The organism is Kitasatospora sp. NPDC059803, assembly GCF_042732255.1.
Classification (GTDB): Bacteria; Actinomycetota; Actinomycetes; order Streptomycetales; family Streptomycetaceae; genus Kitasatospora.
Genome location: NZ_JBHWIJ010000004.1, coordinates 1 through 43,779, shown reverse-complemented (window position 1 = coordinate 43,779; position 43,779 = coordinate 1). Strand labels below are relative to the sequence as shown.

General features: G+C 72.3%; 23 protein-coding genes. 14 read left to right on the top strand and 9 right to left on the bottom strand.

The features are described 5' to 3' along the window. Positions 1–164 precede the first annotated feature (164 nt). Both ACFV6I_RS01365 and ACFV6I_RS01360 read right to left on the bottom strand, forming a co-directional pair. Positions 165–848 (bottom strand): response regulator, encoded by a 684-nt coding sequence (locus ACFV6I_RS01365; RefSeq protein WP_380423223.1) that lies wholly within the window; start codon positions 846–848, stop codon positions 165–167. Next, positions 845–2,044: a sensor histidine kinase gene (locus tag ACFV6I_RS01360; protein ID WP_380374657.1), complete on the bottom strand. Its 1,200-nt coding sequence runs from the start codon at positions 2,042–2,044 to the stop codon at positions 845–847. Before ACFV6I_RS01360 ends, ACFV6I_RS01365 begins: the two co-directional genes overlap by 4 nt. A gap of 142 nt (positions 2,045–2,186) precedes the next feature. Here ACFV6I_RS01360 and ACFV6I_RS01355 point away from each other — a divergent pair, with 142 nt between their 5' ends. Next, entirely contained in the window at positions 2,187–2,915 is a 729-nt protein-coding gene (locus ACFV6I_RS01355; RefSeq protein ID WP_363372124.1) for an ABC transporter ATP-binding protein, read from the top strand. Between the two features lie 59 nt (positions 2,916–2,974). Beyond that, a complete protein-coding gene (locus ACFV6I_RS01350) occupies positions 2,975–5,320 on the top strand; it encodes an ABC transporter permease (RefSeq protein WP_380423222.1) in 2,346 nt (781 codons plus the stop codon). 542 nt (positions 5,321–5,862) lie between these two features. On the opposite strand, the gene ACFV6I_RS01345 is transcribed toward ACFV6I_RS01350, so the two are convergent. Beyond that, a complete protein-coding gene (locus tag ACFV6I_RS01345; protein WP_380336610.1) occupies positions 5,863–6,090 on the bottom strand; it encodes a hypothetical protein in 228 nt (75 codons plus the stop codon). A gap of 284 nt (positions 6,091–6,374) precedes the next feature. Between ACFV6I_RS01345 and ACFV6I_RS01340 the strand changes: the two genes are divergently transcribed. Beyond that, on the top strand, positions 6,375–9,062 hold the full coding sequence (locus ACFV6I_RS01340) for an ATP-binding protein (RefSeq protein WP_380423221.1): 2,688 nt from the start codon (positions 6,375–6,377) through the stop codon (positions 9,060–9,062). 30 nt (positions 9,063–9,092) lie between these two features. Here the strand turns inward: ACFV6I_RS01340 and ACFV6I_RS01335 are convergent, their stop codons facing one another. Beyond that, positions 9,093–9,980 carry a serine/threonine protein kinase gene (locus ACFV6I_RS01335; RefSeq protein ID WP_380336660.1) on the bottom strand — a complete coding sequence of 296 codons (888 nt, stop codon included), beginning with the start codon at positions 9,978–9,980 and terminating at the stop codon, positions 9,093–9,095. Positions 9,981–10,072: 92 nt separating this feature from the next. On the opposite strand from ACFV6I_RS01335, the gene ACFV6I_RS01330 reads away from it, so the two are divergent. The 8 genes from ACFV6I_RS01330 (at position 10,073) to ACFV6I_RS01295 (ending at position 36,904) form a co-directional block, all read left to right on the top strand. Further along, positions 10,073–11,659, top strand: coding sequence for a PD-(D/E)XK nuclease family protein (locus ACFV6I_RS01330; protein ID WP_380336615.1), 1,587 nt, complete (start codon positions 10,073–10,075; stop codon positions 11,657–11,659). Further along, positions 11,656–12,711 (top strand): hypothetical protein, encoded by a 1,056-nt coding sequence (locus ACFV6I_RS01325; protein WP_380423220.1) that lies wholly within the window; start codon positions 11,656–11,658, stop codon positions 12,709–12,711. Before ACFV6I_RS01330 ends, ACFV6I_RS01325 begins: the two co-directional genes overlap by 4 nt. Next, entirely contained in the window at positions 12,704–16,273 is a 3,570-nt protein-coding gene (locus ACFV6I_RS01320) for a hypothetical protein (protein WP_380423219.1), read from the top strand. The genes ACFV6I_RS01325 and ACFV6I_RS01320 overlap by 8 nt, the downstream gene beginning before the upstream one ends. Further along, complete coding sequence (locus ACFV6I_RS01315) at positions 16,261–18,990, top strand: pPIWI_RE module domain-containing protein (RefSeq protein ID WP_380423218.1); 2,730 nt, start codon at positions 16,261–16,263, stop codon at positions 18,988–18,990. Before ACFV6I_RS01320 ends, ACFV6I_RS01315 begins: the two co-directional genes overlap by 13 nt. A gap of 578 nt (positions 18,991–19,568) precedes the next feature. Next, complete coding sequence (locus ACFV6I_RS01310) at positions 19,569–25,136, top strand: DEAD/DEAH box helicase (protein WP_380423217.1); 5,568 nt, start codon at positions 19,569–19,571, stop codon at positions 25,134–25,136. Next, the gene (locus tag ACFV6I_RS01305; RefSeq protein ID WP_380423216.1) at positions 25,133–27,466 is read left to right on the top strand and encodes a hypothetical protein; all 2,334 of its coding nucleotides are present in this window, start codon (positions 25,133–25,135) and stop codon (positions 27,464–27,466) included. Before ACFV6I_RS01310 ends, ACFV6I_RS01305 begins: the two co-directional genes overlap by 4 nt. 40 nt (positions 27,467–27,506) lie before the next feature. Further along, positions 27,507–33,455, top strand: a complete 5,949-nt coding sequence (locus tag ACFV6I_RS01300) for a hypothetical protein (protein WP_380423215.1) — start codon at positions 27,507–27,509, stop codon at positions 33,453–33,455. A gap of 173 nt (positions 33,456–33,628) precedes the next feature. Then, positions 33,629–36,904 carry an SdrD B-like domain-containing protein gene (locus tag ACFV6I_RS01295; RefSeq protein ID WP_380423214.1) on the top strand — a complete coding sequence of 1,092 codons (3,276 nt, stop codon included), beginning with the start codon at positions 33,629–33,631 and terminating at the stop codon, positions 36,902–36,904. Positions 36,905–37,088: 184 nt separating this feature from the next. Here ACFV6I_RS01295 and ACFV6I_RS01290 read toward each other — a convergent pair whose 3' ends face one another. Further along, the gene (locus tag ACFV6I_RS01290) at positions 37,089–38,186 is read right to left on the bottom strand and encodes a PP2C family protein-serine/threonine phosphatase (protein WP_380423213.1); all 1,098 of its coding nucleotides are present in this window, start codon (positions 38,184–38,186) and stop codon (positions 37,089–37,091) included. Positions 38,187–38,394: 208 nt separating this feature from the next. After that, complete coding sequence (locus ACFV6I_RS01285; protein WP_380423212.1) at positions 38,395–39,612, bottom strand: cytochrome P450; 1,218 nt, start codon at positions 39,610–39,612, stop codon at positions 38,395–38,397. Positions 39,613–39,804: 192 nt separating this feature from the next. Between ACFV6I_RS01285 and ACFV6I_RS01280 the strand changes: the two genes are divergently transcribed. Then, entirely contained in the window at positions 39,805–40,161 is a 357-nt protein-coding gene (locus tag ACFV6I_RS01280; RefSeq protein WP_063347331.1) for an arsenate reductase family protein, read from the top strand. 66 nt (positions 40,162–40,227) lie between these two features. Here the strand turns inward: ACFV6I_RS01280 and ACFV6I_RS01275 are convergent, their stop codons facing one another. Next, a complete protein-coding gene (locus tag ACFV6I_RS01275; protein ID WP_380336642.1) occupies positions 40,228–40,698 on the bottom strand; it encodes a pyridoxamine 5'-phosphate oxidase family protein in 471 nt (156 codons plus the stop codon). An 85-nt stretch (positions 40,699–40,783) separates the two neighbouring features. Here ACFV6I_RS01275 and ACFV6I_RS01270 point away from each other — a divergent pair, with 85 nt between their 5' ends. Continuing rightward, a complete protein-coding gene (locus tag ACFV6I_RS01270; protein ID WP_380423211.1) occupies positions 40,784–41,332 on the top strand; it encodes a DUF1697 domain-containing protein in 549 nt (182 codons plus the stop codon). A gap of 159 nt (positions 41,333–41,491) precedes the next feature. After that, positions 41,492–42,055, top strand: a complete 564-nt coding sequence (locus ACFV6I_RS01265; protein ID WP_380423210.1) for an FHA domain-containing protein — start codon at positions 41,492–41,494, stop codon at positions 42,053–42,055. A gap of 82 nt (positions 42,056–42,137) precedes the next feature. On the opposite strand, the gene ACFV6I_RS01260 is transcribed toward ACFV6I_RS01265, so the two are convergent. After that, complete coding sequence (locus ACFV6I_RS01260) at positions 42,138–42,545, bottom strand: hypothetical protein (RefSeq protein WP_380423209.1); 408 nt, start codon at positions 42,543–42,545, stop codon at positions 42,138–42,140. A gap of 229 nt (positions 42,546–42,774) precedes the next feature. Then, entirely contained in the window at positions 42,775–43,566 is a 792-nt protein-coding gene (locus ACFV6I_RS01255) for a hemerythrin domain-containing protein (protein WP_159398408.1), read from the bottom strand. Between the last annotated feature and the right edge of the window lie 213 nt (positions 43,567–43,779).

Below are 43,779 nucleotides of genomic sequence, written 5' to 3'. Positions count from 1 at the left end.
GGTCAGACAAGGTTCTGACCTGCGGAAACGCCTGGAGAGGGGTCGGCTGCGACACCCCTGGGACTCCCGATGTGGAATGAGAGTGCGCTGGGTTCGATCTCCGCAGGAGTTCTGTGTAGTGCCGGCGGCTCGGGCAGCGCCGCCTCGTTCTTCTGATCCTGTCCCTACCGTCTACGCGGCATGAGTCCGGCTTCGAAGGCGACGATCGCCAGGTGGACGCGGTCCCGGGCTTCGAGCTTGGCGAACAGGCGCGCGACATGCGTCTTCGCGGTCGCCGCGCTGATCACCAGCCGCTCGGCTATCTCAGTGTTCGACAGTCCCTGTCCGACCAGTGCCAGCACCTCGCGCTCCCGGTCGGTGATCCCCGCGAGGAGACGTGGGTCCGCAGCGGGCTCGGCGTCCGGTTCGGGGGCCGCGGGGCGGGACGTCCCGGCGAAGTCCGCGATCAGCCGTCGGGTCACGCTCGGTGCGATCAGCGCGTCGCCCGCGGCCACCACGCGGATCGCTCCCAGGATCGCGTCCAGGGCCATGCTCTTGAGCAGGAATCCGCTGGCCCCGGCGCGCAGTGCGCCGTAGACGTACTCGTCGTCGTCGAAGGTCGTCAGCACCAAGACCTTGGGCGGGTCCGGTTCGGCGGTCGCCTGCCGGGTCGCCTCGATCCCGTCCATATCCGGCATCCGGATGTCCATCACCACGACGTCCGGCCGCAGTTCACGCACCAGGCGCACCGCCTCGCGGCCGTCGCCGGCCTGGCCGACCACCTCCAGGTCGTCGGTGTCGCCGATCAGGATCCCGAGCCCGACCAGCATCAGCGGCTGGTCGTCGACCAGCAGCACCCGCACGCTCATGCCGGGAGCCTCGCAGCCACCCGGAATCCGCCCTCCGAACGCCGGCCCGCGCTGAACTGGCCGGACAGCAACGTCACCCGCTCGCGCATGCCGAGCAGGCCGAAGCCGCTGCCGCCGGCCCCCGCCGTGAACCTCGGACGGCCCGGCCCGCCGAGACCGTCGTCCCCGTCGTCCACCACCTCGATCGTCACCCCTTCCGGCTCGTAACCGACCGCGACCCGGCACGTCCGCGCACCGGAATGCCGCACCACGTTCGTCACCGACTCCTGGACGATCCGGAACGCCGACAGTTCGATCTCCGGCGGCAGTGGACGCCGCTCGCCCCGCCAGGTCACATGGACCCGCACCCCGGCGCCGGCCGTGCGTTCGGCGAGCTGCGGGACGTCGGCCAGGCTGCTGGCCGGCGCCAGCGGAGCGGCCTGCGGCATGGCGTCATCCGGCTCGGCGCGGCGGAGCGCCCCGAGCATGCGCTGCAGCTCCAGCAGCGTCTCCCGGCTGGTGGTCTCGATGCCGGTCAGCGCCTGCCGCGTCTGCTCGGGCTTGGTCTCCACGACCCGCGCCGCCGCTCCCGACAGCACCGTGATGATCCCGATGCTGTGCGCGACGCTGTCGTGCAGCTCCCGGGCGATCCGCAGCCGCTCGGCCAAGACGACGCGGGCCGCGGTCTGCTCCTGCAGGGCTTCGAGGTATTCACGGCGTTTGCGATACACGCCCCCGAAGACCCACGCGACCGCGAACCACAACGCGAACCCCCCGGCCCACTGGACCGCGTCGCTGACGGACTGCTCGCGGGTGTGGATGTCGTTGACGAGCGCGGCCGCGACGCCCGCGACGGAGCCGACGGCGGCAGCCTTCGGCCGCCGGACGGCGAGGTACCCGCCCAAGCCGACGAGCAGGACGAACACGATCGAGGGCCGCGCGCCGAAGGCGTCGCCGAGGACTGTTTCGCCCAGGACCGCCGCGAAGACCGCCGCCGGCAGGCGGCGCACCAGCAGAACCGGCAGGGCGAGCACGATGTACAGACCGATCATCTGGGCGGGCTCGAGGTCGGGGAACCGGAACAGGCCGTTCTCAGGGGTCGGCATCGTCAAGGGGAGCATCAGCGCGTACAAGCAGGCAGTGGCCAGTACCACGGCCTGTGACGTCAGCCAGGTCACGCGCTTCGATGTCGAGAGACGCTGGAGAAGCTGTTCCATACGGAGATCGTATTCAGTGGCATCGGCTCTGCGCGTCGCCCCGGGGATGTACGCCGGATACGCCCCCGGGCCGATGACCTGGGAAGAGGTGACATCCGCCGGCCGACGCGGTGGATCGTGGTCCGTTCCTAGGTTCATGGTCATGACGAATGCACCGATGATCGACCTCCGCGACGCGACGAAGAAGTACGACGACGGCCCGCCCGCACTGGCCGGCGTCACCTTGTCCGTGGCGGCTGGTGAGTGCGTGGCGATCCTCGGCCATTCCGGCAGTGGCAAGTCCACGCTGCTGAACCTGATCGCGGGTCTGGACAAGCCTTCCAGTGGCACCGTGACCGTCGACGGCACCCGCGTCGACCAGCTCGGCGAGGCCGGTTCGGCGAAGTACCGCCGGGCCTCCATCGGCATGATCTTCCAGTTCTTCAACCTGCTGGACGACCTGACCGTATTGGACAACGTCATGGTTCCGGCGCAGCTGGCCGGGATGGGCAAGCGCGAAGCGCAGCGGCGGGCCGTCGAGCTGCTCGGCTCGCTGGACATCGACCGGCATGTCAATGCCTATCCGCAGCGGCTGTCCGGCGGGCAACGGCAGCGGGTGGCGGTGGCCAGGGCCCTGATGAACGAGCCGGCGCTGCTGCTGGCCGATGAGCCGACCGGCGCCCTGGACTCGAGCTCGGCCGAGGACGTGCGCCAGCTGCTGCTGGAGCTGAACAGCGATGGCCAGACCATCCTGCTGGTCACCCACGACGTGCAGTTGGCCGCGAGCACCGCGCGCCGCACGATCGAGTTGGTGGACGGCGCGGTCGAGCGGGACGTGGTCAACACCGCCGGCGGCGCCACCGTCAACAGCTCGGCGGGAGCGGTCCGGTGAGCGCCCTGGGCAAGGTCGTACGTTCCGGCGTGGGCCGCCGTCGGGTCCAGTCCATCGTCATGGCCCTGACCACGTTCGCCGCGGTGACGTCCTCAGTACTCTCCCTCGGTCTGCTGACTGTCGTACAGGCCCCGTTCGAGCACGCTTTCAGTGCCCGGAACGGGGCGCACCTGGCGGTCCAGTTCGACAGTTCGAAGGTCACGGCCGCGCAGGCCACCGCCACCGCGCACGCCGCCGGCGTCACCGAGGCGGCCGGGCCGTACCCGGTCGCCGCCGCCCTGGACACAACCATCGGCACGGACTGCCCCAAGAACGATTTCGCCGGTACCGACAACCATCCGATCACCGTCACCACCCGGCCCGACCTGGGCAGCACCTCCGGGATGGACCAACTGGCGCTGACCCAGGGGCGCTGGCCGACGAGCCCGGACGAGATCGCCCTGCCGTGGCAGCACTATGCCACCGACTGCTTCGGCAGTTCAGTGGTGTTCTCCTCCCTGCCGGGCAAGCCGTCGTTCAAGGTCGTCGGCTTCGGCGGCTCGGTGACCGACAGCGCGACCGCCTTCGCCACCGCCGACGGTTTCGCGCGGCTCACCGCCGCCGGTGCCAAGTCCGACGAGCAGATGCTCTACCGGTTCGCCGAGGCCGGGACCGCCACCGACATCGCCACCGACAAGCAGGCGGTGGCCGCCGCCGCGCCGGCCGGTGCGGTCGAGGGCGGACAGTCGTACCTGACCACGGAGCAGCAGGCGACCGGCAACGCCAAGGCCTACGTGCCGTTCCTGATCGGCTTCGGGATCCTCGGGCTGTTCATGTCGGTGCTGATCATCTCGATCGTGGTCAGCGGGGCTGTGGCCTCGGGAATCCGGCGCATCGGGATTCTGAAGTCGTTGGGCTTCACCCCTTCGCAGGTGGCCCGCGCCTACACCGCGCAGGCCATGATCCCGGCGACACTCGGCGTGGTGCTCGGCACGGTTTTCGGCAACCTCCTGGCTGTGCCGATCCTGGACGGGGCCACCAAGCAGCTCGGCGCGGCCCGTACCACGATTCCGTTGTGGGTCAGCGCCGTGGTGTCGCTGGGCACCCTGCTGACCGTCGGCGTCACAGCTTTGATCCCGGCACTGCGAGCCGGCCGGATGTCGACGGTGCGGGCCCTGGTGGTCGGCCGCGCCCCCAAGGCCGGAGGCGGTCAGGCGGCGCAGCGTCTGGCCTCGCGGCTGCCGCTGCCCCGGGCCATGTCGCTGGGGCTGGCCCAGCCGTTCGCCCGGCCGGCCCGGGCCGTCCTGGTCGGTACGGCGGTGCTGTTCGGCGTGGTGAGTGCCACATTCGCGGTGGGGCTGGGGACCGGGTTCAACAAGTACCTGGACGCCAGCACCTCAGGCTTCAACGTCGCGTCGGAGATCGCGATACCCACAGCCGACGTGGGCGTGCCCTGGGGTCTCTACGGCCCCAACGACCCGCGCACCCCGCACCTGGACGCCGCCAAGGTGGCCGCCGCGCTCGCCGGAATCCCGGGCACGAAGGCCGCGTTCGGCTGGGGCGAAAGCGGCGCCGCCATGGTCGGCGCTCCGCCCGGCGGCGAACCGCCGAAGGTGTTCACGGTCACCGGCGACTTCTCCTGGACGCACCTGGAGCTGGTGTCCGGCCGCTGGTACTCGGCGCCCGGCGAGGCCGTGGTCGGCGACAAGCTGGCCACGACGGCGGGAATCCACGTCGGTGACGACGTCACCGTGACGCAGCAGAACAAGCAACTGCCGCTGAAGGTCGTCGGCATCAACTTCGACACCAACCAGGGCGACTACACCGTCATGACGGATGCGGCCACCTTCACCGCCGCCGGTCTGCCCCCGCACATCGACCAGTTCAACGTCGAGCTGACCGACAACGTCAACGGATCGGACTGGTCCACCTCGGCCGCCGCCGCGCTGACCCCGCTGAACGCCTCGGTCCAGTCGAACTCGAGCTCGGGCAAAAACATCGTGGTGCTCACCATGAGCGCCCTGGTGGCCACGCTCACGCTGATGATGACCGCGGTCGCCGCGCTCGGGGTGCTGAGCATGGTGGTGCAGGACACCCGGGAGCGGGTCCATGACCTGGGGATCCTCAAGGCCCTCGGGATGACACCCAAGCAGACCATCGCGATGGTCCTGACCTCGGTGACACTCATCGGCCTGATCGCCGGGCTGATCGGGGTCCCGCTCGGGGTCGCGGTGGAGAAGGCGACGCTGAACCCGATGGGGAACGCGATCGGCCGGCACCTGCCGCCGAGCGTGACCCACACCTACACCGCCGGGCTGCTCATCCCCCTGCTGGCCGGCGGGATCGTGATCGCCCTGCTCGGGGCACTGCTGCCGGCCGGCTGGGCGGCCCGGTCGCGGACCGCCACCGCGCTGCGGACCGAGTAGGACCGAGCAGGACCGAGCAGAGCCGCTGGTCGCCGCGGCAAGAACGCCGATGCCGACCTCCCCGGTCGATACCCTCGGGAGGTCGGCATTCCGGCGTTCACCCTCAACACAGAGGCACTGGATGACGCGGCGCATACGAGCCGGTTCGAAGTTCGGTAGCACTGCGTAGCGCCCTGCAGCGACCAGCCAACGCGATCCCTCGTCACTGCTCCGCACTTCTCGACTCATCTCATCCGTCGAAGCCCCCGCGTGTGCACTGGCTGTGAAATGATCTTCCATGCGACCATCATTTGCGCAGGTCAGAGGCATGTTCGATCAGAACTACGACCTCTAAGTCGCGGTTGTCGATCCAAACCCCCGTCGCCCTCGCCACAGAGGGCGGCGGGGGTTCGGGTTGGCGGCCACGCGGGACATCCGGGCGGACCGGACACCCGGTCCGCCCGTGTCCGACGCACTCCGCAGTTCCCGCCCAGCCCGGCCGACGCGACGCGGCCGGGCCGTGTCGTGTCGTGTCGTGTCGTGTCGTGTCGTGTCGTGTCGGGCTATTCGAGGTCGACGAACAGCTCGGCCTCGAAGGCCCGGTGAGCCATCGGGCAGACCGGCTTCCAGAACCGGTCCAGCCGCACCTCCCCGGACGGGTTCGGGGTCGGCTCCGGCGCCGGGCGCGGCCGACGGGGACGCCGGGGCGGCACCGTCGCCGTGGGCGGCCGGCGGTCCGCCGGCCGGGTGTTGACGTTGTGCCCGATGCGCTTGCGCTGCGTCCGAATCATGGCGTTCTCCTTGATCACGTGTTGCGTCCTCCAATGCGCCGACGCGCCCCCGGGCATTCGATTCCGCGCCAGTCGGGCAAATGTCCGAACATACGGCGCCGATCGCTCCGACATTCGACACGGGAACCAGCCGGGTGAGGTGAGTGCAGCGTGACAGAAGGGCCGCGGGTTGCCAACCCACAGGAGTTAACTGAACGTTAATCGCCGATCGGCGGCCCGTGGCATGCTTTCCGGTGTCGGCCGAACCGGCCGGCCGCGGAGGGTCGCGAAAGGGGGCGACAAGCATGGATTTTCACATCTTGGGGCGGGTGGAAGTCCTCCAGGGGGAAACCCCGGTGAGGATGCAGCACAAAACCCTGCAGTTCCTCGCCGCCCTGTTGCTGGCGCCCGGCCAGTGCGCCTCTCACTCGGAGATCACGAACTGCGTCTGGCCGGGCGAGAATTCGAACGCGGTCCGAATTCGCCAGTATTCACACAAGTTGCGGCATGCCATTCCGGACATCTCCGTCGAGAACGGTGACGGGTTCTGCCGGATTCAGGTGGACACCCATCGGATCGATTACCTGCGTTCCCAGGGACACGTGGACCGGGCAGCCGACGCGCCGGACCCGTCGGTCCGGCTCACGGAGCTCAGGTCAGCACTCGGGGAGTGGCGGGGAGTACCCCTGGAAGGCCTTCCCGGCCCTGGATTCGCCCGGAGCCGGGAAGCTCTCCTGGCCCAGCTCCGGGACACCACCTCCGGCTGCGTCCGGGCCGAGCTGGAGTGCGGGCAGTACGGTGCCGCGCTCCGTCGCGTCCACGAGGCGCGTGAGCGCTGGCCGGCCAGCGAGACGCTGCTCGAACTGAACGTTCGGATCCTGGAGGCCCAGGGCCGGCCGGACGAGGTCGAGCCGCTGCTGACCGCCTGGGAGCGGCGGTTCGGACGGTCCACCGTGCACCTGCTGCTCGCCCCCGAAGCGACGTACGAGCCGCCGCGCGCGCGGTCCGTGCCCCGCCAGCTTCCGCCCCAGCCGCCCGACCTGGTCGGCCGGGACGCCCAGGTCGACCAGGTCAGCAGCACCCTGCTGGGCCGGACGAGAGGCCGCTCCAGGATCGCAGTGGTCTCCGGTATGCCCGGGATCGGCAAGACGCTCCTGGCGGTCAGGACGGCGGGCGAGGTCCAGCAGTACTTCCCCGACGGCACCCTCTACGTCGACCTCGGCGGCTTCTCGTCGCGGGAGCCTGAGCGCTACGAGCATCTGCTCGCCAGGTTCCTCAACGACCTCGGCGTGCGGCCGACCACCTCCACGCGGGACGGCATGCTCGCCGCCTACCGCACCACGCTCGCGGACCGGGCCGTCCTGCTGATCCTGGACAACGCCCTCGACGAGCAGCACGTTCAGCGTCTCCTGCCGGGGCCGGGAAGCAGCGCCGCGATCGTCACCAGCCGCCGCCAGCTGCACAGCCTGTGGGTCAACGAGGGTGCCGACATCGTCAACCTCACTCCGCTGAACCGGCCCGCCGCAGTCGAACTGCTGCGGATCCAGCTCGGCGAACAGCGGATGAAGCTGGCCACCCCGTTCGTCGAGGACTTCGTCCAGTACTGCGCGGGGATGCCCCTGGCGCTGGCGATCACCGCCGCGCAGATCCTCAGGCGCCCGGCACAGGCGCTCGGGGACGTCAGCCGCGGCCTCCGCGAGGAGAGCACCCGGCTGCACCAACTCGACCTGGGCACGGAGGAGACGAGCGTCCGGCTGATGTTCGAGACCTCGTTCAAACTCCTGCCCTCGAAGGCGCAGCACCTCTTCTGGCAGCTGGCAGTGCACCCGGGCCCCACCATCAGTTGGACCACCGTACGTGCGCTCCGGCCGGACGACCCGGTCGGCACCAGCGACGCGTTCGACGAGATCGTGAGCATGAGCCTGGTGTCCGAGATCTCCGACTCCCGCTACGCCCTACACGACCTGATCCGGGTCTACGCCGGCGATCTGGCCGCGCGGCGGAGCGAGTCCGAGCGGGCCGAAGTGGCGGAACGGATCCTGGAGTTCCTGCTGCAGAACGCCGCGGCCTGCGACCGCCTACTGGACTCTGCCCGGGACCTACCGATCGGCGAGCCGCGCGGAATCCGCGTCGACGTCCCGACGGATACCGCCGGGGCGATGGCCTGGTTCGAGGCCGAGTACTCGACGCTCACGGCCGTGATCGGGACGGCCGAGGCCCGCCGACTCGACCGCTACACCTGGCTGCTGCCGATGGTGCTGGTCCCTTTCCAATGGCGCTCCGGCCGCAACCTGGACATCCTCCGCCATCTGACCGGCGCCCTCGAAGCGGCCCGACGGGTCGCGGCACCGGCAGACGTCGCCATGGTCCACCGGATGCTCGGCGGCACCCATCGTCGCCTCGGGGACCTCGCCCGGGCGACTCGTGAACTGCGCAGCGCGGTACGCCTGAGCGAGGAGAACGGAGATGTCCGCGGCGCCGCCCTCGGCCACCACACGCTCGGGGTCATGCTGCGTGAGAACGGCGCGCCGGGCGAGGCGCTCGAACACCTCACCCTGGCACTGACCGCGTTCGGGGAGCTCGACGACATCCTCGGTCAGGGCGCGGCGCTGAGCGGCATCGGCGTCGCCCACTACGACCTCCGGCGGTACAGCGTCGGCTTGGACTACTGCCGGCGGTCGTTGACCCTGCTGGGCAGCACGGACGATGTCAACGGCCAGGCGTACGCGTTGTTCAGCCTGGGCCGGATCCAGGTGGCACTCGGCGACCACCGGATCGCCGTCACCGACTTCGTCCGCGCGGTGCGGCTGTACCGGTCGCTGACCTACCCGAGCCGGGAGGCCAGGACCCTCGTCTGGCTCGCCGACACCCTCGTCCTTGCCGGTCGGCCCCTGATGGCGGCCCAGGCGGTCGCCCAGGCCCGGTCCCTGTTGGTCAGGCTCGGCGAGAGCGATCCCGACTCGGCCGTCGAACGCCTGAGGTCCCAGCTGTGACGGCCGGACGGCCGGGGTCCGCCCGGTGGCTCAGGTCCGCCACAGGCCGCGACGGTAGTAGGCGGTCGGATCGGGCTCCGCCGCCTTCGGAGACGGGGCCGATCCGAACGCTGGCAGCATCGGCCGCAGGTAGCCGGGCAGCTCGTCCACCACCGTCGGGCGTTCGCGCGGGTCGAGGGAGACCATGGCAAGCCCCAGGCTCCGGAGGTCGTCGGGCATCACGGCTCGAAGGCCGGCCGGGAACGCCCGTTCGGTGCCGTCGAACGGGTACTCCACGTCGGCGTACGGCAGCTCGCCGGTGACCATCTGGAACAGCAGGGCGCCGAGGGCGAAAACGTCGACCCGAGGGGTGAGCACCGCGTCCGGCAGGTACTGCTCAGGCGATGCGTACCTCTTGCTCCCACACGGCAGCTCCCGGCTGTCGCCCGATACTGCGGAAATCCCCACGTCCAGCAGCCGCACGCAGCCGTCGAACTGGATCATCACGTTCTTGGGCGTGACGTCACAGTGGACGTACCCCTTCGCGTGCAGTCGGCCGAGGATGTCGCAGAGCTGCCCGATGACCGAGACCGCTGCCAGCACGGGAACCGGCTCGTGCTCCTCGATCCACTGGGCGACCGTGACGCCGTCAACCAGTTCCATGACCAGGAATCTCCGGCCACTTCGACCGATTTCGCCCCAGTCGAAGACCTTGGGGATTCCCCGGATCTCCAAGATGTCCAGCATCCGATTGCATTCCTGGTCCATGAGATTGCTGTAATGGCCGTAGTCGGTAGTCAGGTCGAACGTCCGAGCGGTCTGCAATTTGATCGCCACCTCCCGCCCGACCGCAATATCCCGACCGACGAAGATCTCACCCATACCTCCCTTGCCGAGCTCTCGGATCACCTTGTAGCGGCCTTTACGCCCATTGAGCATTGCCCCAAGAACCAACGCACTCGCTCCATACGGAAGAGAAAGCGCCCCGGCCGGCTCGGCCGAACACCGGGGCCCAGAAAAGTGAGGTCAGTATGACAGCCGGTTGGCCGCCCGAAGGACTGGTCGGTGATTCCTCCGCCGTCCGGATAAGTCTCGGCATGTTCGGCCCGGAGCAATACCGCTGCCCGGCGTCCGACGTGTTCAAGGCCCGCGGACTCCGTGCCCGTGAACGGCCCCGGTGGAAGCCCGAGGCCCTGGAGGCGTTCACCAACGGCCCGTTCATGGCGGCGGCCGACGAACTCGAACGGACGGTGGACGAGCCGCCGCCGAGCGCACCGCGTCGCGGCCAGCCGCGTCCGGTGCACGACGGCGTTCGGCAGTGGACCGAACACGCGCTGCGCATGTACCGCGAGGCGTTCCCGGACGACTCCGGACTCCGCCCCGCCCGCGCGCCGTGGGTCTACCGGCACCAGGGGCCGGCGCCGGACGGCCCGAACGGCGTGGAGTACCGGATCACCGCCTGGGGCCGGTACTTCGAGTCTCCCGACGCTCGACTGCGTGAGCTGCGGCTGCCCGTCAACCGGCTTCGGGACCGCACCGATGCCGAACGCGCCGTGGCCGCCCTCGTCGCGGCGGAGGGAACGTCCGACCCGCGGGTCGAGCAGGTCAGGGTCGTCCAGTTCGCGCTCTCCGACGGGCGGGCGCAGAGTGTCTTCGAGGGCACCCGGCTGGAGGCTGTAGCGGCTCACCGGGCCCACGGGGCGCCGGCCGTACGGGCGTTGCTCGACGGCCGCGAGTACCGGCCCGGCTCGGCCTGCGCCTCGTGCGCCGTCGCCCCGGCCTGCCCCTCCCTCCGGCGCGCGGGCGGCCTGCTCGGCGTCTCGGACCGGAGCCGGCCGCGCCGCACCTGGTCCTCGACCACCGGCCGGGCGCACCGCAGCTGTCCGGCCCGCGGCTACCTGCGCGGCCTGCGGCTTCCGGTCGACGGCAACCGGGAGCGGGGCGCCGCCGCCGAGCGCGGACGGGCGATCCACGCCTTCCTCGCGGAGCGGCACGGGCAACGGCCGCACGCCCCGTGCCGAACCGAGATCCCGGACGACTGGGTGCCCGAGGGCTACCGGCTCCCGGACGAGGAGCGCCGGCTCGGAGCCCGGCTGCTGCGCCATCACGCCGAGGTCTGCCCGCTGCGCATCGCCGGGCCGCAGTCGCGGGTCGAGGTCGAGCCCAAGCTCGCGTTCGACGACACAGCGGCCGACCTCGTCGTCCTGACGGAGCCCGATCTGCTGTACCAGGAGAGGAACGGGGCCTGGGTCTGGCGGGAGACGAAGACCTCCGGCAGCGACCGCACCTGCCGCGATCCGTTGGCCTCGTACCCCCAACTCGCCCTGGCCCTCAGGATCATCGGCGCCGGCGCACTCGCCGACGGGCAGGCGGGGCAGGCCGGCGGCCGGGTCGAACTGGAGGTTCTCCAGCCAGGCGGCGTCGACCTCCACACCCTCGATCCGTTCGACCCCCGAACCCGCGCCGCCGCCGAGGCGGCGGTGCGCGAGCAGGTGGCGGGCTGGCACTCCGAGGACCTGTTCGCGGCCGTCCCCGGCCCGGACTGCGCGGGCTGCGAGATGGCCCGGTGGTGCTCGGCACGGCAGCCCCGACAGGCCGCTCCGGAGGCCACACCGTGACCGTGGACGGGTCCTCGGACACCGAACTGCTCGCCGCGGTGGCACGAGGGGTGATCGACCTGACGACCACCCAGCCGTCGACGTTCCGACTGCCGTACCCGCCGAGCCTCCAACTCGCCCTGGACCGCGTGGTCCTGGACGCGATCATCCGTCGCGCACCGGCGCCCCGCAGCGTGCCGGAGCTACTGCGCTGGTGCCGCGGACGGGCACCTGAGGAGTGGATGACCCTCCCCCGCGACTTCCTCACCCCCGGCGCCCGCCTGATCCACCGTGCGGCAGGCGAGCCGACGCGGACCTGCGCCGAGCTGGCCTCGCTGGGCGCTCTCGGCGTAGTGGAACAGGAGGCGGAATCCCTCATGGCCCGGCTCGCCGACAACTGCGGCAGCCCCGCCAGGTTCACGCAGTGCCGTGATTTCCTGATCCGCAAACCGGTCGTCCTGCGGTTCGACCCGGTGGAGATGCTGCAGCCGTCCCGGGCGCAGGCCTGGCGACTGGTCAAGGACTTCTACGGCCCGGTGCCCAGCCACCTCCCGGCCGACGGACTGGTGCACTGCTGTTCCGGGTGCGGCCTGCTCGCCAAGGCCGAGACGGCGGACGGCCCCTGGTGCGAGGGCGGCTGCGCCCCCGATGAGCGCAAGCTCGAAGTCTCGCACCAGCCCGGCCAGGCGCTGGTTCTGCCCTTGGCGTTGCGGCTCTTCGTCGCCCTCCCGGGCCGCACCGAACTGGCGGTCCGCTCCCGCCTCGGGGACCGTACCGGCCCGTTCGCGGCAGGGCTCGGCGTCCACCAGATCCCGGGCCGCAACGGGGCGTTGCGGGCCTACCAGGTCCACGACCGGGAGCAGCCGGGGCCGGCTGCGCTGCGGGCGGCCGAGGTGGCCGCCGGACTCGGCGGACAACTGGACGTCGTCGTACCGGACAGCCGGGCGGCGAGCCCGGCGTACCGGCGGGCTTTCGACCAGGCGCTGCCGGTCGGCGCACGGGTGCGCCTGATGTCCGTCAGCGAGTTCACCGCACGCGAGTCGACCGATGGAATGCGGAGGGGTCATGCGTAGCACCGCTCAGTCCCTGACCGAGGTGGTCAACCAACTGTCGGACGCATCCGACGGGTTGCATCCGCCGCGACTGCAGTCCCTGTGCGAGATCGAGATCGGGCTCCACCTCCAGGAGAGGTTCGTGCCCGGCGCGCCGGCCGCGGACGCCTGGGCCCTGTTCAGCGGCTATCCGTTCGCCCGAGCCTGGGGAGCGGTCGATCCGGCCGGGGAACGGACTCTCCGCACCGCCCGGCACACCCTGTGGACCTGGGGACGCCGACTGGCCTGGACCGAAGCGCTGGAGGAGTACCAGCGACTCGACCGCCAGCTGCGCGCCTACGAGGTCACGGATCCGGACCGTCCGGCCGTCCGCCGCCCCTCGCTGTCCGTGGCACCGGACCGCTGGGAGGTCTACGACCGGCTCCTCCGGGCGGCCCCGGTGTTCGCCGGACGGCCCCTGTCGGTCGCCGGCCCCGGTCGGCACGCCTTCCCGATCGGCCGCCACCTGACCAGCGTCCGGCTCCCGGCCTCCAGCCCGCCTCCCCCGGTGCGCCACGACCTGGCGGCGCCACCGGCCAACAACGGCGAACCGCTCACCTTCGAGTGGTGCGAACTGCTCGACACGGCAGCCTTCATGGACGCCCGGCTGTCCGAGAACTGGGTCGGCCGCCTGACAGCCGTCCGCCTCTTCACTCGCCGGAACGGGCGCTTCCGGCGTTCCGAGAGCTTCGAAGTGGCCCGGCTCCAGCACCTGTTGGGCATCGTCGGCGCCGGTAAGAGCACCCTGCGGGACGTCCTGGCGGTACACCTGGCTCGCCGCGGCCTCCGGGTCACCGTGGTCGTCGGGGACGTGGCCGAGCAGCTCAGGCTGGTCCGGCTGTACAACACGTACGTGCCCGACACGGCCGCCCCCGTGATCGGGGCCTCCAGCCGCCAACAGCACGCCGAACGACTGCACCGGCGCCTGGTCGGCAGCGGTCGGCGCAACCTGCTCGCCCACGACGACCCCGGGTTCAACTACCTCAGCACCTCGTGCGCGGTGAACGCGCTGCGCTACGAGGACGGACAACTCGCCGACGACCTCCTGGACTTCACCGAGGCCCCGTGCACCCGGCTGCAGGCACCCAACCGCCGGCGCGACGCCCGCGACGATTCGTGGAGCCGACAACCACTGGCCTGCCCGTTCTGGTCCGGCTGCCCCCGCCACCACGGCGCCCGGGAACTCGTCGGCGCGACCGTCTGGGTCGCCACCATCGCCAGCCTGATCGACTCGGCGGTGCCGCACCCGCAGAACCACGAACGGATCCGCTACCTCGAACTCGCGTGCCGTCGCAGCGACCTGGTGATCGTCGACGAGGCGGACCGGGTGCAGATGCAGCTCGACAGGATGTTCGCCCCGGCCATCCCCCTGATCGCCGACAGGCCCGACAGCCGGTCCTTCCTCTACGACGTCAACCAGCACCGGCTCCGGGAACTGGCGGGCGCCGGCCAGATCCAGCTGTCCAACCGTGATGTGGAGAACTGGTCCGCCGCCGTCAACACCACCCAGACCGCCGCCGACCGACTGGTCGCCATGCTGGTCAGCAACCACGGCCTGCGCACCTGGGTCAGGATCGGGTACTTCAGCGCGTGGACCCTCCAACTCCGCCTGTTGGAGGAGCGGTACCCGCTCCCGGAGGACCGTGACGACACGCCCGCCGACACCGCGGAGCCAGTGGCGGAGCACCCGCACAGGGAGCCCCGGCGGAAGCTCACCGAGGTCCTGGACGCATTCCGGGACAACCCCTTCGGCGACCGGCGGCCGCCCACCCCGGAGGGCGCGCAGCTCACCAGCCTGCTCGGCGAGCTCCTGCACACCACCTACCGCACGAACACCCGGACCCGACTGAAGGAGGTGCTCTGCCAAGTTTTCGACCTCGATCCCCTGTTGGAGCCCACGGCGGCCGGCCGCGAGCGCTACGAGCGGCTGTGCAGGCGGGCGAGCGGCGAGCCGGACGAAGCCGAGGAGAACACCGGCCGCGGCCGGGCGGCGACCAGGCGCAGGCGGAAGGACCGGCTGCCGCCGAACCCGCAGGACTGGCTCGAACTGATGTTGAACCGATTCGAATTCACACTCCTGCTGAGCGCGCTGGAGCCCCGGCTCGCCCTGGTCAACGCGATGTGGCCGCGCGTCGCGGCGGCCCTCAACCTGGGGTTCAACGAGATGTACCGCCGGCCGCTGGACTACGGGCCGATGGTGCCCGAGGCCCCGATGGGCAACGTCATCGGCTTCCAGTTCCTGATGGACGGCCCCGACCCGGGCGGGGTCCGCAGCGGGGAGCTCCGCTTCTTCCGGTGCAGCGGGGTCGGCCGGGAACTGCTCCGGGTGATGCCCGACCTGCCGACGGTGGACGGCCGCCCCGGCACCAACGTGTTACTGATGTCGGGCAGCAGCTGGGCCGGCCGCTCCAGCCGCTACCACATCCAGGTGCCGATCGGCGCCATCATCGAGCCGGATCCCCGGGAGCTGGACCGGATCGCCGAACAGAGTGAGTTCCGTTTCGAGTTCATCCGCGAGGATTGCGGGTGCCGGTCCCGCTGCCGATGCGAGTTCGCCAACGAGGCGCAGCGGCTCTCCGGCGAGCCGCTCGACCAGCGGGCGGACGTGCTGCGCCGGATGGTCACCGTCCTCGGCAGGAACGACCACGGATCGAGTCGACTCCAGGAGGAACTGAAGCTCCTCCCGGAGAGCCGCCGACACATCCTCCTCCTGGTCGGGAGCTACGAGGAGGCCGCGGTGGTGGCGGACACCCTGCACGCCCTCAACAAACGCTGGAAGGGCCGGGTGTGGCGCCTCGCCGCCGACGACGATCCGGGCGCCGGCACCTGGGCGGAGGACGACGAGAACCACGCGCCCGTCCTGCGCAGGGGCGACGTCGAGACGCTCTCCAGGACCAAGGCCGAGATCCTGGTGGCCCCCCTGCTGGCGGTCGAGCGGGGGCACAACATCCTCGATGTCGACAAGCAGCACGCGGCCATCGGGTCCGTCTACTTCCTCGCCCGGCCCAATCCGCGCCCCGACGACCTCGCCCTGGCCGTACACGCGATCAACGACTGGATCGTCCGGGCCGTCGGGAACGGGGAGTTCGACGGCTGGGTGCGGAGCGAGTCCACTCCGGGCCGCGGCGCCCGCAAGGTCCGGGACCAGGCCCGCTCCCGGTGGTACGCCGTCCTCGCCCGGAGCCTGGCCTGGAGCCGCCTGGGCGACGACGACCGTCTCCAGGTCACCTGGGACCTCCTGGTGCTCATCTGGCAAGTGATCGGCCGTTCCGTCCGGGGCGCGGTCCCGACCCGGGTGGCCTTCGTCGACGCCGCCTTCGCGCCCAACCTGGCCGCCGGCCGACCGGCCGACGAACCGGACACCCCGCGGACCAGCCTCCTGCACAGCATCCACGCCGTCCTCAAGCCCTACTTCAGCCCGGGCGCCGCCGTCCCCGAGGCCGACCGCCACATCGTCCAGGCGCTCTACCGGCCGCTGTGGACGGCTCTCGACCGCTGCCTGAGCACCCTCGACAACGAGAGGAACACCGCATGTACCAGCTGATCAGCACGACCGCGTACGAGCCGGACCCGCACACCGGCCCCTGGATCGAGCCCTACCGGATGATCGGATTCCCCGACGAGTGGCGGGAGGAGTTCCTCGGGCTCTACCGTCGACGCTGGCGTCGGCGGGAGCAGCCCGTCGGCCTTCCGGTCCGCAAGCTCAACGAGCTGCTGCGCGCCACGGCCCCGGGGCTGATCGCCACCGGCCGGGGAGCCGGCGGCAGCGCCGAGGTGCCCTGGTTCTACGCCTCCCAGGACATGCCCGCCAAGCTGGTCGGCCCCCTGCTGGCCTCCTGGGTGATGACCCTGCCGCCGCTCGACGACACCGACGCCGAACGCGCGACCGACCACCGGGCGGCCCTGGACCGGGCTCTGGCGCTGATCGACGAGCACAGCCCGCAGTGGCGGCACGAGTCCGTGGACCTCACCGCCGCCCGGCTCACCGACGGTGGCACCGCCCAGCCCGACCGCAGGCTCTACCACCTGCTGCCCGAGCAGATCGGGGCCAGGCTCGCCGCCCGCCCGCTGCGTCTGGGCGGCGTCGACCTGTCCTTCCGGCTGGTCACCCGGGAGCAGGGCGTCGAGCTGGTGAGCTGGCCGCCGCGCCAGTACACCCGCGGGAAGCGCATCTGGCACTACTCGGCGCTGGTGACCGTCACCGTGCAGACGGTGCCGTTCGCCTCGCGCTTCCGCGTGCACGTCGACTACGGGATCCGCCGCTGGGTGAGCGGATCACAGGTCTGGCTGCCCCCCGGCCGCGGCGCCACCGTCCTGCTCGACACCCCGCTGCCCTGGCCCGGCGACCACGGCCCGCGCCAGCGCCTCACCGCCAACAAGCTGGCCTTCAACCGCCGCCTCGGCATGCCCGCCTGGCGCCGGCACAGCCTCGTCGAGCTGCTGCCCGAACTCGACGTTCTGCGCGCCTACCCGAAGCCGGCCGAGCTGATCGCCGATCCGGCGGACTGGCTCGAAGGCCGGGACGGGGTGGCCGCCGGCGTCGTGCACAGCACCGCGATGGGCAAGCACGGCATCGGCACCGGGCTCATGCCGCTCGAACGGTCGCTCGTCGACCAGTGGGTCGAGGAGGGCCTCGCACCGGTGTTCCGCCGAGCGGCCGGTCTGGAGCGCGCGCACCGCAAGCCCGCGCCCGTACTCCTGCCCAGCACACCGGCGAAGGACGCGCAGGTGCGGGACGAGCGTGCGCAGCGGCGCTTCCGGGCCCGGCGTGGCGCGGTGCACTCGGCACTCGACGGCCGTCCGCTGCTGGTGGACGTCCTGTGGCAGACGGAGGAGACCCGGGACGAGCTCGTCGCCGCGCTCCGCGAGTGGCTCGGGCTCCCGGCAGGCTCCGGCCCGGTGGACGACGGTCAGGAGTGGCAGGTCGGCGACCTGCACGTCGTGCTGCGGGCCCGCCCACTCGGGAGCCTGGGGGCCGGGCTGGAGCTCGACGACGGGCCCGGCCGGTCCCGCTCCCAGGTACTGTCCGCCGCCATCCGGGAGCGCGCGGCCCGCACGGCGGACTTCCTCGGCTCCGGGATCGATCCGGTCGGGCTGGCGCTGGTGGAGACACTCGGCCCGGAACGGTTCCCCACTTCCGACTCCGATCCCAAGTCGGCGTTGCGTCACGGCTGCGCCGCCGCCCGCCGGGTCAGCCAGTTCATCGTCGTCCCGGAGGACTCGGAGGCCGCCGTCGCCCTGCGCGCCCGATCCGCACTGGCCGACGGGATGCGCCAGCTCGGTGCCGTGGTTCCGCCGGACCAGCGGCTGGACGAGGAGCTGGCGGACGACCTCCAGTACCTGGCGCTCTGGCAGGTCCGGCGGCAGGCCGACGGGCCGACCCGCAGGGCCAGCCGGCACCTGGTCGCCCTGCGCATCCGCCCGCGCGACCCGGTGCACCCGGTGCGCGGCTGGGACGACACCATCAAGGCGTGGGTGCCGTACGCAGACTTCCTGATCAGTCTCACGGCGGACAGTGCCGAGGTGGACCCCGCCCGGTCGGGCCGGAGCGCCCCGACCACCGACGAGCGGCGCGACGAGGTCGAGCGTCGGATCAGGTCGCTGCTCTTCCAGGTGCGCGACCGGCCGACCTTGCTGCTGGCGAACAGCGGCAACCTGCGCGAGACCTGGCCTGGCTTGAACAACGGGCAGTTGGAGAAGGACATGCTGGCCTTCCACGGCCAGTCGCCGGTGCGCGTCGCCCTGCACGGCGCTGACCTGCGGATCGTCCTGCTGCGCGACACGAACAACCGGGGCGAGACCCCCCAGTGGTACGCGCCCGCCGCGACCGAGAAGGAGCCGCCGGGCTTCTCCGCCGGCCTGTGGGCGCCCCGGGACGCGGACCCCGATCACCGGGTGTTCCTCAGCACCGTCGGCAAGCCGCCCACCGCGGGCACCGTACGACGCGACCTCCGCAAGTTGGTCCCGGACCAGAAGTGGCCGAACGGGCCCGCGGCCACCGCCTGGAACCCGCAGGCGCTGGAGCTCACGGTACTGGGCTGTCTCTCCCCGGTTGCCCTCGCGGCGGCCGAGCGCACCGACACCGCTGCGGACCGGCCGGCCGTGGTCGCGGCCGCCGCCCACCAGCTGCGCTTCCACGACGAGTACCACCCGCTCGCCCGGCCGCTCCCGCTCCACCTGGCGAAGCTGGCCGAGGAGTACGTCCTGCCGCTCGCGCCGCTTCCCGCGGCCGAGCGGACCACTGAGCAGACCCCCGAGTAGCGGTGCGCGGGTGGAGGCCCCGGCCCCGACCTGCGGGGCCTCCACCGCCCTGACCTCGCACCACGCCGGGCGGGAAATTTGTATGACTTATGGGTCGCCCCGTCACCTCACCGGATTCTCCGACTAGGATGATTCCAACTCGAAAAACCCTCTGCATCAGGCGAGTTCAGCAAATTGGACGCCATCCGTGGGCATGGATGGGTCAAGGAATCACGCCCCAAGGGAGCGCACTATTGGGTGGCGATTCGCGCGCATCCGCCGCGGTCCGACAAATCGCGGCGCTGGCCGGGGAGTTCCCGGACGGAGCGACGCCCGACGCACTGGCAGCCCTCGCGCGTGACCGCCACCCGGGCCTCCCGCGGCCCCGGGTGCTCAAACTCGCCGATCAGGCTGTCACCGCCGGGCTCCTCACCAGGGTCGACGGACTGTTCGTCATCAATGATGTGCCGCAAACAGGTTCACCAGTCCATGGCAAACCGGAAGTCCGGACTGCCGGACGAAGCGGGCTCCGCGCCGTCGCGATCGACCTGGAGAGCGTCGTCACAGCCGTTCCCGCCGATCCCTATCTCGAACGCCACGTGTACCAGGCGGCAGCGGTGCGGTTCGGCACCGACCAGGACTGGATCGAGTCCGCTCCCGGTTGGCAGCGCTACCTCCAACTCACCTGCGACACCGGCGAGATCCGCAATCCGGCAACCCGCAGACAGGTGCAGGCCGACGGAGTCCCGGCCGACCTGGCGTGGCAGGAACTGGCCGCCTTCCTCGCCGGGGCGGACGTCGTGGTGGCGTACAACGGGACCGGCCTGGACTTTCCCCTCGTCCGGGAGTCCGCTCGGCGCGCGGACTGCGAAGATCCGTTGGCCCGCCTGCGGACGGCGGACGCGCTCTACCTCGCCCACGCGATCTGGCCCGTCGCCCCCCTGCACCGGCTGCACGCGCTGGCCGCCGAACAGGACGTCCCCGCATCGGGCCTGCGCCCGCACACGGCCCCGCACGACGCCGAACTCCTCGTCCGCCTGCTGACCCGCGCGGCCGCCGAGGTCCGGGGTTGGGGTGAGGAGCTTCGCGACCTGGTCCGGACCGCCTGCCCGGACTCCCCCGCGTGGCGAATACTGTTCGAACTCGCGGACGCTCCGATCCGCCCCGACACCGACGTCGCCCCATGGGACCAGCAGCGGGTGACCCGACTGGTGAGCGCCGAGCTCGCCGACCACCGCCCCCGACGGGACGCCCAGGAACTGCGCCGGGGGCGGCGCCCCGTGCAGCTCCCCACGGACCTTCTCGGCGAGGACGGCCGAGTGGACCCGACCGCACTCGCCGCAGTCGTCCACCGGACCAGGGCGACACCGCGGCCGGCCCAGCAGCAGATGGCAACCACCCTGCACGACTGGGCCCGTTCCGGCACCTCCGGCCTGCTCGAAGCCCCCACCGGAACGGGCAAGAGCTACGCGATCCTGGCCGCCGCGCTCGACTGGCTCGCGGGCGCTCCGGGGCGAAGGGCGGTCATCGCCACCTTCACCAAGCAGTTGCAGAGCCAGCTGGCCCACGACCTCACGGACCTCGAAGCAGCGCTGCCCGGCCTCCTACAGCTCAGCGACCTCGTGAAGGGCCGCTCCAACCGGCTCTCACTGGCCGCCCTGACGGCCACACTGGCCCAGGCCACCCAGGGCAGGTTCGAGTCTCGCGGCCGGGCCCGCCCGGTGGAGCACCGCCGGTTCCGAGAGCTGGCCGTCTACCTCCTGCTGCGGCTGCGCGCCGCCGCCGAGCCCCCGCTCTCCTGGACAGCCAGGTCGGTGGACCCGGTGGATCTGCCCGCGTTCCTCTCCGAGTACACCGACCGCGCCCTCGGGCCGTGGCTCGAATCGCTGTCCCAGCGCGACGGTGACTACGCGCCGAACGAGCGGACCCCGATCGCCGCCCACACCGACACCGTGCGCGAGGCGATGACCGGCCACCGGCTGCTCCTGGCGAACCACGCGCTGGCCCTCTCCCATCTCGACGACCTCCAGTCCCTCGGCCACGACACCCTGCTGGTCATCGACGAGGCCCACGAACTGGAGAACGCCGCCACCTCGGCACTGACGACAGCCGTCGACTACCAGGCCTTGGAGGAACTGCTCTCCGAGTGCACCGCCTGGCTGGCAGACGCCCGCGGCGGAACCGTAAGGGATCGGGTCGCGGACGCCATCGCCGCCCTGGAGGCCCTGCTGGACGGGGAGCAGCTGCCGAGGCTCGCGGCCCGGGCCTTCGATGCCCGGGCACGGGGTGTCGGGGTACGGATCGGCAACCGCAGCGCGGTCCTGGCGAGTCCGTACGCCGGGACCTCCGGAAGCACGGAGGCCCGGGGTGTCCAACGGCTCCTCGCGGACTTCGCCCGGGTGGTCGGCTCGGTGTCCGCCCTGCTCACCCGCTACGTCGTCGAGCACACCGACGCGCTCGACGGCCTGGTGAAGGAGCGCGTGCTCGCCCTCGCCCGCCGGGCCGAGGGCAGCGCCGCCACCCTGGGCCGCCTCAGCGAGGACATCAGCGCCCTGCTCTGCCGCGTGGTGCAGCTGGACGACACCCCCGACCCCCTCCCGTCCCGGGTGGTCTTCCTGGAGGAGCTCGCCGAACCCCGGCGCGGCCTTCGCTCCTACCGGTTCCGGTTCGCGTCCAGCCCGATCGACCTGCCCGCGGACCCCGAGTGGCTCCGCTTCCTGGGTCTGCTCCCCCGGGTCCACTACGTCTCCGCGACACTGCGGGTCTCCGGGACCTGGGACTTCATCCGCGCCAGGCTCGGGCTGCCGTCGACCCTCCCGGCGCTCGCTCTGGAGTCGCCCTTCGACCTGGCCCGGCAGGCCGAGCTGGTCTGCTTCTCCGACTTCCCGTCCTGGGCCGAGCAGGAGGAGGGTGCGATGCGCACCATCGCCTACCAACTCGCCGGCTACGCCCGGGAGTCGGTCCTCCCCCGCGCCGACGGCAACGGGCACGACGGCGGCGCCATGGTGCTCACCACGGCGCGTAAGACCGCCGCGGGAATCGGCGAACTCCTGGAGCAGGAGCTCCGTGCCCGCGGTCTCTCCGCCCCGACCGTCAACGCCCTGGTCCTGGGCAACGGCCGGGCCCTCACCGAATTCACCGACCGGGAGGAGGGCGGCGGCTTCCTGGTGGGCACCAAGGGGCTGTGGCAGGGCGTCGACGTGAAGGACGAACAACGGCTACGGCTGGTCTGGATCAACAAGCTCCCGTTCGCGCCCTTCGCCGCGCCGGTGGTCGAGGCCCGTCGCGCGGCGGTCCGGCAACGGGCCGAGGAAGCCGGGGACCCCGACCCGGAGGGTGTCGCCACCGAGACGTACTACCTGCCGCTGGCGGCGCTCCAGCTGCGTCAGGCCGTCGGCCGACTCATCCGGTCCGACCGCCATCGCGGCGTCGTCGTGATCAGCGACCGCAAACTCGGCGGCAGCACGGCCCTGCGCCGCGCCTATCGGAAGGCCTTCCTCGGCAGTCTGGACGAGGGCCTCCTGCGCCCCGACCCGGTCACGGGCGAGCCGGGGGCCGGCAACGTGACGACCATGGCCGATGGCTGGCGGCGGATCTGGGAGTCCATGTCCGGTGCCGGCCTCATCTCCCCGGACCGAGCGGCGGAACTCTGCACGGCCGAGGAACTGGACCGCCACACCCTGCTGCCGTTCACCCGCCGGATCCGCGCGCTCACCCTCACTCCTGAGCAGACCGCCCGGCTGCGGGCCGACGGAGGCCTCGTCACAGCCGTCCTGGAACGGGCGGCCGAGATCGGCGGCCTGCTCAGGCTCGACGACCGGCCCACGAAGCTCAAACCCGCGCAGGAGCAGGTGATCACCGCCGCCGCGGAGGGCCGCAACGTCCTGGGGCTGCTCCCCACCGGCTTCGGCAAGAGCTACACGTTCCAACTGCCCGCGCTCGTCCTGCCGGGCACCACCATCGTGGTCAGCCCGCTCGTCGCGCTGATGCACGACCAGGCGCTGGAACTCAACCGCTCGATCGGCGGCGCGGTGCGCGCCCTCATCTCACCACTGCGGGAGTCGAGCAGCCGGGCCGGCAAGACGGAGGTGGCCGACCAGTTGCTGGGCCGCGCGGAGCACGGCATCAAGCTGGTCTACGTCAGCCCGGAGCGCCTGTGCCAGCGGCGGTTCCGCGAACTCGTCCGGCAGGCCGTGGCGGCTGGCCGGGTGACCCGCATCGCCGTCGACGAGGCCCACACCGTGGCCCAGTGGGAGGATTTCCGCCCCAGCATGCGCCGCCTCGGCCGGTTCCTCTCCGAGCTGCGCCGGGACCACGGCCTGCCGGTCACCGCGGTGACCGCCACCGCCAACCGCTCCGTGCACGCCACGATGCGCGAGGTCCTGTTCGGCACCGTGCCCGAACCGCCCGCCGCCGCCTCGGCCGAGGAACGGGCCGAGGCGCTCGGCCCCGTCGGCCGAGGCGGCCTCGTGACGGTCCGGGAGAACCCGATCCGCCCGGAGCTGGCGGTCTTCCGGCGCACGTTCCGTCGCGGCGGCACCACCGAGGTCGCAGGCCTGGCCGAACGGGTCGTGGACGCCGCGGACGGGCACGCGATCCTCTACTGCCTCACCGTCAAGGAGGTCAACGCCCTCCACGCCCACCTCCGTGAGTACGTCGGCGACGCCGGAAAACGCGTCCTGCGGTTCCACGGGCGGCTCTCCGAGGCCGAGAAAGCCGCCGTGATGACCGAGTTTCGCGAAGCCCCCCACCACGGCGAGGAGGGCTTCGTCCCCGTCATCATCGTGGCCAGCTCCGCCTTCGGGCTCGGCGTCAACCGACCCGACGTCCGGACGGTCTTCTGCGTCTCGCCGCCGACCGACCTCGCCGCGCTCTACCAGCAGATCGGCCGCGCCGGGCGCGACGGGGCCGACCGGAGGCCCAGGGCCGACGACGGACCGGCGAACACCGCCCTGGCCCTGGCGACCAGCCGGGGCATGCGCACCGTACAGTTCATGACCGCGCAGGACCTCTCCCCGTCACTGCTCCGTCGCATGGGCTGGGCCGTTCTGAAGCAGCGGGGCAGCCTGGACGCGGTCACGCTGGCCGACGCCCTGATGGCGGAGGACGTCGCCGCCGGGCTGCTCGACGAGGAGGAGATCCGCAAGGGCCACGTGGCCGACCGCTACTCCGGCGGAGTGATGCGGGCGTTCAGCGCACTGGCCGATCTGGGGGCGGTCGCCGACCTCGGCGACTACCCGCCGCTCTGTACGGTCAAGGCCGGCGAGGGACATCCCGCCGGTGAAGGCCCCGACCCGGCACACCGCGACGACGTCATGGAGCAGTCGATCGTCTCGAGCGTCCTGTCCCTGCCCGATCGTTCGCGGCTGCGCGTCGACAGGCTCGACGCCCACCTGGCCCGGAGCGTCGACGGCTACCGGGAGGTCTCCGACGGCCCCGCGGGCAGCTGGGAGGTTCTCGCGGACCTCCACGACCGGGGGCTCCTCGACGTCTCCGCCGCGCCGAGCAGGCGGCTGGTCACCGGGCTGCGGGTCGAACGGAACCGGCTGCCCGAGAGATTCCTGCCGCTGGTCTCCCGCCGCGCCGAGCGGGCCCGCGAGGAGCTCGCCCTGCTCAGGGCGTTCTTCGACGAGCCGGCGGTGTGCGCCCAGCGAAAGTTCGCGGATTACTTCGGCGTCGTGGACCTCCCGGAGGGCTGCTGCAGCACCGCGCAGTGCCGATGCTCGGCCTGCTGGGCGGTCCCGGACTGGCCGAAGGAACAGCGCCGCCCGACCGTCGCGCAGGCCTTCGAGAATCCGGCCCCGCGCGCCGGGGGGAACACGGACGGCGCACTGCGCGAACAGCGGATCGACCTCAGGGCCTACCGCCTCGCCCGGCGGATGCCCGGCGGGGTGCACGCCCGCTCGCTGTGGCGGGCCCTGCGCGGCGAGGAGTCGTCGTACGACCCGGCGAACCGGCGCACGGTGCCGCTCCCCCGCCCGCTGCGCGACAGCCCGCACTTCGGCGGGCAGGCCGGACTCCCCTACTCCGAGGTGGAACGGAGCCTGCAACGGCTGGTCGCGGCGGGCGCGCTGGTCGCCACCGTGAACGGCCGCTGGCGGGCCCGACCCGTACCCATCGCCACCCTGAACACTGCCCGACGCAAGAGGAACGAGGAACGCGCGTGACCCTGGCACCACCCGCACCGTCCGGAGTCTGGCGCCCGTACATCGACGAACCGCTGCTCACGCCCGCCGTCGTGGACGGCCCCGACGCCCTGACGGCGCCGGACCTCGACCGGCTCCGCCGGTACCTGGCGGCCCTGGTCTCCGCCCGGCGCGGTCCGGTCCACACCGCGGTGGCGTTCAACGCCGTCTACTTCGGCTACGACCTCGACGGCCAGGGCTACGGTGGCAGCCCGCTGGACCCGGACGCTTTCCCGGTCGTCACCCTCGGCGAGTGCATCCCCGCCATCCCGGTGGGGGCCATGGTGCGCATCGCCACCGGTTCGCAGCCGCTGTACGCAGAAGTCGTCTACAAGGAGGGACGCCACCCCGCGACGGGCCCGCTGGGCGACGTCCCGGAGTGGATCTCCGGAGCGCCGGCCGGCGCCGAGCGCGACGGTACCGCACCGGGACCCGACGACGCCCCGGTACGACGCGAGTTGCTGGTCCCCGACGTCCATGCCTTCGGCGACGCGCTCAGCCTCACCGACGCCCAGCTCGGCCGGCTGCGGCTCCAGCAGCGCTGGATCGACCGAAACGGCCACGTCGTGGTCAACGCGCGCTACCCGTCACCCGGAACGGCCGGGCAGGACGCGCTGACCGCGTACACGGACTACCTGCTGCACGAGGCCCGGGCCCAACTGCTGAGCCCCGCCGTACCGGTCTCCCTCGTCGACCTCGTGGCCACCAACGACGACGCGCTGCTCCACGGCGCCCTGGTGCGGATGCTCCGCACGATCGCGTCAGTTTTGAACTCCTGTGAACAGTTGCGCTGTTGGGGCTCGTACGCACTGCCCCGCAGCGCGCTGGCCGCGACCTGGCAGGACGACGGCCCGCTCGGCCGCGGCGACATGAGCAGGCTGGCGACCTCACTACAGCTCGCTGGCCAGGCAGCCGGCCCGCGCCGCCGCGGCATGCCCGCGACCACGACCGTCCACACCGCGATCGGCCCCTGGCTGACCACCGTCACCGGGGCCGCGCCGCTGCTCAGCGGGGTCGACTACGCGGCAGCCATCTGCCGGGCCAATCTGGCCGTCGCCGACGTCGTACGCGGGGAGAGCAAGGACGGGCTGTTCGCCAACGGCACCCGGGTCTGTCTCGACGACGCCTTCGAGGGCGGCGGGGTCTGGCGATCGCGCCGGCCGGGCGCGGAGGAGACCACGGCCGACCCGCTGATCCCGTCCGGACTCGGCTGGCGCGCCGCGTCGCAGCCACCCGCCCCACGGCCCGTCCGCACCGCTCCGGCCACCGGGCCGGAGCCGCGAAGCACCGCCCCCACCGACCAGCCGAGCCCGGCCCCGGTCGACGCACCGCTCGGTGCCACCGGGCCGGCACAGCCGGAACTGCTACGGGTGTCCGACAGCGAGGTGGTGTGGCGCCTCCCCCTGCGGCTCGCACACGTCATGGACGGCTTCCTGCCCCTGCGGCCGCTCATCGCCGACGAGTTGCGCGGCGCCCTGCACCGTGACGACACCCGCGTCCGTCTCGAACTCGACCACGAGGGCGGGGAGATCGAGGAGTCCCAACGGGTCCAGGACACCGTGCCCGAGCTCTCGGGTGAGCCGGGTCGCCTGTCGGGCATCGACTGGCCGCTGACCTTCTTCCCCGGCATCGAGCTGCTGCTGCAGTGGCCGCGCGGTGGGCGGGTGGTCCGGGCCACCACCATGCTGCTGGAGACGCCCGTCATCGTCGACGGGGACGAGATCCGCCACCGCTACTCCAAGGAGATCCTCACCCGGGAGAGCACCCCCGGCAGCACCCGGGACACCGACTCCCCCGCCGGTCTCGGCGAACGCGACCTGGTCATGCGCGCCGTACGCCGCTGCGGGCTGCTCACCGTGGACGGACACGCCCTCCTCGACCGGTCCGCCCTGCCCCTCACGGTGTACGGACAACCACCCGCCGCCCGACAGGCGACGGCACTCGAAGCGGCCGTGGACGAGCTCATCGCCGCCGCGCGCCTCTACCCGGTCGTCGGAAGCCGGGACCACGACGGCCGCCCGCGCTACCCGGCGCGCCCCGACGAGCCGGCGATCCCGCTGATCGGATACGCCCCCGTCGTCATCCCGGCGCAACGCGCAGCACCCGCCGCGACCGACCCGGGCCACCGCTGGCACCCGGCACCGAAGCCGCACCAGGTCCACGGCTTCCTGCGGCGCCTCAGTCCCGGAGCCACCCCCAGCAACGCCCAACGGGCCGCCTACCAGCAGCACTGCCGAAAGCTCGGCAAGGCCGACGGCTGGGACCTGCCCTCGGGCTACACCTTCGTCACCGAGCACACCCGGGCGCGATGATCCCGTGTCCCGCCCTCCTCTCCCTCGAACCGGAGCATGCATGGACGACACCTACGAGGCAGTGCCGGAACCCCCGCTGTCCCCACCGGGAACCACACTCGCCACGCTGCAACCGCTGGCGAACGCGCTGAACGCCCTCGGACACCCGGTCGCGGACGTCCTCGACGACGTGACCGCTGGCATGGTCGAGCTGGCCTTCAACTCGCTCTCCCCGAAGGAACGCCAACGGCTGCTGGGCAAGCTCGGCATCAAGCTGGCCGCTCCCCGCCGGGCCGGGAAGGCACTGTGCCGCGACATGCTCTCCCGCATGCAGCGGGACGCGCGCCAGCGGCGCTGCCACTGCGCGGTCAAGGCACTGACGTACCGGGTGATGAGCGACGTGTCCGCCGCGGCGGACCCCTCTTCGGGGATCGTGACCGACCCGGTGGCCCGCTGGGGCGACACCCTCGTCCGGCTCGCCATGCTCTCCTGGTGCAGCGCCTCGGCTGTCGGCGCGCGGGTCCTGGTCTGGGCCGCCGAACGCGACTGGCTCGGGTACGAGGCGGAGCAGCAACTCCTGGACGCCGTACGGGCCGCCGCCGACGACGTCGTCGAGGCGACTCCCGGGTTCAGCCTGTACGACCAGACGGACGCGCCCGTCCCCGCCCAGGGCGAGTTCGCCGAGCCCGCTGCGCCCTGCTCCCCCGAGGAGGCAGCCGGACAACCAGCCGCCGCCACGGACGGGCCCACCCAGGGCGGCACGCTCGACGTGGCGGCCACGCACCAGGCGTTGGAACTCGTCTTCCAGTCCGCCCAGGAGGCCTCGCGCCGGATCGGTACGGCCCTGGACGCCGGGTACCCACCCGCGGAGGAGGACATCCGCGCGCTCACCGTGCTGACCGACACCTTCCGGCAGTTCCGGGACGGCCTGGCCGAAGCAGGCGTGCAGAAGGTCCCCGACCAGCTGGACGACCTGGCCGAGAGCGTGCGCTCGTATCTCGACGATCGCCGCCGCGACCGCGAGGCCCGCGCGGCGCTCCTGGAACTTCTGACGATCACATGCCCCGAGCGGAGCCCCGCCTCCGGCGGACTCGAAGCCGCCCACGGGCTGGCCCGTGCCATCCTCGACTCGCCGCGTTGGGGCGACACCGAGCGGGCCGAGGCCGCGACGCTCGGCGCTCTCGTCGAGCTCGTCCGGCTCCGCGAGCAGCCGGACCACCCGGCCGAGATCATGTCCCGCCAACAGCAGATCGGAGCTGCCCTGCCGACCTGCGCCGGTGCGGCGCTGCTGTACACGGAGCTGTCCCTTCCCGAGGAGCCGGTCCTCCCCCAGGAGCTGCCGTTCCCCCGGCAGGCCGACGCGGCCCCGCAGGCCGTCACCACCCCGGCCCGGGAACCGGGGCCGGACCCGACGCCCGTCGTCCCGGCCGCGACTGCTGTCCCGTCCGAGGCCCGGTCGCCGGTACCGGTGCCCGAAACCCCGCCGGCCACCGTCGAACAGCCCACCCCGCCGGCGGTCGGGTACCGCTCGGAGCAGGTCGCGAGCGCGCGGGCGGCCACCGTCCCGGAGGCGGAGCCCGCCGTTGCCCCCGCCGTACCGGCACCCGTCCGGGCCGACGCCGAGGTGTCGGCGGCCATCACCCGGCTGGTCGCCGAGAGGCGGTTCGGCCTCGCCTTCCACCTGGCTCGGGCCGTCGGCCGGCCCGAACCGGAACAGGCCTCCCTCCGCCTCGCCGCCGCCGGTGCCGCTCTCAAACCGGGGACCGTCGGCGGTCCGCAGGCCTTCCTCAAGGCGCTCCTGCGCTGCGAGACCCTGGAAACGAAGACCTTCGAGAACACCGAGTTGCTCGCGCTGCCCGCGCTGCTCCGCGCCTCGCTGTCCACCGGTGAGTACGCGGCCGGCGCCCAGCTGAAGGCCCTGGCCGTCCGGCTGCCCGACGGCCTCGCCACGCTCGCCGTCGCGGTCGCGGATCCGACCCTCAGCGGCGCCCTGGCACTCACCAAACCCCTGAGCGGTACGGCGGACGTGTCCGAGTCCGAGAGCCGGCTCCGCGACGTCGTCCAGCAGGCACGCGACCTGCTGAAACCCCCGCGGCTCCGGTTCAACCGGGCCACCACCATCGCCAAGCGCTGGCTCGCCCCGGACGGCCTGCTCGGTTCGGTGCTCCACGCGCTGTCCGAGGACTCGCCGGAGGCCGGATCGAGGGCGCGGGAGGCCGTCGACCGACTGTCCCGTCTCACCGACATCCAGTCCGAGATCGACCGGATGGACCGCGGACTCCGCGCTTCGAGCAATCGGGTCTTGCAGGGTTCCGGACGTCAGGACCTCGTCCACCTCGTCGAGCGGACCACGGACTGCGCCAAGTCCTGGATCGACGCCACCGAGGCCATCCGACGGGGCCGCACCGCCGAGACCGACTGGGCCCGGCAGGAGACGGCGGCCATGCGGCAGACCCTGCTCGACGGATGCCGGCAGGCCCTGGAGGACCTCGACAAGCTCAGGGGACGATCGCCCGGCTCGCTGGCCTCGGCCTCCGCGTGGGCGGCCCACGAGTCGCTGAGCGCCCTCTTGGACGAGATCGAACAGGGCCCGGCCCGCTTGCGGCGCTTCCCCGGCCTCGACGCACACCAGACGATCGACGCCGAACTGCTCAAGATCCCCCTGGCCACCGGCGAACAGCCCACGGTGTCCGCGTTGCTCGCGGCCCAGGACCGGACCTGGGAGGAGGCCCTGGCGCTCCAGGAGGGCCAGGACGTCTTCAGCACCGCGCACCGCATCCTCGACCTCGCGGAACAGGGCTCGCTGCCCGGCAAGCCGATCTCCTTCCCTCCCGCACGCCGTACCGAGCTGTTCGAGGCCGAGGAGCGGCGGCGCGAGACCCTGCTGGCCCGGCACACCGACCTGGTCGCCGAACTCCGGCGGGCGCAGGCCGACGGCGCCCTCACCGACGACCAGGACCTCAGCCTCCAGGAACTCCTGTCCGACGCGCAGCCCCACGCCGAGGAGGACGGCAAGCGTGAGCTGATCCTGGTCCGCCGCACCCTGGACCAGGTGGCGAAGCTCCTCCCCCGGTTCCGCGGCGAGGCCGCCGAACGGCTGCGCTCCCGGCTGGACGCGCTCCCCGAGGTCAGCGACGAGGACCACGCGCAGGTGCTGCGCCATCTGGAGACCGACGGGCTGGCCACCGCCGCCGACCTCGTGTACTTCCTCGAACTCGGCGAGACCGTGCCCGAGATCGTGTCCGGTGTGTCCCACCTCGCGGGGTTCTTCCCGTCCGTACCGGACGGGCTCCGCTCGGGGATCACCGCCGAGCTGATCCGGTCGGTCCGCGACCACGGCAAACACCCGGACATCCCCGCGCTCGACTACACCCGGTTGTCCGCGGACGAGGCCGATCGCGCGGCCAAGGCGCTCGAGACCTGGAAGGCGCTCGGCGCCACTCCGCCCAAGGGCCGGCAGAGCGCCGACCCGCGGCAGATGCTCCTGCCCGCGCTCAACCTCCTCGGCTACGAGGCCAAGCAGGCCCTTCCGCTGAACGGCCTTCCGCGCAGCGTCGAGTACCGTTTCGTCGACGTCCTCGACATCGAGATCAACGGCCGCGCCTGGGCGCCCGTCTTCGGGTCCAAGATCCTCGAACAGGCCGGCCGGCTCCGGGTCCTGATGATCTGGGGCCGGCCCTCGGCGCAGTTGCTGCTCAGCCGGGTGTCCCAGGAGCCCAGCAAGGAGAGCCTGCTGGTCGCGTACTTCGGCACCCTCGACAGCAAGGCACGGACCGAACTCGCCGCAGCCTCGGTGGACATCGCCCCGCTGATGGTCGTCGACGACGCCGCGCTCGCCTACCTCGCCGCCCACGGCAACAGGCAGGTCAGCGTGGCGACCGAGACGCTGCTGCCGTTCTCCGGCGTGAACCCCTACATCAGGGAGAAGCGCGGGCGCATCGGCCGGGAGATGTTCTACGGACGCGACGCCGAGCGCAAGAGGATCCTCGACCCGGACGGCACGCAGATCATCTTCGGCGGACGCGGCCTCGGCAAGTCGGCCCTGCTCAACGATGCCGGGGACCGGTTCGCCGAGCAGCAGCGGGACTACCACCAGAAGCTCTACCTCAACCTGGACCACCACAACATCGGCAAGGGCACCGCGCTGGGCGCCGAGACCATCTGGGGCGTGCTCGACCGCGAGTTGACGGACCAGAAGGTGCTGGGGAAGCCCCGCCGCAAGGCCGAGGCCGATCCCTACGAGCGGGTCCGTGCCGGCATCAAGCAGTGGCTCGACGCCGAACCCCGCCGGCGGTTGCTGATCCTGATGGACGAGTGCGACCGCTTCTTCGAGGCCGACGTGCCGCACTGCACCGAGACCCGACGGCTGCGCGGGCTGTGCACGGAGACGCCCGGCCGGATGAAGGTGGTCTTCGCCGGCCTCCACTCCGTCCAGCGCTTCACCCGGCTGGCCCGTAACGGTCCGTTCAGCCACCTCGCGCAGACGCCCACCGTCGTCGGCCCGCTCGCGCCGCAGTTCGCCGCCGACCTGCTCGTCGACCCGATGCGGGCCCTGGGCTTCGAGTTCGTCGACGTCGACCTGGTCAACCGGGTGCTGGGCTACTGCTCGTACCAGCCCTTCCTGCTGCAGATGTTCGGCAGTCGGCTGGTGGAGGTGATGCAGCAGCGGCGGAGCCGCGGCGACGCCGGCAGCCCGCCCTACGCCATCTCCGTCACCGACGTCGAGGCGGTCGAGTCGGACCCCTCGCTGCGAGCCGACATCACCGCGGCGTTCAAGGACACGCTCACCCTCGACGACCGCTACGACATGATCGCGAACGTCCTCGCCCGCCACGCCCGGGACAACGGACTGGAGACCCGTCTGAGCGACGCCGAGCTCCGCGACGAGTGCGCGAGCTGGTGGCCCGACGGCTTCGCCGGCCTCGACAGCGAGGGCTTCCGCGCCTACCTCCAGGAGATGGTCGGCCTCGGCATCCTCGCCCCGAACCACGACGGCCGGGGCTGGCACCTGCGCGGGCCGAACGCCCTACGCATGATCGGCACCGCCCAGGAGGTGGAGAACCGGCTGCTCACCGCCGCCGCCGAGTGCGAGCTGGAGGAGACCATCGCCCTCGAAAGCCGGCCCGAGCTGCCGGACAAGCGAACCGCTCCACTGACCGTGACGCAGGTGGACGACCTCCTGGCCGGACGCACCAACCAGACGAGGGTGGTCTTCGGCACCCCCGCCACCGGTATCGGTGATGTCGAGAGGACGCTCCGGTCGGTCACCGACCGGGTCGGAGGCTGGAGCCTTCCGCCGATCGGGCGCCCGTCCGTGTTCCGGCAGGCCCTCACCGAGGGCCTGCCCGGCACACGGCGGGTGATCGTGAGCGACCTGGCCGCGAAGATGACCAGCAACGACACGTGCCGGGATGCCGTCGTGTTCGCCCGGACTCTCCTCCCGGAGCGGACCGACGTCACCCGCGCGGTCGTCCTGATCGTCGGTCTCCACCAACTGCAGCTCTGGCGCGAGCTGTTGACGGATCCAGTGGAGGGGGATTCGATCGCGGTCTTCCTCCGCCGCCACGACCAGCGCAGCCTGCGGGCCTGGGCGCAGCACACCGACCTCTTCACCGCTGAGCGGGTGACCAGGCTGCTCGAACTCACGGGCGGCTGGCCCGCCCTGCTGGACCGGGCCATCAGCCTGCACAACCATTCCGGGAACGAGGACGAGGCCCTCAACCGGCTTCGCGACGACCTCCAGCAGAAGGCGTTCGTCGAGGAGTTCCTCGACGACGTCGGACTCACCACGGATCCGCTGATCGGCGACGGCTACCGCGCCGTGGCCAAGGAGTTCGGCGCCGAGTGGGCCGACGAGGCGGACATCCTCACCGCGATCGAACTGGCCGGCTTGGAGGTACCCGATGCCGAGTGGGTTCTGACCTGTCTGGAAGCGCTCCAGGCCTTCGACCGGAACGGTGGTCGGATGCGGCTGGAACCGGTGTTGCACAACTGCTGGTCGCGCCTCTGATCCCACGATCCCTGTCGAGGTGGGCCGCTCGTTCCGGGTGGCCCACCTCCGTCCTTCCGCACCGACGGGCACGCGACGGGGCCCTGTCGGCAGGTGCGGCCGATCGGGTGGAAGTGGGGGGGTGTGCGTTGCGTCGGGGGAAGGACGGTCGGGCGGTCGGATGAACTTCCCAGATGCGCATTCACTTCCGGACCGGGCGGATCGCCTCGGTGCTGGCCCTGCTGGCCGGTTCGCTGCTCGGCAGCAGCGTGCTGGCGCCGCCGGCCCAGGCCGCGATCTCTTTCACCAAAACCGTCGACAAGGCGACCGCCTCCCCGGGGGAGAACGTCACCTACACCCTCCGGTACACCTGCTCCATCACCGAGTGCACCAACGGGCGGATCACCGACACCCTGCCGTCGAACATGCAGTTCGTCGGCTGGACGCCCGACCCCTCGTCGGTGGACCAGGCCGCCTCCACCGTGCCCGCCGCGGGGGCGATGGGCGGCGCCATGGACATCAGGCTCAAGGACCTCAGTCCGGGCACCACCGCCACCATCACGGTGACGATGAAGTACCCGAACTTCACCACCCCCGACGGGGCGGCCTCCACCAACTCGGCCACCATGACGGCCACCGGTGAGCCCAGCCAGACCGCCTCCGCCGACACCAAGGCCCAGGTGCAGCCGCAGTACACGGTGACCAAGGGCATCCAGACCTCCAGCGGCGACGGGCGCACCGTCACCTACCAGTTCAGCGCCTGCGCCACCGACCTGGTACCCAACGTCGACCTGGACACCAGCCGGCTGCTGGACACCCTGCCGCCCGGCGCCGTGGTGGACACCGGCCGCTCGCCCGGCTGGAGCCAGGTCGCGCCCGGCCCCAACACCTGGGGCTACGACATCGGGGAGTTCCGCTCCGGCAACGGCCGCGGCGGCTGCCGGCTGCCGGGCGTGCTGGTCGTCAACTACCCGGAGGCCGACTTCCCGGACGGGACGACCTCCGACAACACCGTGGACCTGTACGGCGACCCGATCGGGCCGGACGCCGAGCGCAAGCTCGACACCGCCGGCACCACCACCGGCCAGTTCCGGCCCCCGGCCACCGGTGTGACGGTGACCGCCAGCAAGGTGTGGCGCGACGGCGTCACCTCCGGTGACATCAACTCCTTCAGCCTGTCGGCCACCAACACCTCCGGCCCGGCCACCAGCCTGACCATGACCGACCCCGGCGCCGGCACCACCGACGGCCTGTACAACTGGCTCTTCCCGCAGTCCCTCCAGCTGGAGCCGTGGAACCCGACCAGCATCGGGCTCACCCTGCAGTACCGCCTCGACGGCGACCCGACCTGGCTGACCTTCAGCCCGTCCAGCCCGTTGGACGGCTCCAGCACCCGCCGGATCACCTTCGTCCAGGGCGCCGGCGACCCGGCCCGCGACGAGCTGGGCATCCCGGCCGGCCGCCGGCTCGACGGCCTCAGGTTCACCTGGGACGGCCCCATCCCGACCGGTTGGAGCCCGGGCAACTCGGTGCAGGTGATCGCCCAGGTCGTCACCCCCGGCCACGACGGGCGCCCGGCCCCCAGCCCGCTGACCAACTGTCTGGACACCACCGCCGGCGACGGCACCAGCACCTCCGCCGCCAACGCCTGCGCCTCGACCACCGTCACCGCCGCGACCAACCTCGGCGCGGCCAAGACCACCGTCGCCGGCGAGCTGTCCGCACCCGGCGGCATGGCGACCTTCCAGGTGATCCCGTACAACCGCAGCGGTCGCGACCTGACCCGCCCGCTCGTGCTGTACGACGTGCTCCCGGCCGGTGTCGTCTACGTCGAGGGCTCGGCCCGGCCCGACCCGGCCTACCCGGATGCCAAGGCCCCCCAGTCGATCACCGTCACCCCCGGCCCGGACGGCCGCCAGATCGTCCGGATGGAATGGCCGCCCGGCGCGCCCGACATGATGTACCTGCACGACGCGCTGGCCTACCGGATGCTCTTCGACGTCCAGGTCGCCAGCAGCATCCGCTCCGGCGAGCTGACCAACGACATCTACGTGACCGTCGACCGGCCGACCGCGCCGGTCGCCTGCATGTTCTCCGGCTCCGACAGCGGCGTCCCGGACCTGCTGGACCTCAACGGCAACGGCGACACCTCCGAGCTCATGTGCCACGACTCCTCCCGGATCCAGGTGGACGTGCCGAGCGTGCTGCGCTCGTACAAGGAGGTCATGGGCGACCTGGACGCCGACTACGTCAGCATCGGCAGCGCCACTCCCGGCGGCCGGATCTCCTACCGGATGACCGTCCGCAACGACTCGCCCGACCCGGTCACCGACTTCATCGCCTACGACAAGCTCCCCACCCCGGGCGACAACTACGTCCTCACCCAGGACGCTCCGCGCGGCAGTGCCTGGACGCCGTCGCTGAGCCAGCCGATCACCACCAGCGACCCGACCGTGGTGATCGAGTACACCACCGACCCCAACCCGTGCGTCGACGCCGCCCTGGTCAACCGGACCGGCTGCAACAGCAGCGCCACCTGGAGCAGCACCTTCCCCGGCCCGGGAACGGCCACCTGGTTCCGGGTCCGCCGCCCCGGCAGCCTGCCCTCCGGCGAGGCCTTCACCCTGACCTGGCCCATGGTCGCCTCGGTGGACGCCCCCGACGGTGAGTACGCCTGGAACAGCTTCGCCTTCACCGCCACCGACGCCGGCGGCCGCCAGCTGCTGCCCGCCGAGCCGGCCAAGGTCGGCGTCGCCGTCAAGCAGACCAAGCCCTCCGACAACGCGCTCGGCGACTTCGTCTGGCAGGACATGGACGGCTCCGGCATCCAGAAGCCCGGCGACCCGGGCATCGCCGGCGTCACGGTGAAGCTGCTCGACGGCAACGGCCAGCCCGTCCGCGACAAGAACGGCAAGCCGGTCACCACGGTGACCGACCAGAACGGCCACTACCTCTTCGACCACCTGCCCGACGGCAGCTACGCGGTGCAGTTCGACCTGTCCACCCTGCCCGACGGCGCCACCGTCACCAAGCGGGGCGTCGGCACCGATCCGGCCAAGGACTCGGACGCCGACCCGGCCACCGGCATCACCCAGACCGTCACGCTCAGCGGAGGGCAGCGCGACCTCGACCTCGACATGGGCGTGATCCTGCCGACCACCCCCACCGGGTCACCGTCCCCGTCGCCGTCCCCTTCCCCGACCTCCTCCCCGTCGCCGACGTCCTCGCCGTCGCCGACGCCGTCGCCGACCGCGTCGACGTCTCCCTCGCCGACCGCGACCCCGTCCGGCAGTACGACCCCGACCGCCGGCCCGACCCACAGCGCGAGTCCGTCAGCGAGCGGCGGGACGCTGCCCAACACCGGCGGCTCGGCGCCCGACGCGTTGATCTCAGCCCTCGGCGCCCTCGCCGTCCTGGGCGGTGTGGCGCTGTGCGCGATGGTCTACCGCCGACCCGGACGACACAGCTGACACCGACGACGGGCAACTGAACACCCGACCGACACCAGTGGCGCCGCCCCCAGCGGCGCCACTGGCGCGTTGTCGGAGGCAGGCGGGCAGGCAGTCCGGCAGTCGGGCAGTCCGGCAGGCAGGCGGGCGGGCGGGCAGGGCTGGAACCGGGGGCTCGGGCTGCGGGAGTTCACCCGGGGAAGGCCTACGGGCGCTCCGGGGTGAGCGCCAGGACGGCGAGGTCGTCGGCGAGCAGGCCGGCGTACTCGTGGACGTCCTGGGCCAGGAAGGAGACCAGCCGGTCGGGCGAGGTAGTGCCGAGGGCGGCCAGCCGGGGGGCCAGCGGGTAGAAGGCGCCGGTGGCGTCGCGGGCCTCGCTCACGCCGTCGGTGTAGAGCAGGACGGTGTGGCCCGGGGGCAGGGCGACGGCGGTCGGCTTGCCGCGCTCGTCGGGGCGCCCGAGGTGGGCGAGGCCGAGCGGGAGCTCGTCCGCGCAGGACACCGGGGTGATGGTGTGCTCGGTGAGCAGCAGCGGGGTGGTGTGGCCCCGGTTGACGATCTCCACGCAGTCGGAGCCCGGCCGGTACTGCAGCAGGACGGCGGTGACGAACAGCTCGTCGTCGCCCCGGTCGGCGGCGTCGCGCAGGACGGCACGGTCCAGCTGGTCGGCGAGGTCGACCAGGTCGGGGGTGTCGTGCGCGGTCGCCCGGAAGGCGCCGAGCACGTCGGCCACCGTACGGACGGCGCCGAGGCCCTTGCCGCGGACGTCGCCGAGCAGCACCCGGACGCCGAAGCGGGTGTCGCACACCTCGTACAGGTCCCCGCCGACCAGGACCTCGGCCTGGGCCGGGCGGTAGAGGCCGGCCACCCGCAGGCCGCCCGCCCGCTCGGGCACCGGGCGCAGCACGGTGCGCTGCAGGGTCTCGGCGACGGTACGGGCGTGCAGCAGGGTGCGGTTCTGCCGGGTCCGCTGCCAGGACAGGGCGGTGCCCATCACCCCGGAGAGCAGCGTGGCGATGTAGACCCAGACGTGGTGCTGCTCGTTGATGTGGCCCGCCCGCACAGCCAGCACCAGTTGCAGCGCCAGGGCGCCGACCGTGGTGGTGGCGGTCAGCGCCGGGCCGTAGCTGAACGCCGCCACCACGGGCAGCGCGGTCAGCAGGAAGCCGGCCGCGACCGCGTCCGGGACGATCGCCTCGGCGGCCAGGTCGAGCAGCAGCAGGAGCACCGGCAGCCAGGGCACCCAGCGCGGTGCCCGGGGTTCCACGGCCGCCGGATGCTGCGGGCGGGGTGCTACGGGCACGGTGGGATCCTCCCGGCCGACCGGTCCGGTATGACCGGTTCGTCCCTCCATGCTCTCCTACGGAGGACCCGGCCACGAATGGCCGAACGTCCCGGTTTCCGGGGCCGACCGGGCCCGGAAGCGGGGCGTCAGGGCCGGTCGGCGGACGGTGACGACCCCCGCCCCGGCTGGCAGCCGGGTCGGTGGGCGGTCAGCGGCGAGACGGTCGTCAGCGGACGATCACCGGCAGGGTCTCGAAGCCCCGCAGGACCAGGCGGTCCCGCCGGACCGGCACGCCGCCTTGGGCCAGCCGGGGGAAGCGGTCGAGCAGGGCGGGCACCGCGACCTCGGCCTCCAGCCGGGCCAGCTGGGCGCCCAGGCAGTAGTGCGGGCCGCCGCCGAAGCTCAGCGGCTGGCTGTCCCGCCGGGTCGGGTCGAACACCTCCGGGCGGTCGTACCGGGCCGGGTCGTGGTTGGCCGCGCCGAGCAGCAGAAGCGCCACGTTGCCGACCGGCACGGGCAGCCCGTCGACGGCCAGCCCCTCGGCCAGCGCCACCCGGGAGGTGAGCTGGACCGGGGAGTCGAAGCGCAGCACCTCGTCGGTGAAGCCCGCCGGGGTGATCGCGCCGCTGCGCAGCCCGGCGGCCGCCTCCGGGTGGCGGAACAGCAGGGCCAAGCCGTTGCCGAGCAGGTTGGTGGTGGTCTCGAAGCCGGCCACCAGCAGCAGCACCAGATTGGCCAGCAGCTCCCGGGCGGGCAGCCGCTCCGGGTCGTCGGCGGCGATCCGGGCCAGGTCGGTGACCAGGTCGTCCTGCGGGCGGGCGAGGCGCTCGGCGGCCAGCTCGGTGAAGTAGCCGGCCAGTTCGTCGGCGGCCTGGTCAGCCTTGGTGAGCTCGGAGCGGTCGTCGATGAACTCCAGGGCGACGGTGAGGTCGGAGGCGAGGTCGCGGAAGCGGTAGCGGTCCCGCTCGGGGACGCCGAGCAGTTCGCAGATCACCCCGACCGGCAGCCGGAAGGCGAAGGCGTCCATGAAGTCCACCGGCGAGCCGTCGGCGCCCTGCTCGGCCATCTCGTCCAGCAGCCCGGCGACCGCCGCCTCCACCGCCGGGCGCAGCGCGGCCACCCGACGGGCGGTGAAGACCGAGGCGATCAGCGAGCGGACCCGGGGGTGGTCGGGCGCGTTGCGCTGCAGGATCGAGCGGCCGAACAGCGCCATCGACGGGTGCTCGGCGAATTCCGGGGTCAGCTCGGCCATCATGTCGGCGGTCGCGACGGCGAAGGCGGGGGTGCGCAGCACCTTGTCGGCCGCGGTGTGGCCGGTCACCAGGAAGGTGTCCGGCCCGGCGGGCACCGCCGCGCCCAGCGCATGTGCCCGCGCGTACAGCGGGTACGGGTCGGCCCGGCCCTCGCTGGTCAGCAGTTCCTCGATGATCGCCGCGCCGTCCATCCGGTGCTCCCCTCCCAGAGGCCACGTTCCTGCTGCGTGAACCACCGGAGGGTGCAGCGGAGTTCCCGTCCGGCGGGGGTACCGGGCCGGGCCGGGGGCTCGCCCGGCGTCGGCCCGGGTGCGCGTCCGGCGGGGGCGCCGGGCCGGGCGGGTTGGCGCCCGGCCGTCGGGCGGCTCGGTAGGGTTGCCGATATGGAGATCTGGATCAACCCGCGCTGCGGCAAGTGTCGGTCGGCGCTCGGCGCGCTGGAGGCCGTCGGGGCCGAGTACACCGTGCGGCGCTACCTGGAGGACCCGCCGACCTCGGCCGAGCTGGAGCAGGTACTGGAGCGGCTGGGCCTGGAGCCGTGGGACATCACCCGCATCGACGAGCAGGTCGCCAAGGACCTGGGGATGCGGAAGTGGACCCGGGAGCCGGCGGACCGGGATCGCTGGATCGCGGCGATGGCCGAGCACCCGATCCTGATCCAGCGCCCGATCATCACCGCGGACGACGGCCACGCCGTCGTGGCCCGGACCCCCGAGGCGGTCAAGTCCGTCCTGCCGTAGCAGCGCCGCGTCCGGAGCCTCCGACGTGTCCGAGGCGTCCGAGGCGTCCGAGGCGTCCGAGGCCGGTCAGTGCAGCTGGATCCGCTGCACCGGTCGGCCCGGGTGCCAGTTGAGGATCCACAGGTGGCCCTCCCCCACGGCGGTGTGCACCACCTGCTCCAGGTCCAGCCGGAAGGCGTGGAAGGCGGTCGGCGGCGGCTCGGGCAGATCGGCCGCGTAGGCGGACAGTTCGGCCTCGTCGGTGATCTCGACCGCGCGGCCGGAGACCTTGGAGTCGCCACCGGCCATCGTCTCGTCCCCCGGGTGGGCGTGCAGCGCGAAGCGGGCGTCCCGCTGGAGGTCGCGCGCCTTGGCCGAGCCGTACATCGACCCGAGCATCAGGTCGGCGCCGACGAAGCCGACCTCCGTACCGCTCACCCGGGGCGAACCGTCCTTGCGCAGCGTCGCCAGGACGTGGTGCTTCTCGGCTTCGAACCGGGCCCGCACGAGGGGGGCCAGCTCGGGTGCCTGCTGCTCGAAATCCTGCCAGGTGACCATGGCGCCAGTCTGGCACCGGGCACTGACAACCGCCGGGCGCCAGGGGCAACCTCCGGGTGTCAGGGGCCGGTGCCAGACTGGCGGGGTGACCACCACGACCACGTACATCGCGTTCCTGCGGGCGATCAACGTCGGCGGCCGGACGGTGCGGATGGAGCGGCTGCGGGCGCTCTTCGCCGAGTTGGGGCTCGGGGGCGTGCGCTCCTACATCCAGAGCGGCAACGTCTTCTTCACCACCGACGAGCCGGACCGCGCCGCCCTCACCCGGCGCATCGAGGAGCACCTGGAGCGGTCCCTCGGCTACCCGGTGCCCGCGCTGCTGCGGACGGTCGACGAGGTGGCCGCGCTGCTGGCCGCCGAGCCGTTCAAGGGCGTCGAGGTGACGCCCAACGTCCGGCTGGTCGTGGCCTTCCTCTCCGAGCCGCTGCCCGCCGACCTCGCCGTCCCCCGCCTCTCGCCGAAGGGCGACCACGAGGTGGTCGGCGCCGACCCGGGCGCCGCGTACGTGGTGGTCCACCTGCGGGACGGCAAGTGGGTCACCGGGGAACTGTTCGGCAAGGCCTACCGGGGTGCGGTCACCTCCCGGTTCCTGCACACCATCGAGAAGATCCTGGCGGCCGCCCGGAAGGGCTGACCCCCTGCCCCCCCGCTCTGCCCGCCCCGGCACCCAGGCACCCGGCCGCCCGGAACCGCGGTGGCGCACCGGGCGTCTGGAGTGCAGTGACGTACTCACCGTGCGCCGGCACCCGGCGTGATCTGGACAGTCCGAGCCGGCCGAGCCGACAATCGGGCCATGACCTCTCCTGAGTTCCGCACCGGCGCCGTCCGGCCCTCCGGCGCGGTCCGCCCCTCGGACGCCGAACGGGACCAGGCGCTCGGGGTGCTCAAGGACGGAGCGGGCAGCGGACGGCTGTCGCACGACACCTTCCTCGGCCGGATGGAGATCGTCCTGCACGCCACCAGCCGGGGCGAGTTGGACGAGGCGATGACCGGGCTGCCGACCGGGAACCCGGTCGAGCGCTTCCTGCTGCGGACGGTCGGCCGGGTCTCCGCGTTCGGGGACCGGCTGCGCCGGGCCTGGCGCACCGAACGGCTGCCCGGGCTGAGCCTGCCGGAGACCGGGGCAGGGCAGTTGACGATCGGTCGGTTTCCCGGCTCGGGGCTGCGGCTGCACGACGCCTCGGTCTCCCGACGGCACGCCGAACTGCGGCGCGAGGGCGGCGGCTGGGTGCTGTACGACCTGGGCTCGACCAACGGCACGCACGTGAACGGGCGCCGGATCGCGGGCGGGGTGCGGGTCCGGCCGGGCGACCAGGTCCGGTTCGGGAACCTGGAGTTCCGGCTCGCCTCCGACTGAGCCGCACCCCCGGCCGGTCGGTACGGCCTGAGCGGGCGTCGGGGAGGCGCCGGGGAGGCGTCGGGCGGGCGGGCCGGCGATGTCAGCCGTGGGTGACGTGCAGTTCGGCGTAGCGGTCGCCCTTGTCCGCCTTGCGCAGGGTGACCTTCGCCGTGCCGACGGCGGTCTCGGTGTCCTTGCCGACGGTCTTCCGTTCGTCGCCGACCGCCACCTCGACCGTGCTGTCGGTGATGTGGCCGACCGTCATCTTCACGGTGCGGTCGCCGCCGAAGACCTGGAGGGCCTTGAAGGCGTCGGTGCCGTCGGTGCGGACGACGACGTCGCAGCTGTCGTCGTCGAGGCAGAGCGCGACACCGCCGTCGCAGGCGGTCAGTCCGGCGCCGAGGGCCAGGACGGCGCCGGCGGCGAGGAGCGCCCGGCGGTGGAGGGCGGGCCCGAAACGGCGCCGGGCAGGGGTTCGGTGGGAGTTCGGGGTGCTCGCTGTGGTCATGGCGTCGACGGTAGGCGCCCGGACGCGCCCCGCCATCGGCCGTCGGCGGTACGCACCCCCTGGCCGGCCCCGGAGCGCCCGAACAGCCGCAACCCCGAGGGTGATGGGTCCAATCCCCTAGGGGGCGAGGGGAGTTGGAACTGCGGGTAGCGGATTCCGGAAAGGCTCGGCATATGCCTTAGGGGTATGCCACGCGCGTAGATCGACGGGCCGCGAAAAGGACCGGCGGTCAGTCGGCGACACCGCCCAGGTCGCTGCCCAGCGCACCGGCCGGGCCCCACAGCGGCGCCATGCAGCGCTGGTAGGTGGCCTGCCAGTGCGGCCAGTTGCGGGCCACGTCGTCGTCGCACTCGGCCAACAGCCGCTCCACCAGCGCCGGTTCCACGCCCTCCAGCAGCCAGGCCAGCGCGTCCGCCGTCCCCGGGCCGTCCGCCGAGCGCAGCAGGTCCATCAGCTCGCCCAGGCCGCCGAGCCGGGAGCCCTCCGGGACCACCCGCTCCATCCGGGGCAGCAACTGGCGCTCCTCGATCCGCAGGTGCGTCTCCAGCCGGGCCGCCAGGTCCTCCATCGCGTACGCCACCGGCCAGGCGCTGCCGGTGTCCCGGCTGGCGATCCGCACCAGCGTGGTGACCCGGGTGAACGAGTGGTCGAGGTTGTGGTGGTCCGCCTCCAGCCAGTTGAGCAGCAGCCGCAGCTCGGGGGCGAAGCGGCGCACGATCGGCCAGATCCGGCTGTCCTGCTGCTCGTGGTGGCAGGTCAGCATCGCGGTCACGAAGCTCCAGTGCCGCAGCAGCGCCTCGCCGGCGTCGTCCTCGCCGGGCTGGAGCAGCCGCAGGGCGTTGGGCAGCCGGGCGAGGTCCCGGCGCAGCGCGGCGTGCACCAGCCGCAGTCCGGCGAAGCGGGCCGTCACCGGCTCCTCGCCGACGGCCCGCACGGGCACGGCCGCGCCCCGGGTGTCGACCCCGGACCCCGCCTGCTCGGGCACGGAGGGGGACGGCTGAGGCAGTAGATGGATCGGCATGGGACTCTCTTCACGACGTCGTGGGGCGGGCGGGGCCAGCCGGTGGAGCGGCCCCATCCAAGGTGCTCACAGTCGATCAAAAGTGAATCAATGTCCGATTGACGCGCAGGTCACAGGCATGCGCGCGGGGGAAACGGCGCTGCGCGGGAGCCGCCCCGCGCTCGCCCGCCCGGCCTCCGGACGCTGCCGGAACGCCGTGGGCCCGGGGCACCT

Bases quoted from the DNA above. Each gene is read 5' to 3' on its own strand.
- ACFV6I_RS01355 (WP_363372124.1), top strand. From the start codon at position 2,187: ATGACGAATGCACCGATGATCGACCTCCGCGACGCGACGAAGAAGTAC.
- ACFV6I_RS01365 (WP_380423223.1), bottom strand. From the start codon at position 848: ATGAGCGTGCGGGTGCTGCTGGTCGACGACCAGCCGCTGATGCTGGTC.
- ACFV6I_RS01285 (WP_380423212.1), bottom strand. From the start codon at position 39,612: ATGGACGGCGCGGCGATCATCGAGGAACTGCTGACCAGCGAGGGCCGG.
- ACFV6I_RS01275 (WP_380336642.1), bottom strand. From the start codon at position 40,698: ATGGTCACCTGGCAGGATTTCGAGCAGCAGGCACCCGAGCTGGCCCCC.
- ACFV6I_RS01345 (WP_380336610.1), bottom strand. From the start codon at position 6,090: ATGATTCGGACGCAGCGCAAGCGCATCGGGCACAACGTCAACACCCGG.
- ACFV6I_RS01340 (WP_380423221.1), top strand. From the start codon at position 6,375: ATGGATTTTCACATCTTGGGGCGGGTGGAAGTCCTCCAGGGGGAAACC.
- ACFV6I_RS01255 (WP_159398408.1), bottom strand. From the start codon at position 43,566: ATGCCGATCCATCTACTGCCTCAGCCGTCCCCCTCCGTGCCCGAGCAG.
- ACFV6I_RS01315 (WP_380423218.1), top strand. From the start codon at position 16,261: ATGTACCAGCTGATCAGCACGACCGCGTACGAGCCGGACCCGCACACC.
- ACFV6I_RS01350 (WP_380423222.1), top strand. From the start codon at position 2,975: ATGGCCCTGACCACGTTCGCCGCGGTGACGTCCTCAGTACTCTCCCTC.
- ACFV6I_RS01280 (WP_063347331.1), top strand. From the start codon at position 39,805: ATGGAGATCTGGATCAACCCGCGCTGCGGCAAGTGTCGGTCGGCGCTC.
- ACFV6I_RS01360 (WP_380374657.1), bottom strand. From the start codon at position 2,044: ATGGAACAGCTTCTCCAGCGTCTCTCGACATCGAAGCGCGTGACCTGG.
- ACFV6I_RS01335 (WP_380336660.1), bottom strand. From the start codon at position 9,980: ATGCTCAATGGGCGTAAAGGCCGCTACAAGGTGATCCGAGAGCTCGGC.
- ACFV6I_RS01265 (WP_380423210.1), top strand. From the start codon at position 41,492: ATGACCTCTCCTGAGTTCCGCACCGGCGCCGTCCGGCCCTCCGGCGCG.
- ACFV6I_RS01300 (WP_380423215.1), top strand. From the start codon at position 27,507: ATGGACGACACCTACGAGGCAGTGCCGGAACCCCCGCTGTCCCCACCG.
- ACFV6I_RS01330 (WP_380336615.1), top strand. From the start codon at position 10,073: ATGACAGCCGGTTGGCCGCCCGAAGGACTGGTCGGTGATTCCTCCGCC.
- ACFV6I_RS01260 (WP_380423209.1), bottom strand. From the start codon at position 42,545: ATGACCACAGCGAGCACCCCGAACTCCCACCGAACCCCTGCCCGGCGC.
- ACFV6I_RS01295 (WP_380423214.1), top strand. From the start codon at position 33,629: ATGCGCATTCACTTCCGGACCGGGCGGATCGCCTCGGTGCTGGCCCTG.
- ACFV6I_RS01320 (WP_380423219.1), top strand. From the start codon at position 12,704: ATGCGTAGCACCGCTCAGTCCCTGACCGAGGTGGTCAACCAACTGTCG.